44 protein-coding genes (2 of these 44 cut by a window edge) are annotated in these 57,671 nt (G+C 60.3%); 21 read left to right on the top strand and 23 right to left on the bottom strand.

Annotation, left to right across the window (positions count from 1 at the left end; all coding sequences use genetic code 11):
* The 8 genes from fdhA to F2P67_RS21605 all read right to left on the bottom strand — a co-directional run.
* On the bottom strand, nucleotides 1-1,004 hold the 5' portion of the coding sequence (gene fdhA / locus F2P67_RS21570) for a formaldehyde dehydrogenase, glutathione-independent (RefSeq protein WP_166223435.1). 196 nt of this gene lie to the left of the window's left edge; the window shows 1,004 of its 1,200 coding nt (coding positions 1-1,004); it begins with the start codon at nucleotides 1,002-1,004; its stop codon lies beyond the left edge, outside the window.
* Nucleotides 1,005-1,180: 176 nt separating this feature from the next.
* Nucleotides 1,181-2,038 (bottom strand): formyltetrahydrofolate deformylase, encoded by an 858-nt coding sequence (gene purU, locus F2P67_RS21575; protein WP_008086918.1) that lies wholly within the window; start codon nucleotides 2,036-2,038, stop codon nucleotides 1,181-1,183.
* 229 nt (nucleotides 2,039-2,267) lie between these two features.
* A complete protein-coding gene (locus tag F2P67_RS21580; RefSeq protein ID WP_166223438.1) occupies nucleotides 2,268-2,900 on the bottom strand; it encodes a sarcosine oxidase subunit gamma in 633 nt (210 codons plus the stop codon).
* A 132-nt stretch (nucleotides 2,901-3,032) separates the two neighbouring features.
* Nucleotides 3,033-6,050: a sarcosine oxidase subunit alpha gene (locus F2P67_RS21585; protein ID WP_166223440.1), complete on the bottom strand. Its 3,018-nt coding sequence runs from the start codon at nucleotides 6,048-6,050 to the stop codon at nucleotides 3,033-3,035.
* Nucleotides 6,047-6,376, bottom strand: a complete 330-nt coding sequence (locus F2P67_RS21590; protein WP_016986286.1) for a sarcosine oxidase subunit delta — start codon at nucleotides 6,374-6,376, stop codon at nucleotides 6,047-6,049. Before F2P67_RS21590 ends, F2P67_RS21585 begins: the two co-directional genes overlap by 4 nt.
* 14 nt (nucleotides 6,377-6,390) lie before the next feature.
* A complete protein-coding gene (locus F2P67_RS21595; protein WP_166223443.1) occupies nucleotides 6,391-7,641 on the bottom strand; it encodes a sarcosine oxidase subunit beta in 1,251 nt (416 codons plus the stop codon).
* A gap of 20 nt (nucleotides 7,642-7,661) precedes the next feature.
* Nucleotides 7,662-8,915: a serine hydroxymethyltransferase gene (glyA, locus tag F2P67_RS21600; protein WP_166223446.1), complete on the bottom strand. Its 1,254-nt coding sequence runs from the start codon at nucleotides 8,913-8,915 to the stop codon at nucleotides 7,662-7,664.
* 292 nt (nucleotides 8,916-9,207) lie between these two features.
* Nucleotides 9,208-9,912, bottom strand: coding sequence for a TraX family protein (locus tag F2P67_RS21605; RefSeq protein ID WP_166223538.1), 705 nt, complete (start codon nucleotides 9,910-9,912; stop codon nucleotides 9,208-9,210).
* 127 nt (nucleotides 9,913-10,039) lie between these two features.
* Between F2P67_RS21605 and F2P67_RS21610 the strand changes: the two genes are divergently transcribed.
* From F2P67_RS21610 to F2P67_RS21620, 3 genes are all read left to right on the top strand, one after another.
* Nucleotides 10,040-11,080, top strand: coding sequence for a threonine aldolase family protein (locus F2P67_RS21610; RefSeq protein WP_166223449.1), 1,041 nt, complete (start codon nucleotides 10,040-10,042; stop codon nucleotides 11,078-11,080).
* A gap of 326 nt (nucleotides 11,081-11,406) precedes the next feature.
* Nucleotides 11,407-11,940 carry an REP-associated tyrosine transposase gene (locus tag F2P67_RS21615; RefSeq protein WP_166223452.1) on the top strand — a complete coding sequence of 178 codons (534 nt, stop codon included), beginning with the start codon at nucleotides 11,407-11,409 and terminating at the stop codon, nucleotides 11,938-11,940.
* Nucleotides 11,941-12,082: 142 nt separating this feature from the next.
* Nucleotides 12,083-12,907, top strand: a complete 825-nt coding sequence (locus F2P67_RS21620; protein ID WP_166223455.1) for an SDR family oxidoreductase — start codon at nucleotides 12,083-12,085, stop codon at nucleotides 12,905-12,907.
* A 209-nt stretch (nucleotides 12,908-13,116) separates the two neighbouring features.
* Here F2P67_RS21620 and gbcB read toward each other — a convergent pair whose 3' ends face one another.
* Nucleotides 13,117-14,217 (bottom strand): glycine-betaine demethylase subunit GbcB, encoded by a 1,101-nt coding sequence (gbcB, locus tag F2P67_RS21625; RefSeq protein WP_025108553.1) that lies wholly within the window; start codon nucleotides 14,215-14,217, stop codon nucleotides 13,117-13,119.
* A gap of 296 nt (nucleotides 14,218-14,513) precedes the next feature.
* On the opposite strand from gbcB, the gene gbcA reads away from it, so the two are divergent.
* Nucleotides 14,514-15,809, top strand: a complete 1,296-nt coding sequence (gene gbcA / locus F2P67_RS21630; protein ID WP_103304476.1) for a glycine-betaine demethylase subunit GbcA — start codon at nucleotides 14,514-14,516, stop codon at nucleotides 15,807-15,809.
* 118 nt (nucleotides 15,810-15,927) lie between these two features.
* Here the strand turns inward: gbcA and F2P67_RS21635 are convergent, their stop codons facing one another.
* From F2P67_RS21635 to F2P67_RS21675, 9 genes are all read right to left on the bottom strand, one after another.
* Entirely contained in the window at nucleotides 15,928-17,172 is a 1,245-nt protein-coding gene (locus F2P67_RS21635; RefSeq protein WP_166223458.1) for a metallophosphoesterase family protein, read from the bottom strand.
* Nucleotides 17,173-17,198: 26 nt separating this feature from the next.
* On the bottom strand, nucleotides 17,199-19,067 hold the full coding sequence (locus F2P67_RS21640; RefSeq protein WP_166223461.1) for a c-type cytochrome: 1,869 nt from the start codon (nucleotides 19,065-19,067) through the stop codon (nucleotides 17,199-17,201).
* A 124-nt stretch (nucleotides 19,068-19,191) separates the two neighbouring features.
* Complete coding sequence (locus F2P67_RS21645; protein ID WP_166223464.1) at nucleotides 19,192-22,644, bottom strand: alpha/beta fold hydrolase; 3,453 nt, start codon at nucleotides 22,642-22,644, stop codon at nucleotides 19,192-19,194.
* Between the two features lie 1,145 nt (nucleotides 22,645-23,789).
* Nucleotides 23,790-24,560 (bottom strand): electron transfer flavoprotein subunit beta, encoded by a 771-nt coding sequence (gene etfB / locus F2P67_RS21650; RefSeq protein WP_166223467.1) that lies wholly within the window; start codon nucleotides 24,558-24,560, stop codon nucleotides 23,790-23,792.
* Nucleotides 24,561-24,569: 9 nt separating this feature from the next.
* Nucleotides 24,570-25,790 (bottom strand): electron transfer flavoprotein subunit alpha, encoded by a 1,221-nt coding sequence (etfA, locus tag F2P67_RS21655; protein ID WP_166223470.1) that lies wholly within the window; start codon nucleotides 25,788-25,790, stop codon nucleotides 24,570-24,572.
* The gene (dgcB, locus tag F2P67_RS21660) at nucleotides 25,790-27,739 is read right to left on the bottom strand and encodes a dimethylglycine demethylation protein DgcB (RefSeq protein WP_166223473.1); all 1,950 of its coding nucleotides are present in this window, start codon (nucleotides 27,737-27,739) and stop codon (nucleotides 25,790-25,792) included. The genes etfA and dgcB overlap by 1 nt, the downstream gene beginning before the upstream one ends.
* A gap of 159 nt (nucleotides 27,740-27,898) precedes the next feature.
* Nucleotides 27,899-29,959 carry a dimethylglycine demethylation protein DgcA gene (dgcA, locus tag F2P67_RS21665; protein WP_166223476.1) on the bottom strand — a complete coding sequence of 687 codons (2,061 nt, stop codon included), beginning with the start codon at nucleotides 29,957-29,959 and terminating at the stop codon, nucleotides 27,899-27,901.
* A gap of 15 nt (nucleotides 29,960-29,974) precedes the next feature.
* On the bottom strand, nucleotides 29,975-30,505 hold the full coding sequence (locus F2P67_RS21670; RefSeq protein WP_166223479.1) for a DUF5943 domain-containing protein: 531 nt from the start codon (nucleotides 30,503-30,505) through the stop codon (nucleotides 29,975-29,977).
* 77 nt (nucleotides 30,506-30,582) lie between these two features.
* The gene (locus F2P67_RS21675) at nucleotides 30,583-31,560 is read right to left on the bottom strand and encodes a dipeptidase (protein ID WP_060542339.1); all 978 of its coding nucleotides are present in this window, start codon (nucleotides 31,558-31,560) and stop codon (nucleotides 30,583-30,585) included.
* 234 nt (nucleotides 31,561-31,794) lie between these two features.
* Between F2P67_RS21675 and F2P67_RS21680 the strand changes: the two genes are divergently transcribed.
* Nucleotides 31,795-32,196, top strand: coding sequence for a lysozyme inhibitor LprI family protein (locus tag F2P67_RS21680; protein WP_166223481.1), 402 nt, complete (start codon nucleotides 31,795-31,797; stop codon nucleotides 32,194-32,196).
* 42 nt (nucleotides 32,197-32,238) lie between these two features.
* Here F2P67_RS21680 and F2P67_RS21685 read toward each other — a convergent pair whose 3' ends face one another.
* Complete coding sequence (locus tag F2P67_RS21685) at nucleotides 32,239-33,258, bottom strand: tyrosinase family protein (RefSeq protein ID WP_246226533.1); 1,020 nt, start codon at nucleotides 33,256-33,258, stop codon at nucleotides 32,239-32,241.
* A gap of 254 nt (nucleotides 33,259-33,512) precedes the next feature.
* Here F2P67_RS21685 and F2P67_RS21690 point away from each other — a divergent pair, with 254 nt between their 5' ends.
* On the top strand, nucleotides 33,513-33,929 hold the full coding sequence (locus tag F2P67_RS21690) for a DUF3010 family protein (protein ID WP_166223484.1): 417 nt from the start codon (nucleotides 33,513-33,515) through the stop codon (nucleotides 33,927-33,929).
* Between the two features lie 140 nt (nucleotides 33,930-34,069).
* Here F2P67_RS21690 and F2P67_RS21695 read toward each other — a convergent pair whose 3' ends face one another.
* Nucleotides 34,070-35,014, bottom strand: coding sequence for a GlxA family transcriptional regulator (locus tag F2P67_RS21695; RefSeq protein WP_166223487.1), 945 nt, complete (start codon nucleotides 35,012-35,014; stop codon nucleotides 34,070-34,072).
* A gap of 192 nt (nucleotides 35,015-35,206) precedes the next feature.
* On the opposite strand from F2P67_RS21695, the gene F2P67_RS21700 reads away from it, so the two are divergent.
* The 6 genes from F2P67_RS21700 (at nucleotide 35,207) to F2P67_RS21725 (ending at nucleotide 40,701) form a co-directional block, all read left to right on the top strand.
* Nucleotides 35,207-36,151 (top strand): choline ABC transporter substrate-binding protein, encoded by a 945-nt coding sequence (locus F2P67_RS21700; protein ID WP_166223490.1) that lies wholly within the window; start codon nucleotides 35,207-35,209, stop codon nucleotides 36,149-36,151.
* Nucleotides 36,152-36,225: 74 nt separating this feature from the next.
* A complete protein-coding gene (gene cdhC, locus F2P67_RS21705) occupies nucleotides 36,226-37,113 on the top strand; it encodes a 3-dehydrocarnitine:acetyl-CoA trimethylamine transferase CdhC (protein ID WP_166223493.1) in 888 nt (295 codons plus the stop codon).
* A gap of 172 nt (nucleotides 37,114-37,285) precedes the next feature.
* A complete protein-coding gene (locus tag F2P67_RS21710; protein ID WP_007959763.1) occupies nucleotides 37,286-38,251 on the top strand; it encodes an L-carnitine dehydrogenase in 966 nt (321 codons plus the stop codon).
* Between the two features lie 133 nt (nucleotides 38,252-38,384).
* Nucleotides 38,385-38,861 carry a thioesterase family protein gene (locus F2P67_RS21715; protein ID WP_166223496.1) on the top strand — a complete coding sequence of 159 codons (477 nt, stop codon included), beginning with the start codon at nucleotides 38,385-38,387 and terminating at the stop codon, nucleotides 38,859-38,861.
* A 24-nt stretch (nucleotides 38,862-38,885) separates the two neighbouring features.
* Nucleotides 38,886-40,049 carry a gamma-butyrobetaine dioxygenase gene (locus tag F2P67_RS21720; RefSeq protein WP_166223499.1) on the top strand — a complete coding sequence of 388 codons (1,164 nt, stop codon included), beginning with the start codon at nucleotides 38,886-38,888 and terminating at the stop codon, nucleotides 40,047-40,049.
* Between the two features lie 388 nt (nucleotides 40,050-40,437).
* Complete coding sequence (locus F2P67_RS21725) at nucleotides 40,438-40,701, top strand: hypothetical protein (RefSeq protein WP_007962640.1); 264 nt, start codon at nucleotides 40,438-40,440, stop codon at nucleotides 40,699-40,701.
* Between the two features lie 89 nt (nucleotides 40,702-40,790).
* On the opposite strand, the gene gbdR is transcribed toward F2P67_RS21725, so the two are convergent.
* Nucleotides 40,791-41,894, bottom strand: a complete 1,104-nt coding sequence (gbdR, locus tag F2P67_RS21730; protein WP_064589578.1) for a choline metabolism transcriptional regulator GbdR — start codon at nucleotides 41,892-41,894, stop codon at nucleotides 40,791-40,793.
* A 590-nt stretch (nucleotides 41,895-42,484) separates the two neighbouring features.
* Nucleotides 42,485-43,861, bottom strand: a complete 1,377-nt coding sequence (locus F2P67_RS21735; RefSeq protein WP_166223502.1) for an L-serine ammonia-lyase — start codon at nucleotides 43,859-43,861, stop codon at nucleotides 42,485-42,487.
* A 436-nt stretch (nucleotides 43,862-44,297) separates the two neighbouring features.
* Between F2P67_RS21735 and F2P67_RS21740 the strand changes: the two genes are divergently transcribed.
* The 3 genes from F2P67_RS21740 (at nucleotide 44,298) to choV (ending at nucleotide 47,345) form a co-directional block, all read left to right on the top strand.
* Nucleotides 44,298-45,248 (top strand): choline ABC transporter substrate-binding protein, encoded by a 951-nt coding sequence (locus tag F2P67_RS21740; RefSeq protein WP_166223505.1) that lies wholly within the window; start codon nucleotides 44,298-44,300, stop codon nucleotides 45,246-45,248.
* Between the two features lie 76 nt (nucleotides 45,249-45,324).
* Nucleotides 45,325-46,170 carry a choline ABC transporter permease subunit gene (gene choW, locus F2P67_RS21745; RefSeq protein ID WP_166223508.1) on the top strand — a complete coding sequence of 282 codons (846 nt, stop codon included), beginning with the start codon at nucleotides 45,325-45,327 and terminating at the stop codon, nucleotides 46,168-46,170.
* Nucleotides 46,167-47,345, top strand: a complete 1,179-nt coding sequence (gene choV, locus F2P67_RS21750) for a choline ABC transporter ATP-binding protein (protein WP_016772804.1) — start codon at nucleotides 46,167-46,169, stop codon at nucleotides 47,343-47,345. Before choW ends, choV begins: the two co-directional genes overlap by 4 nt.
* Nucleotides 47,346-47,594: 249 nt before the next feature.
* On the opposite strand, the gene F2P67_RS21755 is transcribed toward choV, so the two are convergent.
* The gene (locus tag F2P67_RS21755; RefSeq protein ID WP_343045170.1) at nucleotides 47,595-49,535 is read right to left on the bottom strand and encodes a BCCT family transporter; all 1,941 of its coding nucleotides are present in this window, start codon (nucleotides 49,533-49,535) and stop codon (nucleotides 47,595-47,597) included.
* A gap of 482 nt (nucleotides 49,536-50,017) precedes the next feature.
* On the opposite strand from F2P67_RS21755, the gene betI reads away from it, so the two are divergent.
* From betI to mdtD, 6 genes are all read left to right on the top strand, one after another.
* Nucleotides 50,018-50,611, top strand: coding sequence for a transcriptional regulator BetI (gene betI / locus F2P67_RS21760; protein WP_038363121.1), 594 nt, complete (start codon nucleotides 50,018-50,020; stop codon nucleotides 50,609-50,611).
* A 108-nt stretch (nucleotides 50,612-50,719) separates the two neighbouring features.
* On the top strand, nucleotides 50,720-52,192 hold the full coding sequence (betB, locus tag F2P67_RS21765; protein WP_166223514.1) for a betaine-aldehyde dehydrogenase: 1,473 nt from the start codon (nucleotides 50,720-50,722) through the stop codon (nucleotides 52,190-52,192).
* A 207-nt stretch (nucleotides 52,193-52,399) separates the two neighbouring features.
* A complete protein-coding gene (gene betA, locus F2P67_RS21770) occupies nucleotides 52,400-54,103 on the top strand; it encodes a choline dehydrogenase (protein ID WP_166223517.1) in 1,704 nt (567 codons plus the stop codon).
* A gap of 268 nt (nucleotides 54,104-54,371) precedes the next feature.
* Nucleotides 54,372-55,814, top strand: coding sequence for a TldD/PmbA family protein (locus F2P67_RS21775; protein ID WP_166223520.1), 1,443 nt, complete (start codon nucleotides 54,372-54,374; stop codon nucleotides 55,812-55,814).
* A complete protein-coding gene (locus F2P67_RS21780) occupies nucleotides 55,814-57,151 on the top strand; it encodes a TldD/PmbA family protein (protein ID WP_166223523.1) in 1,338 nt (445 codons plus the stop codon). The genes F2P67_RS21775 and F2P67_RS21780 overlap by 1 nt, the downstream gene beginning before the upstream one ends.
* 195 nt (nucleotides 57,152-57,346) lie before the next feature.
* Nucleotides 57,347-57,671, top strand: the beginning of a protein-coding gene (gene mdtD, locus F2P67_RS21785; RefSeq protein ID WP_166223526.1) for a multidrug transporter subunit MdtD. The gene runs 1,103 nt beyond the window's last position; only the first 325 of its 1,428 coding nucleotides appear in the window; the start codon lies at nucleotides 57,347-57,349; its stop codon lies off the right edge, out of view.

Consider the following 57,671-nt stretch of genomic DNA (forward strand, 5'->3'; position numbering starts at 1 on the left):
TGGAAGCTGTGCGACTTGGCCCAGCCCAGACCAAAGCGAATGCTCAGGCTGCCCATTTTCGCGGCGGCGTCCACGGCACCCGGGTCTTCGGTCACGTACAGGCCCGGAATGCCGATCTTGCCGGCGACGCGTACAACACCCATCAGCGAGTTGAGCACGGTGGCCGGGGCTTCGGATTTGACGCCGTCGTGGCCATGGCCGCGAGCTTCGAAGCCCACGCAGTCCACGGCACAATCCACTTCCGGTTCGCCCAGCAGTGCAGCGATCTGTTCATGCAGCGGGGTGTCTTTCGACAGGTCGACGATTTCGAAACCCTGAGCCTTGGCGTGGGCCAGACGGATGGTATTGACGTCGCCGATGATCACCACCGCCGCACCCAGCAGACGGGCCGAAGCCGCTGCAGCCAGACCGACCGGGCCAGCGCCGGCAATATAAACGGTGCTGCCCGGGCCGACGCCAGCGGTAACGGCGCCGTGGTAACCGGTCGGCAGAATGTCGGAGAGGCAGGTCAGGTCACGGATTTTCTCCATGGCCTTGTCGCGATCCGGCAGTTTCAAAAGGTTGAAGTCGGCGTACGGCACCAGCACGTATTCGGCCTGGCCGCCGGTCCAGTCGCCCATGTCGACGTAGCCGTAAGCACCGCCGGCACGGGCCGGGTTGACGGTCAGGCAGACACCGGTGTGTTGCTCCTTGCAGGAACGGCAGCGTCCGCAAGCCACGTTGAACGGAACGGAGACCAGATCGCCGATCTTCAGGTTCTCGACGTCGGAGCCTTTTTCGATCACCTCACCGGTGATTTCGTGGCCCAGCACCAGACCGGTCTGCGCCGTGGTACGGCCGCGCACCATGTGCTGGTCGGAGCCGCAGATATTGGTGGAAACCACTTTGAGAATGACCCCGTGCTCGATCTTGCGACCGCGCGGGTCCTGCATTTTCGGATAGTCGATTTTCTGTACTTCGACCTTGCCAGCGCCGAGATACACCACACCACGATTGCCAGACATGCTTTCACCTCGCTGTTGTTTTTATGGAACCGCGTTGCCCAGGCAGGCAGCGCGTTAAGTGCTCGGGTTATTGCTTGTTGGTTTTGCGTTGTTTGTTATGGCCCTATCGCGAGCAGGCTCACTCCTACATTGGAATGCGTCCCCCTTGTAGGAGTGAGCCTGCTCGCGATAGCTATCTAAAGAACGACGGTGCGATTGGCGTTAAGGAACACCCTCCGCTCAATGTGATATCCCACCGCCCGGGCCAGGGTCAGGCCTTCGATATCGCGCCCCTTGGCGATCAAATCCTCGGGGTAATGACTGTGATCCACGGCCTCGACGCCCTGGGCGATGATCGGCCCTTCATCCAGGTCGTTGTTGATGTAATGCGCCGTGGCGCCCACCAGTTTCACGCCCTTGTTGTAAGCCTGGTGATACGGCTTGGCGCCCTTGAAGCCCGGCAGCAGCGAGTGATGAATGTTGATCGCCTTGCCATCGAGCTTGCGGCACAGCTCCGGCGACAGCACCTGCATATAGCGGGCAAGAATCACCAGTTCAGCGCCGGACTCCTCGATCACTTGCCACACCTGACGCTCCTGCGACGGCTTGTCGTTGGGGTCGAGGGGGAAATGGTAGTAGGGAATCTGGTGCCAGTCGGCCAGCGGCTTGAGGTCCGGGTGGTTGGACACCACCGCCGCCACGTCCATCGACAACTGGCCGATGCGCTGACGGTAGAGCAAGTCGTTGAGGCAGTGATCGGCCTTGGAAACCATGATCACCACTTTCGGCCGGTAATTCGGCGCGGTCAGCTCGAAAATCATGCCGAACGCCTGACCGCGCTCGGCGAGGCCGGCGCGGAAGGATTGTTCGTCGAAGCCGTCGGGCTGGCGGAATTCCACGCGAATGAAGAAGCGTCCCGAGAGGCGATCATCGAACGAATGGTGCTCGGTGACGTAGCAACCCTGCTCGAACAGAAAACGCGTCACCGCGTCCACGGTGCCGAGGACGCTGGGGCAGTCGGCGGTCAGAATCCATGTGTCTGGGGCGCGGCTCATGGTGCGGTGACTCCTGTTTCAACATCTGTGAGCAGAGCGAACTCTGTACTGGGCGGATCTGCACTGCTTTTGTGGCGAGGGGATTTATCCCCGCTCGGCTGCGGAGCAGTCGCAAAACCTGTGAATTCGATCTACCTGATAAACCGCGGTGATTGGTTTTGGGGCGGCTTCGCCACCCAACGGGGATAAATCCCCTCGCCACAGAAGCAGGCACGACGCCCATTCAGTGTCAGGCCTGAACGCTCAACCCGTACTCAGCCGAGGCATCCTGCAACCACAACCACCAGTAATCCGAAAAACTGCGACGAATCAGCAGTTCCCAAGTGTCTTCAGCGGTATGACGAATCATCAGCTGCGACTTGGCGAACACCGTGCCCACAGCCTTGCCGACCGGGAAGTTGTTCGGGTGCACGTCATAGCTGGTGGACTTCATCAGCACCTGACGCACGTTCGGACCGCTCAATTCGAGTACTTGCTGGCCGCCACTGACGTTGACGATCGCGATGTGCAGATCGCCCATCGCTTCGCGCAATTTCTGCTCGGCGGCGAACTCTTCACCGCTTGGCACGATCAGCAGCCACTCATCCGGGCCCATCCATTGCAGGCTGGTTTCACCTTTGACGATCACGTTCAGGGCGCCTGGCAACTCGATGCCCAGCGCCTTGTGCACACCGGCCGCAAACGCGGCATCGTGGCCGGCGCCACGAATGGTCAGATGGCCGAGGAGTTTCTTTTCACGCACGAACACACCGGCGTTCTTGCGACCCTTGCCGGCCAGACTGGCGAGGTCGGCATGGTGCAGCGACGACTCGGCCTTGGCCCCGGTGGTCGGGCGTTGTTGGTAAACGTTGGCTGCGGTCATAAAGCACCTATTCTTTTGTTTGATCGTTCCCACGCTCTGCGTGGGAATGCCGCCATGGACGCTCTGCGTCCGCTCTTGGGACGCGGAGCGTCCCGGGATGCATTCCCACGCAGAGCGTGGGAACGATCAGTGTCAAATGTTCTGGCGATCACCCTTCGGATCGAAGAACACCGAAGAAACGATTTCCGCCTCGATCACGCTGCCATCCGCCAGCGGTGCAAACACCCGCTCGCCCAGACGTTTCAGACCGCCCTTGACCACACCCATGGCAAACGAATAACCAAGGGAGTTGTGCGCGTAGCTGGAAGTCACGTGGCCGACCATGGTCATCGGGATCGCCTGCTTGGTGTTGAACACCAACTGCGCACCTTCTGGCAGCCACACGTTCGGATCGATCGGCTTGAGGCCGACCAACTGCTTGCGCTGATCCTTCACACAGTCTTCACGGTTCATGCCGCGCTGGCCGATCCACGAGAACGGCTTGGTGCGACCGACACACCAGCCCATGTTCAGGTCGTCCGGGGTCATCGAGCCGTCCGTGTCCTGGCCGACGATGATGAAGCCCTTCTCGGCCCGCAGCACGTGCATGGTTTCAGTGCCATACGGCGTCAGGTTGTACTGCTTGCCGGCCTCGACGATTTTCTCCAGCACGCCCATCGCGTAGTCAGCCTGAACGTTGACTTCGTACGACAGCTCACCGGTAAACGAGATGCGGAACACCCGCGCCGGCACACCGCCTACCAGACCTTCTTTCCAGGTCATGAACGGGAACGCTTCGTTGCTCAGATCGATGTCGGTCACGGCGCTGAGCAACTTGCGGCTGTTCGGCCCGGACAGGGTCATGGTCGCCCAGTGGTCGGTGACGGAAGTGAAGTAGACCTTCATGTCCGGCCATTCGGTCTGGTGATACAGCTCCAGCCATTGCAGCACGCGAGCCGCGCCGCCGGTGGTGGTGGTCATGACGAAATGGTTGTCGGCCAGGCACGCCGTCACACCGTCGTCGAAGACCATGCCGTCTTCTTTGCACATCAGGCCGTAACGGGCCTTGCCCACATCGAGCTTGGTCCAGGCGTTGGTGTACACGCGGTTAAGAAACTCGCGGGCATCCGGGCCTTGAATGTCGATTTTGCCGAGAGTCGAGGCGTCGAGCAGGCCGACGCTGTCGCGCACGGCTTTGCATTCACGCTTCACGGCGGCGTGCATGTCTTCGCCGTTTTTCGGGAAGTACCATGGACGCTTCCACTGACCGACGTCTTCGAACTCGGCGCCACTCTTCACGTGCCAGGCATGCAGTGCGGTGTAGCGCACCGGTTCGAAGATGTGCCCACAGTGACGACCGGCCACGGCACCGAACGTCACCGGCGTGTAGTTCGGACGGAACATCGTGGTGCCCATCTGCGGGATGGTCACGTTCAGCGAACGGGCGGCAATCGCCAGGCCGTTGACGTTGCCGAGTTTGCCCTGATCGGTGCCGAAGCCCAGCGCGGTGTAGCGCTTGACGTGCTCGACCGACTCGAAACCTTCGCGGGTCGCCAGTTCGATGGCGGCGGCGGTCACGTCGTTCTGCAGGTCGACGAATTGCTTCGGCGCCCGTGCAGTGTTCTTTTCGTGCGGCACCTGGAACAGCGCCAGCGTTGGTTCTTCGTGACGGCTCAAGGCTTTCGGCAACACACCTTCAACGGTCTGGAACCCGGCTTCGGACGCAGCGCGCACGCCGCCTTCAAACCCATCGGCCAGCGAATCGCCGAGACCATAGACGCCGTTGATGCCACCGACGCACACGCGTTTCTGCGGTGCTTCGCCCGGTACGAAACCGAGGATGTCTTCGCGCCAGATCGGCTTGCCGCCGAGGTGCGAAGCCAGGTGAACAACCGGGCTGTAACCGCCGGAACTGGCGATCACATCGCACTCAAGCCATTCGCCGGGACTGGTCACGGCATGCGCTTTGACATCAATCGCGGCGACGCGAGCAGCAGTAACGCGCTTGCTGCCACGGGCTTCGATGACGGCGCTGCCGGTGAGGATGCGAATGCCTTTGGCGCGGGCTTCTTCCACCAGCGCACCACGCGGGTTGCTGCGCGCATCGGCGATGGCGACGACTTGCAGGCTGGCGTCGAGCCAATCCAGTGCGACGCGGTAGGCGTGATCATTGTTGGTGGTCAGCACCAGCTTCTTGCCCGGTGCCACGCCGTAACGGCGCACGTAAGTCGACACAGCGCCAGCAAGCATGTTGCCCGGCACGTCGTTGTTGCCGTAGACCAGCGGACGCTCGTGAGCGCCGGTCGCCAGCACCACGCGCTTGGCGCGGACGCGGTGGATGCGCTGACGCACCTGGCCAATCGGAGCGCGGTCGCCGAGGTGATCGGTGAGGCGTTCGTGAATGGTCAGGAAGTTGTGGTCGTGGTAACCGTTGACCGTGGCGCGCGGCAACAGCAGCACGTCCGGGGTGTTCTTCAATTCGGCGATAACGCTGGAGACCCACTCCACCGCAGGCTTGCCATCGAGGCTTTCGCGGGAGTCGAGCAGGCTGCCGCCGAACTCTTCCTGTTCATCCGCGATGATCACTCGGGCACCGCTGCGCGCAGCGGCCAGGGCAGCGGCCAGACCGGCAGGGCCGGCGCCGACGATTAGCACGTCGCAGTGCTGGTTCATGTAGTCGTAGGTGTCCGGATCGACTTCGGTCGGCGAGCGACCCAGACCGGCCGCCTTGCGAATGTACTTCTCGTAGGTCATCCAGAACGACTGCGGGTACATGAAGGTTTTGTAGTAGAAACCCGGCGGCATCAGCTTGCCGCCGACCTTGCCGAGAATGCCCATCATGTCGTTGTTGACGCTCGGCCAGCCGTTGGTGCTGGTGGCGACCAAACCTTGGTACAGCGCCTGTTGCGTGGCGCGCACGTTCGGGATTTGCGTGGCTTCGGTTGCGCCGATCTGCAGGACGGCGTTCGGCTCTTCGGCACCGGCAGCAAAAATGCCGCGAGGACGCGAATACTTGAAGCTGCGGCCGATGATGTCGACGCCGTTGGCGATCAGCGCAGCAGCCAGCGAGTCGCCCTCGAAGCCTTTGTAGGTCTGACCGTTGAAGGTGAAACTCAGCACTTTGTTGCGGTCGATCCGTCCACCGTTGGACAGGCGATTGGTCTGGCTCATACCTTCTCTCCCAGCGCCGTCGTGGCTGTTTTCGCAGTGTCAGCCTTGTCGGTGAATTGCGGCTTGGTGCCGATCTTGTAGGTTTCGAGAATCTCGTAGGTCACGGTGTCGCGGGTGACGTTGAAGTACTGGCGGCAACCGGCGACGTGATCCCACAACTCGTGGTGCAGACCGCGCGGGTTGTCGCGGAAGAACATGTAGTCGCCCCACTCTTCATCAGTGCAGGCGCCTGGGTCCAGAGGGCGCGGGATGTGCGCCTGGCCGGATGCGTGGAATTCCTCTTCGGAGCGCAGTTCGCCGCAGTGAGGACAGAAGATGTGCAACATAGGGATTTCTCCTGTTAGTGGGCGACGGCAGCAGCGCCGTGTTCGTCGATCAGTGCGCCGTTGTGGAAACGGTCGATGGAAAACGGTGCGGCCAGCGGGTGTATTTCACCCTTGGCCAGGCTTGCGGCAAACACGTTGCCCGAGCCAGGTGTTGCCTTGAAGCCGCCGGTGCCCCAACCGCAGTTGAAGAACATGTTCGGCACCGGGGTTTTCGAAATGATCGGGCAGGCGTCCGGGGTGGTGTCGACGATGCCGCCCCACTGACGGTTCATGCGCACCCGCGACAGCACCGGGAACATCTCGACGATGGCTTGGATGGTGTGCTCGATCACCGGGTACGAACCACGCTGGCCGTAGCCGTTGTAGCCGTCGATACCGGCGCCGATCACCAGGTCGCCCTTGTCGGACTGGCTGATGTAACCGTGCACGGCGTTGGACATGATTACGCTGTCGATAATCGGTTTGATCGGCTCGGACACCAGCGCTTGCAGCGGGTGCGATTCGATAGGCAGGCGGAAACCGGCAAGCTTGGCCATGTGCCCGGAGTTACCGGCAGTGACCACACCGACGCGCTTGGCGCCGATGAAACCCTTGTTGGTTTCAACGCCGATGCACACGCCGTTTTCCTTGCGGAAACCGATCACTTCAGTCTGCTGGATCAGATCGACGCCAAGGGCGTCGGCGGCACGGGCAAAGCCCCACGCCACGGCATCGTGACGGGCCACGCCGCCGCGACGCTGAACGGTTGCGCCCATCACCGGGTAACGAGTGTTTTTCGAACAATCGAGGTACGGGATTTCGTCCGCGACCTGCTTGGCGTTGAGCAGTTCGCCGTCGACGCCGTTGAGGCGGTTGGCGCTGACCCGACGCTCGGAATCACGGATGTCCTGCAGGGTGTGGCACAGGTTGTAGACGCCGCGCTGGGAGAACATCACGTTGTAGTTGAGGTCTTGCGACAGGCCTTCCCACAGTTTCATCGCGTGTTCGTACAGGTGCGCCGACTCGTCCCACAGGTAGTTGGAACGCACGATGGTGGTGTTGCGCGCGGTGTTACCGCCGCCCAGCCAGCCTTTCTCGACCACGGCGACGTTGGTGATGCCATGCTCTTTCGCCAAATAGTAAGCAGTCGCCAGACCGTGCCCGCCGCCGCCGACGATGACCACGTCGTAGACCTTTTTCGGGGTGGGCGTGCGCCACATGCGCTGCCAGTTTTCGTGGTGGCTGAGCGAGTGTTTGAAGAGGCCGAAGCCCGAATAGCGTTGCATAGTCGTTACTCCAAAACCGCTCAGCGATAAACCGGGAAGTCTGCGCACAGGGCCGAAACCTGCTGGGCAACATTGGCCTCGACATCGGCGTCACCGAGGTTGTCGAGGATGTCGCAGATCCAGCCGGCCAGCGTCTCGCACTGGGTCACCTTGAAGCCACGCGTGGTCACCGCCGGGGTGCCGATGCGCAGGCCGGAAGTGACGAACGGCGACTGCGGGTCGTTCGGCACGGCGTTCTTGTTGACGGTGATGTGCGCACGGCCAAGCGCGGCGTCGGCATCTTTGCCGGTCAGACCCTGACGGATCAGGCTGACCAGGAACAGGTGGTTGTCGGTGCCGCCGGACACTACATCGTAGCCACGTTTGATAAACACGCTCGCCATCGCCTGAGCGTTGTCGATCACTTGTTGCTGATAGGCCTTGAAGCCTGGCTCCAGTGCTTCCTTGAAGCACACGGCTTTACCGGCGATGACGTGCATCAGCGGGCCGCCCTGAGCGCCAGGGAACACGGCAGCGTTGAGCTTCTTCTCGATCTCTTCGTTGGACTTGGCCAGGATCAAGCCGCCACGCGGACCGCGCAGGGTCTTGTGGGTGGTGGTGGTGACCACGTCGGCGTACGGCAGCGGGTTCGGGTACAGACCGGCGGCCACCAGACCGGCGACGTGGGCCATGTCGACAAACAGCAGCGCACCGACCTTGTCAGCGATCTGACGGAAGCGCGGGAAGTCCAGGGTCTTCGAGTAAGCGGAGAAACCGGCGACGATCATTTTCGGTTTGCACTCGACGGCCAGACGCTCGACTTCGTCGTAATCGATCAGCCCGGTGTCGGTGTTAATGCCGTACTGCACAGCGTTGTAGAGCTTGCCTGAGGACGACACTTTGGCGCCGTGGGTCAGGTGACCGCCGTGGGCCAGGCTCATGCCGAGGATGGTGTCGCCCGGCTGGATCAATGCCAGATACACGGCGCTGTTGGCCGAAGAACCGGAGTGCGGCTGGACGTTGGCGTAATCGGCGCCGAACAGTTGCTTGGCGCGTTCGATGGCCAGTGCTTCGACTTTATCGACATGCTCGCAGCCACCGTAGTAGCGCTTGCCCGGATAGCCTTCGGCGTATTTGTTGGTCAGGCCGCTGCCTTGCGCTTCCATCACGCGCTTGCTGGTGTAGTTCTCTGACGCGATCAGCTCGATGTGATCTTCCTGACGTTGCTCCTCGGCATTCATCGCCGCCAGCAGTGCATCGTCGTAACCCTGGATCTGGTCTTGCTTGCTGAACATCGCGTCTCTCCCAGCGGCATCTGTGCGCCATTCGTCTCGGTAAGGCACTGGCAATGACGGCAGTGCCCTTTGATGCCGATGGTATGACCGGCGCAGACAGCTCAAATGCCTGCGCGCGCCACGCAAAGGTGCGTTTACGACATGGCGGGAAAAGGCTGGCCGGACGCATCATCCAAAACCGTGGAGATCCCCTGTGGGAGCGGGCTTGCTCGCGAAGAGGCCGTGGCGGTCGACATCAATGTCGCCTGACACTCCGCTTTCGCGAGCAAGCCCGCTCCCACAGGGGTTAGGTTTATGCCGCGCGGAAGGCGAGCAGCAGGAGGAAATGCGCCGGATAGAGGGCATATGCCCAGCGTCTCATCGGTGGCGGTTGGAGATGTCGCACATGTCGCAACAAGAACATTCCGAGCACGGGCGCAAACAGACAGGTGGCAATGCCGAGAATGGCAACGCTATTGCCGAACCTCGCCGCGTCGTATAGCACCTGCCACTGATTGGCGGCGAGGCAAATCCCCCCTGGCAACAAGCTGAAGTACCACGGTCGGCGAAACACCAGCAGCATGGCCAACGGCAGCAAAACGCCGAAGAATCCAAACATCAGTCGCTCCGGGTACGCAGCGGCCAGCACCAGCGCGCTGGCACCCAGTAATCGCGACAGGATCGAGGATTCCTGCCACCCCCGCGCTACCAGCAACCCCAGCGCCAGCGTGGGCATCACGTTCAACGTATCGGGATCAGGAATATACAAACGATAAGGAATTTCGCTCACGGCGCTGAACAGCAACAACCAGCCCAGATATCGCCATTCGGTTTTACGCGCTCCGGCCCGGGAAAGATTCGCCGCCATGGCCAGACAAAACCAAGGGAACGCGAAACGCCCCGGCACATACAGCCAATCGGCGGAGAACCCGACATATCGCAGGTGATCGAGCAACATGCTCAAAAGCGCCAGCCACTTGAGCAGATCCAGCGCGCCGTCACGTTGGCTCAGGTGCATAATCGCGCAACAAACTGGTAGTTTTCTGACTGCGACATCTCGTGTGCTCCCCGGAAGATCTTCGGTAAAGTGCGCACCATCATTGACCAACGAAGCGCCACAAGCGTTTCGATCACGGAAGCCGGCCATGACCGACAAGAGCCAACAATTCGCCAGCGACAACTATTCCGGTATCTGCCCTGAAGCCTGGGCAGCCATGGAACAGGCCAACCACGGCCACCAACGCGCTTATGGCGACGATGAATGGACCGCACGCGCGTCCGATCATTTCCGCCAACTGTTCGAAACCGACTGCGAAGTGTTCTTCGCCTTCAACGGCACCGCCGCCAACTCGCTGGCCCTGTCGTCGCTGTGCCAGAGTTACCACAGCGTGATCTGCTCGGAAACCGCCCACGTCGAAACCGACGAATGCGGCGCCCCGGAGTTCTTCTCCAACGGTTCGAAACTGCTGATCGCCCGTACCGAAAACGGCAAGATCACCCCGGAATCGATCCGCGAAGTCGCCCTCAAGCGCCAGGACATTCACTATCCGAAACCACGCGTGGTGACCCTGACCCAGGCTACCGAAGTCGGCAGCGTCTACACCCCGGAAGAAGTCCGCGCCATCAGCGCCACCTGCAAGGAACTGGGCCTGCACCTGCACATGGACGGCGCGCGTTTCTCCAACGCCTGCGCATTCCTCGGCTGCTCGCCAGCCGACCTGACCTGGAAGGCCGGCGTCGACGTGCTGTGCTTCGGCGGCACCAAGAACGGCATGGCCGTGGGTGAAGCGATCCTGTTCTTCAACCACAAACTGGCCGAAGACTTCGACTACCGCTGCAAACAGGCCGGGCAGCTTGCGTCAAAGATGCGCTTTCTGTCGGCACCGTGGGTCGGCATCCTCGAAAACGACGCATGGCTCAAATACGCCCGCCACGCCAACCACTGCGCGCAACTGCTGGCAGAGCTGGTCAGCGACATTCCGGGTGTCGAGTTGATGTTCCCGGTGCAGGCAAACGGCGTGTTCCTGCAACTGTCAGAACCGGCGATTGCCGCACTGACCGCGAAGAACTGGCGTTTCTACACCTTCATCGGCAAGGGCGGCGCACGCTTCATGTGCTCGTGGGACACCGAAGAAGAGCGCGTACGCGAACTGGCCCGCGACATCCGCGAAGTCATGTCTGCCTGATTCTCGCAGCGACTAAAATCCCCTGTCGACGATCGTTCCCACGCTCCGCGTGGGAATGCCTCTCGGGACGCTCCGCGTTCCTGCCGCACCAAAGACGCAATGCTGAGCACCGCTACGACGCAGAGCGTCATAGGCTGCATTCCCACGCAGAGCGTGGGAACGATCGTCGGTCAGGAATGACTTTTCCCACCGTAATACCAGACCCCTCTTCTAGCGCGATCATCTCGTCCGCTTCAACCTGATCGTTCTCACGCTCTGCGTGGTAATGCATCCCGGGACGCTCCGCGTTCCATCTCTAATGCACCGCAAGATTCAGGGAAGAATCCATGGGCCGCAGTCGCTACACCATTACCGAAATCGACAAACCGCACTTCCTCACCTGCACGGTCATGGAATGGTTGCCACTGTTCATTCGCCCTTACATCGTCGACCACCTACTTAATTGCTGGCGCTATCAGCAGGCCAATCAGGATTTGAAGCTCTACGGCTACGTGATCCTGGAAAATCATCTGCATTTCGTCGCCCAAGCGCCTGACCTGAGCAAGTGCCTTAGCCAATTCAAATCGTTCACCGCGCGGCAAATCATCGATGACCTGCAGCGCAAAGGTGCGGAAAAAGCGTTGCAGCGCCTGCGTTTCAGCAAGCGCGCACACAAGCAGGATCGGGTTTACCAGATGTGGCAGGAGGGCTCCCATGCAGAAATGGTCTACAGCGAATCGGTAATGCACCAGAAGCTGGAATACATCCACAACAATCCCGTCAAGCGAGGCTATGTGGAGTTGCCGGAGCATTGGCGCTACTCGAGCGCCAGCAACTACGCGGGCATGGAGGGATTGATCGAGGTGCAGCGCTGGTACTGAGCGCATATATGGGACGCGGAGCGTCCCGGGCTGCATTCCCACGCGGAGCGTGGGAATGATCATCATCGGCGTCACCTTTCCTGCCTGGTCTACATTGTCTGTCGAGCCCTCCGCTCACATAACAACAAGCAGGAGCATTGGCATGTCGTTACAAGGCAAAACCCTGTTCATCACCGGCGCCAGCCGTGGCATCGGCCGTGAGATTGCGCTGCGGGCTGCGCGGGACGGGGCCAATATCGTGATTGCGGCGAAGAGTGCCGAACCCCACGCCAAACTGCCCGGCACCATCCACAGCGTCGCCGCCGAAGTCGAAGCGGCGGGCGGCAAGGCCTTGGCGCTGCAAGTGGATGTGCGCGATGAGGACGCCGTGCGTCAGGCACTGGCTCAGGCCAACGAGCATTTCGGCGCCATCGACGCGCTGATCAACAACGCCGGGGCGATCAAGCTCACCGGCGTGCAACACATCGAACTCAAGCGTTTCGACCTGATGCATCAGATCAACACCCGTGCGGTGCTGCTGTGCAGCCAGGCCGCCCTGCCCTATTTGAAGAAATCCGCCGGGCACATTCTCAACCTGTCGCCGCCGTTGAATCTGGCGAGCAAGTGGTTCGCCCAGTACAGCCCTTACACCGTGACCAAGTACGGTATGAGCATGCTGACGCTGGGGATGAGCGAGGAGTTCGCCAGTTACGGCATCAGCGTCAATTCGCTGTGGCCGCAGACGATGATTGCCACGGCGGCCATCGAGTTTCAGCTGGGCAATCGCGATTCATTCAAGCATGCGCGTACGCCGGCGATCATGGCGGATGCGGCGCATGTGATTTTGACTAGCCACCAACGGCAGATCACCGGGCGGTTGTTGATTGATGAGGAAATTTTGCGCGAAAGCGGCGTAACCGAATTCGATCATTACCGCTTTGATCGAGAAAGCGACGCGGCGCTGATGCCGGATTTGTTCGTTGACTGAAAAGCCCCTCACCCTAACCCTCTCCCCGAGGGAGAGGGGACTGATTTGGGGATGCTTAATGAATACGCCGACCTGAAACTGCTTTGCCGAATCCATAATCGATAAGGTCTTCCAGGCCGGTGTAAAACGCCAGACACCTCGGTCGGCCCCCTCTCCCTCCGGGAGAGGGCTGGGGTGAGGGGCAAGCCGAACGCAAAAATTCGCCCCACTCAGAATTCGATGCGCACGTCGCCTTTAGGCACGCTGCAGCACGACAAGATAAAACCCTCCGCCTCGTCGTCCTCGGTGATCCCGCCGTTGTGCTCCATCTCCACTTCGCCACCGAGCTTGAGCACCTTGCACGTCCCGCAAATGCCCATGCCGCAAGCCTTCGGAATCATCAACCCCAGCTTGGCCGCCGCCGCATGCACGGTCTCGCCCGGCGCCACACGAATGCTCTTGCCGGACGCGGTGAACTCGACCTGATGCAGATCCGCCGCATCGATTTCCGGTGCATCGGCAGCTTGCTCGGCTTGCTCAACCGCATCGGCACGCGCTTCGGGCGGCGTCGCACCAAAGGATTCCTCGTGATAACGCGACATGTCGTAACCGGCGACTTCCAGCAGGCGTTTGACCGCATTCATGTACGGCGTCGGGCCGCAGCAGAACACTTCGCGCTCAAGGAAGTCGGGCACCATCAGTTCGAGCATCTTGTGATTCAGGTAACCGCGATAACCGGCCCACGGCTCGCCCAGACCGTGCTTCTCGCAGATCAGGTGCAGGCTGAAGTTATCGATCCGCGACGCCATGTGTTCCAGCTCGCGGTGGTAAATGATGTCTTTCGGCGAGCGGGCGCTGTGGATGAACGTCATGTCGACGTTGGCGTTGGTGTCGTAGAACCAGCGCGCCATCGACATGCACGGCGTGATACCGACGCCACCGCTGAGGTACAGCACTTTCGGGCTCGGGAAGTCGATGGCGTTGAACAGCCCGACCGGCCCGTGCACGGCCAGCTCCTGGCCTTCGTGCAGAGTGTCGTGCAGCCAGTTGGAAACCTTGCCGCCCGGCACCCGTTTGATGGTGACCGAGAAGCTGTAAGGCACCGATGGCGAACTGGAAATGGTGTACGAACGCATGATCGGCTGGCCTTCGATTTCCAGCTCCAGGGTGACGAATTGCCCGGGCTTGAAGAAGAACAGGATCGGCTGATCAGCCATGAAGCAGAAGGTGCGCACGTCCCAGGTTTCCTGGATGACTTTGACGCAACGGACGATGTGTCGGCCATTGGCCCAGGTCTGGGTGGTGACCGGATTCAGGAAGCTGTTGGACATGCTGTTCTCCACGGCCGACTGTCGGCCTCATGTCGGCGATTCTGCGTATAGCGCAGACCGCCCGTTTACCTATCCGCGACATTGACATACTTATCGCGACCAGCCCCCAACCACCGGGGGTTGCGCGTCGGGAACAGATTGCACCATGTCGCCCATGGATAAGGTTCCGCCCAGCGCCGGCCCCACACTCGCCCCAACACCAAGACAGATTCTTTACACCTTGCGTAGCAACCGTTTGCAGCACACCTGATTAGCCACTTTCGCCGGCCACGCAGATGGCCATGAGGATCACATCGATGGACGTCACCGCAAAAATCAGCCTGGGCGATCCGCTGGAACCCGCACGCAAGGCCACCGCACAAATGCTGCAAGAGCGCGAGCGCACCTTCTCGCTGCCACAACCGTTCTACAGCGACGAGCGGCTGTTCGATATCGACATGCAGGAGATCTTCCAGAAAGAGTGGTTGATCGCCGGCATGACCTGCGAAATCCCGGCCAAGGGCAACTACCTGACCCTGCAGATCGGCAAGAACCCGATCATCGTCATCCGTGGCGCTGAAGGCGTGGTGCATGCGTTCCACAACGTCTGCCGCCACCGTGGCTCGCGCCTGTGCACCAGTGAAAAAGGCAAAGTCGCCAAACTGGTCTGCCACTACCACCAGTGGACCTACGAGCTGGACGGTCGTCTGCTGTTCGCCGGCACCGAAATGGGCGCCGACTTCGACATGAAGCAGTACGGCCTGAAACCGGTGAATGTAAAGACTGCCGGCGGTTACATCTTCATCAGCCTTGCGGAAAACCCACCGGCCATCGATGACTTCCTGTCGACGCTGAACCACTACATGGAACCGTATGACATGGAGAACACCAAGGTGGCGATCACGACCACCTTGATGGAAAAGGCCAACTGGAAACTGGTGCTGGAAAACAACCGCGAGTGCTACCACTGCAACGCCTCGCACCCGGAACTGCTGAAAACCCTGCTGGAGTGGGACGACGTCACCGACCCGCGCGCCGATCAGGCGTTCAAGGATCACGTCGCCGCCTCCGCCGCTGCCTGGGAAGCCGAGAAGATCCCTTACGCCCACGCCAGTTTCGGCCTGCGTAACCGCATTGTGCGCATGCCGCTGCTCAAGGGCACGGTGTCGATGACCCTGGACGGCAAACAGGGCTGCGCGAAACTAATGGGCCGCATCAAAAACCCGGACCTCGGCTCGATGCGCATCCTGCACCTGCCGCACTCGTGGAACCACTGCATGGGCGACCACATCATCGTCTTCACCGTGTGGCCGATCAGTGCGCAGGAAACCATGGTCACCACCAAATGGCTGGTGCACAAGGATGCGGTGGAAGGTGTCGATTACGACGTCGAGCGCATGCGCCAGGTGTGGGACGCGACCAACGATCAGGACCGGCGCCTGGCGGAAGAGAACCAGCGCGGGATCAATTCCACCGCGTACCAGCCGGGGCCGTATTCCAAGACCTATGAATTTGGCGTGGTCAACTTCGTGGATTGGTACAGCGAGCGGCTGTTGAACAACCTCGGGGCCGAGCCTGCGCCATACCTCAAGGGTGTTCCGGTACAAGGCTGATTGCACCTGACAGATCGTTCCCACGCTCTGCGTGGGAATGCAGCCCGGGACGCTCTGCGTCCCAAAGGCCGAACGCGGAGCGTCCGTTGAGGCATTCCCACGCAGAGCGAGGGAACGATCATTGGGATGACCACCTCACCGATCCATCCTCACCAATAAACTCCTCAAAAATCTCCTCCCCCACCAACCTGATCTTCGCGTACCCGTTCAACACCCGCAGCGGATAGTCCGGATCCTTCGCATCCTGCGTCTCCGAAAACAGCACCCGAGAGTGTCCGTTCAGCTCGCTGGTGGTGCCGTAGGGAATCGCCCCGTGCCCGGCACATCGTGCGTGCAACCCGCCCTGAGTGGCATAGACGATACCGTTGTGCAGATGCCCCCAATACCAGTAATCCGGCTCGCGCCCCAGTGCATCGCACACCGGTTGATACAGCGCGGTCTTGTTGTGGCCGATGATGTCGAAGCCCTGATGGTGGCTCAGCACCATGAGTTTCTTGCGTTTCGGCAGACTTTTCATCCACTCGATCTGCGGCTTGTTCAGCGTGCCGTCCATGTACAGGTTCATGACGTCCGAGGCGTACGCGGTGTCCAGCCCGACGATCAGCCAGTCATCGTTGATCAGGGCAAAATAGCTGGTGCCCTGCTGCCCAGGAAAACGCGCGGCCAGCTCTTTGAAATAGCCGTGGGCGCCGCTGTACATCTCATGGTTGGAATTGAGCGTGAATGAGCCATGAGTGCCCATCGGCCACCCGGCCATGTCGACGTCTTCCTGCGAATGGCTGCCGGCGTAATAGACATCCCCCAGATGAATGGTGAAGTCGGCATTGGCCAGTTGCATTTGATTGGCTACAGACACCGCCGGCGCATGGCTGTTGAACGGCCCGGTGCCCCAGTCGCCGGCAATCGCCAGCGTCACGTCGCGCTCCATTTGCACCAGCGCCGGATCAGTACCGAAGGTCGCGTGATGACGCAGGTTTTCGATCCACTTGAGCAGTGCCTCACTCCACAGCAGATCCAGCAGTTCCCACTTGCGACAGCCCAACAACGTGCCGTCCTTGAGCACTCTGGTTTGCAGTTGATCCGGCGACTGCGGCAACGGCGTCGCGCTGCCGATGCGCAGGATCGACAAGCCGTGGGATAGCTCCCACGGCACCGCCGGTTCGTCGTCCGGCAACTCGCCGTGTTTGAGCACGTACTGTGCCTGATCGTGACCGCGCTGGAGCAACTTGATGATGGCCTGGAACTCCTCGGGTTCCAGTTCGCTGATGAGCTTCATCCAGGCCATTTCCACTCGCGTGAGCAAGCCGTGCAGACGCACCTTTACCTTGTCGTATTCATGTTTCAGATGACCGACCGCTGACATGGCGAAATCCTCTCTCCGTAAGGGGTTCACAGGGTTTTCATGAATTCGATCAGCGCACGTTTGTCGTCGTCCGACAGGCTCGTGCCGTACAAGTGACCGCTGTTGTGGTTGCCCTCCAGCCGCGTGTCGTACTTGAAGTCTGCCGAGGCTTTCGCCTGTGCGCCGCTGGTCACGAAACCGACGTTGACCGGGTCGTAGACATCGGAGCCGGTGACGAACACCTGCGGACGCTTTTCAGGCGGTTGCAGCAAGTCCCACAGGGTCGGCACCGAACCGTTGTGCAGGTACGGCGCGCGCAGCCAGATGCCGTCGGTGGGCGTGTTGCTGTAGCTCTGGGTCTTGCGGTACGCGCCGAAATCGAACGGCGGTTTCTTGAAGGTGTGGAACGCGGTCACCAGTCCCGTGGTGAACGAGTCCAGCCGATGCGGATCGGTGCCGAGCTGGTCAATGTTGGTGGTGACTTGCCCGGTGTCGGCGCGACCGAAGTCGTGGCAACCAGCGCAATTGGTTTCCCAGATCGGTTTGCCCTGCGCGACCTTCGTCTGATCCAGCGCCCACGGCCAGACCGGCGCCTTGTGCCCGAGCAGCCAGTTGGTCACGCGATTGAAACTCGGTGGCAGCACCGATTCCGGCGTCGCGCCCACGGCCATCGCGGCGGCGTAGTTACGCTCGTGGATCTTGTTGTTATTGCCGTCCCAGTGCAGGTACATCGACTCCCGGGGTTTCTGGTTCCACACTTGCGGCAGGTCGACGGTGCCGATGGTCGAGTCATCCGGGAAGCCGAACACCACCATTTTTGTCGGGTTGAAGGTGTCGGTGCGTCCTGGGCCTTGTTGCGGGCGCAGCTTCTGCCAGGCGTAGGCCTGTTTCTGCTTGAGCAGCGCACTTTTTGCCATCGGCATGATCAGGTAGCGGTTGTAGATTTTTTCGAAGAAACCCAACTGGAACTTGGCGTTGATTGCCGTCATCACCGCGTCGGTAGTGAATTTCGGGTCACTGGCGCAATCGTAGGCGAACCACTGGAAGGCCTGCAGTTGCAGGGTGTTGGCCGGTGCACTCGGCACGTTGACGGCAACGTCACTGGCGTTCGCACGGTAGGAACCGGTGTGGCACAGCGCACAGTTCGGCTCGACGGTCGGGTAGCCGATCTGCCGCTTGGCCATGCCGATGGGCAGGTCCTTGCCGTTCTCGAACAGGAATCCGAAGACTTCCCAGCCGCCGGGTTTCGGCAGTTTTTCCGGACACATCTGCGGCAGCACAGCGAACAGGTAATACGGGATCCGCGCTTCGATGCCCAAACCAATCGCAGCGTATTTGTAGTGATCTTCGTCGGAAGCGTATTCCTGCTCCGGCACCACGCGCAGCATTTGATACCAGGTCTGGTAACCGATGAACGCCAGCAACGCGACCACGACCAGCGTGCCGACCTTGAACGCGTGACTTTGCCACTGCCGCGCCCACGCCGCGCGCCATTCGCGCCAGCCATCACAGAGCAGCGCCCATGGCCGGTTCTCCGGCGTGGTGCCGAGGTACAGCAGAACGCCGAGAATCAGGAAAAAGCTCAGATCGCCCATCAGCATCGGCACGAACACCGAACCTTGAATGCTGGTGTTGATCAGGTAGATCCAGAAGATCACGGCAATCAACCGCGTCAGCACGCACAGCCAGGAATGCACCACGTAGCGCGGCGCGTTGAAGCCCGACGGCATGTAAAACACGCTGATGCCCACCAGCAGCATCCCGGCGTTTTCCAGCCACGGATCGGAGAGTTGCGGCGGCAGCCCGACCACCGATGTCAGCAACCCCGGCGCGAACAGCGCAGGGATCGCAAACACCATGTTCATTGCAATGCCTATCCAGATGAAACGTTGAAACCAGCGGATGTAGGTGTCCATGTCAGTTCCCCTGATCGTTCCCACGCTCTGCGTGGGAATGCATCCCGTGACGCTCTGCGTCACACAAGCGGACGCAGAGCGTCCATGGCGGCATTCCCACGCGGAGCGTGGGAACGATCAGTGACTACCCGAGGGCGGTTTTCTCCAGGTGTTCAAGGATGATCGGATAGACATCGACCACCGCGTTCTTGCCGAACATGCAGTCGATGTGGCCGTAACCCGGCACCACATGCCGGCTGTAACGCTCCGGTCCGTGCTTCTCGCAAACCCTCTGATAGGTCTTGAGGGTGCTTTCCGGCAGATAACACTGGTTGTCGGCACCGCTGATGAAGCAAATCGGCATGGTCAGCCGGTCGAAGTGCGGCATGTACACATCGTTGCCTTTGAAATCCACCAGATGCCCTTTGCGTACGATCAGCGCCAGGTGTTCGAAGGTCTCGATGTTCGACTCGCCAAACAACTCATGCAGGTTATCGTGCAGGGTTTCGTTGAGGGTGTCGTGGCGGTACAAAGAGGCGTACATGAAGGTGATGCGGTGGCACACCGGGTTGGTGCAATAGCCTTGCGCCTCGATCCGCGCGTAGCCGTTGAGCGCCTTGTCATAGAGCTTGTTGAACCAGTTCTCCTTGCTGTCGGCGTACGCAGTCATCGATTTAATGCCGATCGCATCGAGCATCCCCGGCAAGTGCAGACCGGCCTTCAGCCCCGTTGCCGTCGCGACCACCGTATCAGCGGCAATCTGCGAGCAGACCACCGAACGCACACCCTGCAAACCGGCGAGCAGCGACATGAAGAACGTCGTCGCGCCGTAGCAATGCACCACGCATTGCACGTCTTTTGCTTTGGTTTCCTGCTGAATCTGCGCAATGGCAGCCTTGAAGTCGTACTGGGCGATCTGGTCGCCGTTCCATTCCTTCTTGCTCGCCGGCAACAGGATGCTCACCCGGAAATCCAGCAACCAGACGTCGTAGTCGTGCTTGCACAGGTATTCGAGCAGGTTGGTCTGGATGGTGTCGGTAGAGAAAATATTCGAACCGACGCCCAAACCATGCACCAGCATCACCGGGCCTTTGCTGCCGGCCTGATAACGGCTCAGGCGCAACTCGACACCGTCCTCGGTGGGGAAGAAATGCACCGCCGGGGTGGGCGCATCCAGCGGCCGTTTCAACCGTGGCGGCGCGTCGGGATTGAAGTATTTGTCACCGGCGAACACCCCGCCATAACTCTCCCAGAGAATCCCGGCAAAGAACTTGCCGAACCGCGCCAGCCCCTCGATACGCTCGCGCTCGTTACGCGCGTTGAGCACTTTCATGGTGGTCATCTGCTTAGCGAAATCGGTCGGATGGATGTGCATCACTCCCGAGCCGATCACTTCCCCGGACTTGTCCGGCCCGCGATACAGCGTTACGTACAAGGTGCTGGTGTCGTGCCAGATGTTCAGCACACCGTTGTCTTCCGGCACGGTTTTGAACGCGCTGAAAAAGTAGTCGTTGCCGTCCTCGGCGGTCAGCTTCATGTCGTACTTCATGTGGCGCGTATCGACCTGCTGCTCGAATTGCTCGAACAGGTTGAACACGCCGTTGCTGGCGGTGAGCGGTTCGGGCGACAGCGCTGGAGCGATCACCGTGCCGACGATGGTCGCCGCGTGCTCCGGTTCCTTGATCATGCGGTTGAGGTCGTTGGCGGTGATGGTCAGGGTGAAGTCGATCGGCGAGTTGTCCGCCTCGCCACGTTTCGCCGCCGCTTCGTAAACTTTCAGATCAGTGCTTTGCGCCGCCGTGAAGGCCCGGGAGAAATAACCTTTCATGGTTTCGGTGAACTGTACGCCGAGGGTCGGCGGCGCCACCGGTTTGCGTGGTGCCGACGGCAGCGTGTAATCGATCGTCCAGCCCCGGTCAGCGGCGAGCAGGCCCATGTTGCGTTCGCTCACCGCAGAGATGGTCAGCAGCGGGTTGACCGCCAGCGACGTCGGAATCACCGCGCCGTCGGTCACGTACAGGTTGGCGTAAACGTCAGTGCCACTGGCTCCGCTGAACACCTGACCTTTGTGATTGACCACGCCTTGCGCGGCGTCTTCGCCCATCACGCATCCGCCCAGCGGATGCACCGAGACAATGCTGTGCTTGAGCAACTTGGTCCAGATCGGATTTTCCACCCAGACACCGCCGAGCGCCTTGGTGCTTTGATGCAGGCGCTCGTTGCCGAGTTTGAAGTTTTCTTGCTCGCCGACACCCGGCCAATCGATGCGCAGCTGATCCTTGTTATCCAGCACCATGCGTCCCTGACCGCTGTCGTGACTCATGATCAGGTAGGTCTGCATGTTGTGCAGCGCGCCGTAATACGGGCCACGCAAAAAGCTTTCAGCTTCGCGCTCCTTGTATTTCACCTTGCCGCTGAAACTGTCGTCGGTGGCGACGCCGATCATCTCAGCGAACCCGGCCATGCTCGGCACCATCGGCCGTCCCAGCGCGCCGGGGATCGAGCCTTCCTCGATGACCATGCGGCTGCGCCAGTCACCTTCGGTTCGCATGTCGATCACCGAAGTAATGCACGGGCCGACCGGGTGCAGTTCCTTGGCCGGGTGCGCACCGAAACCGATGCCGTTGATGGTCTGTTCGCAGTTGTGGCCGAAACCGAGGATGTCGCCATTGCCGCTCATGTTCTCGCCGAGCTGGCCGGACATCAACAGGCCTTTGTCCCGCGAGCGCAGGAGAATTTCCGTAGAACCGAGTGTGCCTGCAGAAACCACGACGATGTCGGCTTTTACAAAAAGGGTCGGCGTCGAAAATTTCTCGCGACCACTGTCCAGGTACTGGAAGTGCACGATCCAGCCATTGCCATCGCGCTCCAGGTGGCGGACCTGGGCCTGACAGAAAATCTCCGCACCGTGGTTGCAGGCGTCCGGCAGATAGTTCATCAGCGTGGTGTTCTTGGCCTTGTTGTTACAGCCTGACACGCAGTCGCCGCACTGATTGCACGGCAGTTGCTCGACGCCGACATGGTTGAGATTGTTCGGCAACTTGTCGAAGGTCACGTTGATAGGCGGCTTGTAGAAATGCGCGCCCTGTTTGAGGTAATCGGCGGATTTCTTGTTGGCGTCCAGCTTGGGCAGATTCGGTGAAGTATTCGGATAAGGATTGGGCTTGAGCATTTCCCGGGCGCGGGCATAACCGTCCTTGAGCAACGTGTCGCGATGCTCGCGCACGGCTTGCGGCCAGCGTGGGTCATCGAACACACCGGGCTCCGGTTCCAGGGCAACGTTGGCATTGATCAGCGAAGTGCCGCCGAGACCACATCCAACCACGACGTTCTGCTGGACGTTGACGTGCAGATCGAACAACCCGGTGCGTGAGCCGATATGGCCATCCGGGTCGTGCACCTGCAACTCTTCCGTCGCGGCAATCATGGTGTTGGGGTATTCGCCGGGCTGGATCTCCCGGCCACGTTCCAGCAAACACACGCGTTTGCCGGCTCGGGACAGGCGCGAGGCGGCAATGCCACCGCCATAACCGGAGCCTATGACGATGACGTCGTAATGTTCCTTTATCTCGCTGATGGGCGTTGCGATGCGTGTCATGAGACTTTTCCTTTCTCAGGCTGATGGGGCAACTCTGCAGTTGCCTGCATTCAATGGGCGAACGAGCACCTGGCCTCCGGGGCGAACCCGGCGACAGCACAGCGGTTGGAGCAGGACTTATGCGCTACAGACGCGCGTGTTGATTGGCCGCACGACGTAACGTGCGCTTGCGTGGCGAGGGGGTTGGGCGATGTCGGCGGCTATCCATCATGCGTTCTCCCAGAACCAGATGTGGATAAGTGACGGCTGTCCTTGTGCCATTGCAGTGAAGACAGCGCATGAATCCGCGTCAAGGCTCAGCTTTAGAACTGTATGAAATGTGATCAATTTCCGTTTGGACTATAGCTAGCGGGGCTTGCAGGGTTTGGCGAACAAGTTATCCACATAGCCACCCACAGCAAATGGGGGTAACTGTGGATGAGTGGAAAAATATCTGGCTGATTTCAGAAGAAAAAGCGTGACTTATCCAAAAGAACACTTTGCATTATGGATTGATTGTTTTTTGATCAAACCCTCATAAGCCACGGTTCATATGGCTTGTAGAGGATGGCAAACATGTTATCCACAGAAGCGCCAACAGAGATCGGGGGTAACTCCAGGGGTGCTGTGGAAAAGCATCTGAAAGTGTGGGAAACCGAGGGATTTGGGAAGGTCAGAGATCAAGAAACGCTGCTTTGATCAGTTTTTAACCAATCCCTTACAAGCCACGTTCCATATGGCCTCTGGCGGATAGCGAACATCTTATCCACAGAAGCGCCAACAGAGTTTGGGGGCAACTTATTGCGTTGTCCTGTCGAAAAAGCTCCGTAAATCCGGGGCTTAAGGCTGGTTGTTTTTTGATCGGAGGGCTGTAGGGCTTGATTGGCTTGGCGTGTAGAGAGGGGCGAACATGTTATCCACAGATCCGCCAACAGGGATTGTGGGTAAACAACTACCCTCATCGGAACGCCGCCCGCCCAGCCCTCTCCCAGGGGGGAGAGGGAGCCGACTGAATCGCCTATTTGAACTCCATCGACCTGAACGAACATTGTGATCTCAGGCTTGGCCAAACCAAGGTCACCGCGCAATCGCAGGTCGATGGAATTAGCCAATACCACTCGGTCGGTCCCCTCTCCCTCCGGGAGAGGGCTAGGGTGAGGGGCTCTTCAGCGAACAACACCTTCTTCAATCAGCAGCTTGAGGATCGCTTCAGCCCCGGCCTGCGCAGCAACTCCCTTGAGCACCTGCCCCCCGCCACCACTGGCCTTGGCCGTCGCGGCTTTCATCCGATCCGCCCCGCTCTTGCCCTTTATCACCTTCAGGCGTTTGGGCCTTGGTTTGGCCGGTTGCAGGGTGGCGACTGACAGGAGCTCGTCGTCGATAACCTCGACATCCGCAGCTTCCAATACGCCGCGCCGCGCCGGGCCATAAGCACTCTGCCGAGGTTTCGGCGCGGCGTTATCCACAGTCGCGAGAAACGGCAGCTTCACCTTCAACCGTCGCCGCTGCCCACGGGGCAACGCTTGCAACACCAACGCCGAACCGTCGTTGATCGATTCGACCTGCGCCAGCCCGACCACCAGCGGCCAGCCCAGACCTTCGGCGAGCAGAAACGGCAACATCCCCGAACCTTCGCCGGTTTCCGCCTGACTGCCGGTCAGTACCACCTGTGCGCCGGCATCCCGCAGATACGCGGTCAGCGCCGGCAGTGCATCGGCGCCAGCCGGCTGCTCCAGTACATGCATCTGCGCCAGCCCCATGCCCAGATAGGCACGCAGTGCGGGTTCCGCGACATCGCCGGCGTGCAGCACTTGCAGGTTATCCCCAGCCAGTTGCAAACCTAGTTCAACGGCGCGGGCGTCCTGTTCGGCGCGGCGTGGGCGGCCCGAGGTCGGGTGGGCGCCGATTGAAACCAGACTGATGATCTTTGTGCTCATAACCGTTCCTTAAGCCGCATCGCGCTTGGCTTCGTTGCGGTAAGCCTCTACCGCCGCGATCAAGGCCTGAAGAATTTCCGCGCTTTCGCCGATCACCGACAGGTCGGCACGCTTGATCATGTCGCAACCCGGATCGAGGTTGATCGCCACCACCTTGTCGCAGGCACCGATGCCTTGCAGGTGCTGGATCGCCCCGGAAATCCCTACGGCTACATAAACTCGCGCGGTGACCCAGGTGCCGGATGCGCCGACCTGACGATCCCGGGCCATAAAGCCATCGTCCACCGCCACCCGCGAAGCGCCTTCGGTGGCACCGAGTGCCGCGGCGGTCCTGTGGAAAAGCTCCCAGTCCTTGACACCGTTGCCGCCGGAGAAGATGAACTCGGCTTCCGCCATCGGGATCGCTGCCGGATCCACCGCCACCGCGCCCAGATCCTCGATCCGCGACAGACTGCGCGCCACAGGTGTGGATAACTCAACCGGCAGCGCTTCGTGTCGGGTTTCACTGACCGGCTCCGCACATTCGGCGGACGCCAGAATCAACCGCGCCACCGGGCGGGCAAGATCCTGCAACCCGGCACCGGCGCGGCCGATGCACTCCTGATCCTTGACCTGCCACACCCGTGTAGCCGGGCGTTCGCCCAGTGCAGCGGCAAAACGCCGACCGAGTTCGCCGCCACCGCTGCGGCTGTCCGGCAACAGCCAGTGACGCGGGTTGAACTGGTTATCCACAGCCCGCAGGCCCTGGATCCGTTGTTCCGGTGCATAACCGCTGAATTCTTCGCCTTCCAGCACCAGCAAGCGGTCAACGCCCGCCGTGGCGAAAGCGTTTTCCTTGTGCTCGCCGAACACCACGGCCAGCACCGCACCATCGCTGCCGGCCAGTTGATGAGCCAGACCGAGCAGATCGCGGTCGTGGCTGCTCAAGCGGCCGCCGACCATGTCCGGCACCACACTGATGTAGAACGCCGGGGCCGACACCTGATGCAACGGCAATTGCACTTCAACCGTGGCCGACCGTTTGACCGCCCCACCCTGCTGGGCGCCGCTGCGGTCGATGCGCTTGATGCCGTTCGGCCCGATGAAGCCGATACCGTGCAGGTTCTTGCGGATGATCCCGTTGGGGCCCATCCAGCTGTGTTGCGCCGGTTGCATGGCCGCGTGCAGCGGGTGCAGGCGGTTGCGTGCGATCCATTCGGCGCGAGGGTCGCGGCGGATAATGTCGCTCATCAGTGGGCCTCCGCAGGTTCACGTTTGGCCGGGGTGGCAGGCTTGTTCGGCGCGGCGTCTTCGAGCAGCGCGTCGGCCACCAGCTCGGCGATGTCCTTGATCAGCGGACGTGGTTCGACCACGCCTTCGAGCATCGCCGTGCACTGTGGACAACCGACGGCCACCAGCTCGGCGCCGGTCTCGCGGATGTCTTCCATGCGCATGTCGGGAATCCGCTGCTTGCCCGGAATGTCGGTGATCGGCGCCCCGCCACCGCCGCCGCAGCAGCGCGAACGAAAGCCGGAACGTTGCATCTCTTTGACTTCGATGCCGAGGGCGCGCAGCACTTCGCGCGGCGCCTCATACTCGCCGTTGTAACGGCCGAGGTAGCACGGATCGTGGTAGGTCACGCTGTTGCCTTTGTGCTGACCAAGATTGAGCGCACCGGCCTGAATGATTTCCGCCATGTAGGTGCTGTGGTGCTGCACAAGGTAGTTGCCATCGAACGCGCCGTACTCGTTTTTCAGCACATGGAAGCTGTGCGGATCGCAGGTGACGATGCGGTTGAAGCTGTATTTGGCCAGGGTCTGGATATTGCGTTTGGCGAGCAACTGGAAAGTCGCTTCGTCACCAAGACGTCGGGCCACGTCACCGCTGTCGCGCTCTTCGAGTCCGAGCACCGCGAAGTCGACCTTGGCCGCTTTCAGCACTTTGACGAACGCGCGCAAGGTGCGCTGATTGCGCATGTCGAAGGCGCCATCGCCGACCCAGAACAGCACGTCGGTGGATTTCTTTTCGCTGAGCAGATTGAGGTTCAAATCCGCCGCCCAGTTCATCCGCCCGCCTGGAGCGAACCCGCCGGGGTTGTCGGTGGCAATCAGGTTTTCCAGGACTTCGGCGCCCTTGTTTGGGGTCGCGCCTTTTTCCAAGGTCAGGTGACGACGCATGTCGACGATGGCATCGACGTGCTCGATCATCATCGGGCATTCCTCGACGCAGGCGCGGCATGTGGTGCACGACCACAGGGTTTCGGCGTCGACCAGACCGTTGACGATCGGTTGATGCGGATTGCCGCCGTGCTCACCCACAGCTTTCCCCGGATAAGGGCTGCCGGCGAACTTGGCATCGGTGCCGCCGGCGAGGCCGACGACCATGTCCTGAATCAGTTTTTTCGGGTTCAACGGCTGGCCGGCGGCGAACGCCGGGCACGCGGCTTCGCACTTGCCGCACTGCACGCAGGCGTCGAAACCGAGCAACTGGTTCCAGGTGAAATCCTTGGGTTTTTCCACACCCAGTGGTGCGTTCGGGTCGTTGAGGTCCAGTGGCTTCAAACCTGTGGAACGACCACCACCAAAACGTTCAGCGCGACGGTGCCAGGCCAGGTGCAACGCACCGGCGAAGGCATGCTTCATCGGGCCGCCCCAAGTCATGCCGAAGAACAGCTCCGACACGCCCCACAACACGCCAATCCCGAGAATCGCCGCGAGCAACCAGCCGCCAAAGTTTTCCGGCAGGATACCGGCCACCGGCAAGGTCACCAGGAAAAACGAGGCCGAGAACGCCAGCAGGCTTTTCGGTAGACGCATCCACGGGCCTTTGGAAAGCCGCGACGGCGGGTTGAGTCGACGCCGATAAACGAAGATCGCACCGACAAACATCACCGCCGTCATCAGCAGCAACGCGTAGCCGAGGATGCGGTTATGCAGGCCGAAACCGTGCACCAGAATCGCCAGCACGATCGACGCCACCGCCCCGCCCGCCGTGGCGACGTGGGTGTTGGCGATGTATTTATCCCGCGCCACCACGTGGTGCAGATCGACCATGTAACGTTTGGGCATGGCGAAAAGGCCGCCGATCAGATCGACCTTCGAGGCACGGCCCCGACGCCACATGGCCACCCGCCGTAACGCGCCCAGCACCGCGAGGGCCAGGGCTGCGAACAACAGGATTGGAAGAAGGGTGTTCAACATGGTGAAGCTCCCACCAGTACAGCCTGGAGAAACACGTGACGATCGTTCCCACGCTCTGCGTGGGAATGCCTCAATGGACGCTCTGCGTCCGCTTTGGGACGCGGAGCGTCCCGGGCTGCATTCCCACGCGGAGCGTGGGAACGATCAGTCCATCAACGTTTAGAAATCCTTGCAGAGACGCAGGGCGTCGTAGATGGCGGCGTGGGTATTACGCTGCGCCACGCAGTCACCGATGCGGAACAGCAGGTAACCGTCGCCATTGCTGCTCAGCGAAGGTTGCGGCTGGATCGCGAACAGTGCCTCGACGTCGATCTGGCCCTTGTTGCGCGAGCCGTCCTTGAGGGCGTAGTAGATTTCTTCGTCCGGGCGCACGCCGTTTTCGACGACCACCTGATCGACAACCCGCTCCTCTTTGGCGCCGGTGTATTCGTTCTCCAGCACGGCCACGAGCTTGTCGCCTTCGCGGTAGACCTTCTCCAGCATCATGTCGCCGGTCATGATCACTTCTTTCGGATACATGCTGCGGTAGTAGGTCGGGAACGACGTACCGCCAATGGCCACGCCCGGCTTGATATCGTCGGTGACGATCTCGACCTGGCTGCCCTTGTCGGCGAGAAAATCGGCCACCGACATCCCGGTGAACTCGCAGATGGTGTCGTAGACCAGCACGTTCTTGCCCGGCGCGACCTTGCCGTCGAGCACGTCCCAGCTGCTCACAACCAGCCCTTCAGCCGCGCCCCAGTGTTCGTTCTGCTCAAGGAACGGATGACCACCGACCGCCAGCACCACCACATCCGGACGCAGGTCCATGATGGTGTCGGCATCCGCCGCGGTGCCCAGACGCAGGTCGACTTTCAGCCGCGCCAGCTCCAGTTGGAACCAGCGGGTGATACCGGCGATCTGGTCACGCTGCGGCGCTTTCGACGCCGTGGTGATTTGCCCGCCGATGAATTCCTTCTTCTCGAACAACGTCACGTCGTGGCCACGCTCGGCCGACACACGCGCCGCCTCCATCCCCGCCGGGCCGGCACCGACGATCACCACTTTGCGTTTGACGCCGGTGGTTTTCTCGATGATGTGCGGCACGCCCATGTATTCACGGGAGGTCGCGGCGTTCTGGATGCACAGCACGTCCAGACCCTGATACTGACGGTCGATGCAATAGTTGGCGCCGACGCACTGTTTGATCTGGTCGATCTGGCCCATCTTGATCTTGGCGATCAGGTGCGGGTCGGCGATGTGGGCGCGGGTCATGCCGACCATGTCGACGTAACCGCCCTCCAGAATCCGCGTGGCCTGATTCGGATCCTTGATGTTCTGCGCGTGCAGCACTGGAACCTTGACCACTTCCTTGATCCCGGCGGCCAGATGCAGGAAAGGCTCCGGCGGATAACTCATGTTTGGAATCACGTTGGCCAGGGTGTTGTGGGTGTCGCAACCCGAGCCGACGACGCCGATGAAATCGAGCATGCCGGTGTCGTCGTAATACTTGGCGATCTGCTTCATGTCTTCGTGGGACAAGCCGTCCGGGTGGAACTCGTCGCCACAGATGCGCATGCCGACGCAGAAATCGTCACCGACTTCGGCGCGCACGGCTTTCAACACTTCCAGACCGAACTTCATCCGGCCCTCGAAGGTGCCGCCCCATTCGTCGGTACGCTTGTTGACGCGAGGGCTCCAGAACTGGTCGATCATGTGCTGGTGCACTGCCGACAGTTCGACACCGTCCAGACCACCGGCCTTTGCCCGGCGCGCGGCTTGCGCGTAGTTGCCGATGACTCGCCAGATCTCTTCCGGCTCAATCGTTTTACAAGTGGCGCGGTGCACCGGTTCGCGGATACCCGACGGTGACATCAAGGTCGGCCAGTGGAAACCGTCCCAACGCGAGCGACGGCCCATGTGGGTAATCTGGATCATGATCTTGGCGCCATGCTTGTGCATGGCGTCGGCGAGATTCTGGAAGTGCGGGATGATCCGGTCGGTGGACAGGTTCACCGAGCTCCACCATTGCTGCGGGCTGTCGATGGCGACCACGGACGAACCGCCACAGATCGCCAGGCCGATGCCGCCCTTGGCTTTCTCTTCGTAATATTTGACGTAGCGCTCGGTGGTCATGCCGCCGTCGGTCGCATAGACCTCGGCGTGCGCGGTGCTGAGCACGCGGTTGCGGATGGTCAGTTTGCCAATTTGAATCGGCTGAAACATTGCTTCGAAAGCCATGGCGGGTTCCTCGACTTACAACGGCTTGACGGTGAACAGGCCGTCGTCGTGGCCTTCTTCGGAGCCACCGTAGACTTGCTCGGCCACGGTGCGGATCTGGCTGCCGCGTGCGGCGAGGATCTGATCCATGGCTCCGGCAAACCAGCCGGTGAACATGTAGTCGACCTTGCGCCCGACCTTGCCGTAGACGTAGACGAACGCCGAGTGTTCGAGCTTGACGCTGGCGGTACCTTTGTCGAGGTCAATGTCCTGGATCTTGAACAGACCCCAGCCGCGCTGCGACAGACGCTTCATGTAGTGCTCGAACACTGCGACGCCGTCCAGGCCGTGGCATTCGGCTTCTTTTTCACACCAGTGCCACGCGGATTTGTAGCCGGCCTTGTAGAGAATTTCGGCATAGGCGTCGGCGCCCAGCACTTCCTCGATGCCCATGTGGTTGTTGACGAAGAAATGACGCGGCACGTACAGCATCGGCAGGGCGTCGGAGGTCCAGACACCGGTTTCGCTGTCGACTTCGATTGGCAATTGCGGGGCGATCTTGGCCATGGAAACTTAACTCCAGAAAATTTGGTTTGTGCCCCCGGCGCGGACGGCCGAGGGAAAGGATTCAGAAGTGCGGTGGCTTATTCGCCCCAGACATCCTTGAGGACGTTCACCCAGTTCTCGCCCATGATCTTGCGCACTACACGCTCGGGGTGGCCGCGCTTGAGCAGGGTTTCGGTGAGGTTCGGGAACTCGCCGACGGTGCGGATGCCCAGCGGGTTGATGATCTTGCCGAAGCTGGTCAGGCGGCGGGCGTAGCCCTTGTCGTGGGTCAGGTATTCGAAGAAGTCCTGGCCATGGCCTTGGGTAAAGTCGGTGCCGATACCGATGGCGTCTTCGCCGACGATGTTCATCACGTATTCGATGGCTTCGGCGTAGTCGTCGATGGTCGAATCGATGCCCTTGGCGAGGAACGGCGCGAACATGGTCACGCCGACGAAACCGCCGTGGTCAGCAATAAACTTAAGCTCTTCATCGGATTTGTTGCGCGGGTGCTCTTTGAGACCCGACGGCAGGCAGTGGGAGTAGCAGACCGGTTTTTTCGATTCGAGGATGACTTCCTCGGAAGTCTTGGAGCCGACGTGGGACAGGTCGCACATGACGCCGACGCGGTTCATTTCGGCGACGATTTCGCGACCGAAGCCCGACAGCCCGCCATCACGCTCGTAGCAACCGGTGCCGACCAGATTCTGAGTGTTGTAGCACATCTGCACGATGCCGACGCCGAGCTGCTTGAACACCTCGACATAGCCGATCTGGTCTTCAAAAGCGTGGGCGTTCTGGAAGCCGAAAAGGATGCCGGTTTTGCCTTGTTCCTTGGCCTTGCGAATGTCGGCGGTGGTGCGCACAGGCATCACCAGGTCGCTGTTTTCGCGAATCAGCTTCTGGCTCGCGGCAATATTGTTCACGGTCGCCTGAAAGCCTTCCCATACCGACACGGTGCAGTTGGCCGCCGTCAGACCGCCCTTGCGCATGTCTTCGAACAGCTCGCGGTTCCATTTGGCAATGATCAGACCGTCGATAACGATGCTGTCGGCGTGTAATTCGGCTGGGCTCATCAGGCGTCCCCTTATTGGCGATTCATGCGCCGAATCGTCTGCCGGCGCTTTGGGGCCAGCATATGCCTCGGTGCCGGGGCGACCGGGTGCAAAAACGACAGGGGAATTGCCGAAAGCGTCAATCCGCGACAAAGGGTCGCCAGACGTCCCGATCAGCTACCTGTTCAAGCCCGCGTGCTTGAGCCAGAATCTTGCGCATCTTGGAAACACCACTGGATTAGAGCGTCGACAACAATGAAATCGATCTTCCTGGCTTTGGCACTGCTTGCGACCGGCGTACACGCCGCCGAAGAGTCCGACAACAACCCGTGCGACGCAGTCGAAAACGACGTCCAGACCCTGGAATGCTCGACCTACAGCCGCACCACCGCCGAAGACCTGCTAAAGGACAACTACGCCAGCCTGAACGAGCGCATGCAGACCGCGTACGGCAAGAACCCGACGCAATTGGCGGATATCACTGCCAAGTTGAAGACGGCACAGCAGCAGTGGCTGAAGACCCGCGATGCCGACTGCGCGGTGGAAGCGTTCCCGGCCACAGATGGCAGCAAGGCGTTCAAGATTGCGCAGAATGATTGCATTGCGCGGATGAGTGATGAACGGTCGGAGTTTTTGGAGTCGATTGGGCAGGAGTGAAATCCGATCCTGTACTCACTGGGACAGGATCGGCGCTTTTGTTTAACGCGCCTCAAATGGCGACTTGGGTGGGCGGGGCTTCAGTTCCCGAGCCTGATCGTACTGGTAACCGAGCTCTTTAATGTCCATCATTTCTTCGACAGTCACATTAAAAGGTTTAAGACGGTCGTAGTAGTTATGGCCACGGGGACCACACTCCATAGGCGCGTAATGGGGCACCCATCGAGGATCGTCCAGTTGCTTTTGCGCCTGCCAGTCCGCCCAGACCTTGTCGATGAAGCAATGGTGCAAGAAGAACACCGGATCACTCGGCGACACCATCCAGTACATGTGCCCGCCAATCCATAAATGGACGCGGTTGTGCAGTTGAGAACCATCAGTGGTCACTGCAGGATCGGCCTTATTCGTGCGCCAGCCTTCGACAACGTTACGAAAGCCCCGAACTGTCGGATCAGCGTTGTAGGGGGGCAGGTCGTAGAATGACTCGTTCATCGCCCTACTGAGGTCTTCCGGCGTCGGCAAGGACGTCACATGCCTCTGAAATGATCTCCGCAGACCCGGGACGTCAAAACCGTACTCGGGAAAAGCCTCCACGTGCCATTTGCCGCTGGCCTGGGCGAACGGGCCGTCTTTGACCAGGTCATGATCTTTGGGGTCGCCATTTCCGCCCATCCATTTAGGCCCCCAGATCGGTGACCTTAGCGGATCCAGCGCATCACGGGTCCAATCCCAGTACGGCAAAATAATAGATGGATTGATCTTCCGTAAGTCAGCTTCGAATCTCAGCAGAAAAGCCCGGTGCCAAGGGAGAAATGCCGGGCCTTGATGCGCACCATTACGATATTCGGGATGCCGTGGCTCCCCACACAGAACAGTGGGGATCATGATGTGGTGATGCGCGTGGACGTACTCGTCATAAATGCCAAGACGTTTGAGTTCAAGAACGCCTTCGATAAAGGCGTCCCTTTCCCCGTCACTCATCGCGTGTATTTCTTTTCTCACGATCAGCCTGCGAGGGCGTTTCTTCGAGGCCTTTGAAGGTTTGGTTTTTCTGAGACTCATTGCGGTACTCCCTGTAAACCACGATTGATTAGTCGGCGCCCAATGGTGGGATCCGGATTAAATCTAGGGAGCCTGTCAACCAAGTGTCTACTGTCAGAAATAACAGGGTAGCTGTGGTTTCCGATGGATGGTCGTTTCTGATAACACTGGCTTGCAACACTCATCCTGCCTTGCATCATCGGCTTATCTGCTTTGACCCTGAGCGCCGGGTGCGCGACCATCGCCTTCGATCCACACTCACTCAAGGCGCAACCATGAACATCTGCGGCATCGAAATCAAAGGCAGCGAAGCGATCATCGCCTTGGCTGCCCTCGACGGAACTAACCTGAGCCACGTTGCGCTCAACACAAAGAAAATCGCCCTCGACGATGACGATGAAGCGGCCAACGTCAAACGCTTCGCGGCGCAGGTGGCGTCGTTTGTGCGCGAGCATTCGATTGACCGGATTGCGATCAAGAAGCGCAGCAAGAAGGGTGAGTTTGCCGGTGGGCCGACCACGTTCAAGATCGAGGGCGTGTTTCAGTTGCTGGACGGTTGCGAGGTAACGCTGCTGTCGCCGCAGACGATCAATGCCCAGGCCAAGAAGCACAATTTCGAGCTGCCGGGGACGCTGAACAAGTATCAGCATGAGGCCTACAAAGCGGCCTGCTCGGCGTTGATGAAGAAGTAACTTTTTCTTCAAACAATGAAGATCAAAAATGTGGGAGCGGGCTTGCTCGCGAAAGCGGTGTGTCAGTCAATACATGAGCTGACTGATCTACCGCTTTCGCGAGCAAGCCCGCTCCCACACTTGGTTTTGTGTAAATCCGGTCAGGCGTTGGCGGTACGTCGATCTTCACGGGGGCAGCGGGCAAACTTCGCCCGGTAGCTACGAGTGAAATAGGACGGTGATTCGAAACCGCAGGCGAGGCTGACTTCGAGCACGCTCATGTCAGTCTGGCGCAGTAGCTGCCGGGCCTTTTCCAGTCGTAGACGCAGGTAGAAATTGCTCGGCGTATCGTTGAGATGCAGCCGAAACAAGCGTTCCAGTTGCCGTCGCGTCACTTTGATCGATTCCGCCAGTTCCAGCGTGGTCAGCGGCGGTTCGCTGTGCTGCTCCATCTCGCCGATCACCTGCACCAGTTTCTTGTTGTTTATGCCGTAACGCGTGGCGACTTCCATGCGTTGGTGATCTTTGCGCGGGCGGATACGCCCGAGGACGAATTGCTCGCTGACCTGGATCGCCAGTTGCGGGCCGTGAGCCTGGGCGATCAGGTCGAGCATCAGATCGATGGAAGCGGTGCCACCCGCCGAGGTGATGCGCCGGCGGTCGATCTCGAACAGCTCCTGCGTCACGCTGAGCTGTGGATAAGACTCCTTGAAAGCGTCGATGGCCTCCCAGTGCAGGGTCAGGCGATGACCGTCGAGCAGGCCGGCTTCGGCGAGGACGAAGCTGCCGGTGTCGATGGCGCCGAGGGTGACGCCGTCGTTGTCCAGTCGCCGCAACCAGTGTTCCAGTGTTGGCGTGGCGAATTTCAGCGGTTCAAATCCGGCCACCACCAGCAACGTCGCACCTTTCTTCAACGGCTCCAGCGCCGCATCCGCGTTGACCGACATGCCGTTGCTCGCCAGCACCGCGCCGCCATCAGCACTGAGCACATGCCAGCGATACAACTCGCCGCGAAAGCGGTTGGCCACGCGCAGCGGTTCGATCGCGGAGATGAAGCCGATGGCGGAGAACCCCGGCATCAGCAAGAAGTAGAAATCCTGGGACATGGGCGCACTCGGTTGGCGGGTAGCGTGGAATGTTGATACGCCAGTTGTCTGCGGCATTCAAGAGCACAGGTCGCTACAGTGCAAGTGCCGGTCGCCGTAGTGCGTTTTGGCCGGCCTGAAGCTGCGTAACTTTGCATCACCGGCGCATCAGACGCCGGGAACCACAATAAACGACCTGCCGAGGAACCCGACATGAAACGACTGATCAGCAGCTGTGTTCTTGCACTCAGCGGTACTGCTTTCTTGAGCGCCAGCGTCATGGCGGCCGAACCCGCGTCTTGCCAGAACGTACGCATGGGCGTGGTCAACTGGACCGACGTGATCGCCACCAGTGCCATGACCCAGGTCCTGCTCGACGGCCTCGGCTACAACACCAAACAAACCAGCGCCTCCCAGCAAATCATCTTCGCCGGGATCCGTGACCAGCGGCTGGACTTGTTCCTTGGTTACTGGAACCCGCTGATGACCCAGACGATCACCCCGTTCGTCGACGCCAATCAGGTCAAAGTCCTCGAAGCGCCGAGCCTGAAAGACGCTCGCGCCACCCTCGCCGTGCCGACTTATCTGGCGGACAAGGGTCTGAAAACCTTTGCCGATATTGCCAAGTTTGAAAAAGAGCTGGGCGGCAAAATCTACGGGATCGAGCCGGGTTCGGGCGCCAACACGCAGATCAAGGCGATGATCGCCAAGAACCAGTTCGGCCTCGGCAAGTTCCAGCTGGTCGAGTCCAGCGAGGCCGGCATGCTCGCTGCCGTCGACCGCGCCGTGCGCCGCAAAGAGGCGGTGGTGTTCTTCGGCTGGGCGCCGCACCCGATGAACGTCAACGTCAAGATGACTTATCTGACCGGCAGCGACGACGCCCTCGGCCCGAACGAAGGCATGGCCACCGTGTGGACCGTAACCGCGCCGAAATACGCCGAGCAATGCCCGAACATCGGTCGCCTCCTGAGCAACCTGACGTTCACCGCCGAAGACGAGAGCCGGATGATGCAGCCGCTGCTCGACCACAAGGACGCCTTCGAATCCGCCAAGCAGTGGCTCAAGGATCACCCTGAAGACAAGCAACGCTGGCTTGAAGGCGTGACCACGTTCGACGGCAAACCGGCCGCAGAAAACCTCCAGCTGACCAGTAAATAACTCACCACGAATAAAGCTTCGCAGCCCCGAAAAGGGCTGCGGACAGACCCATCACGCCTGAAGGAAACCGCACCATGAACCACGACGTCATCATCACCTGCGCACTCACCGGTGCTGGCGACACGACCGCCAAGAGCCCCCACGTACCGGTCACCCCGAAACAGATTGCCGCCGCTGCCGTTGAGGCGGCCAAGGCTGGCGCCACGGTTGTGCACTGCCACGTCCGTGATCCGCAGACCGGCAAGTTCAGCCGTGACGTCGCGCTGTACCGCGAGGTGATGGAGCGCATCCGCGAGGCGGACGTCGACATCATCGTCAACCTCACCGCCGGCATGGGCGGCGATCTGGAAATCGGTACCGGCGAGAACCCGATGGAGTTCGGCCCGAATACCGATCTGGTTGGCCCGCTGACCCGCCTGGCCCACGTTGAAGAACTGCTGCCGGAAATCTGCACCCTCGACTGCGGCACCCTGAACTTCGGCGACGGCGACACCATTTATGTCTCTACTCCGGCGCAACTGCGTGCCGGTGCCAAGCGCATCACCGAGTTGGGCGTGAAGGCCGAGCTGGAAATTTTCGACACCGGTCACCTGTGGTTCGCCAAGCAGATGATCAAGGAAGGTTTGCTCGATAACCCGTTGTTCCAACTGTGCCTGGGCATCCCGTGGGGCGCACCAGCCGACACCACCACGATGAAAGCCATGGTCGACAACTTGCCGGCGGATGCGGTGTGGGCCGGGTTTGGCATTGGCCGGATGCAAATGCCGATGGCCGCGCAAGCGGTGCTGCTGGGCGGCAACGTGCGGGTCGGTCTGGAAGACAATCTGTGGCTGGACAAGGGTGTACTGGCGACCAACGGCCAACTGGTTGAGCGCGCCACCGAGATCCTCAGCCGCTTGGGCGCCCGTGTCCTTACGCCGGCGGAAGGTCGCAAAAAAATGGGCCTGACCCAGCGCGGTTAACCCTACATCTGTTCCCTTTGGGAACCGGAATTGTGGCGAGGGGATTTATCCCCGTTTGGCTGCGCAGCAGTCGCAAAACTCTTGGGGCCGCTGCGCGACCCAACGGGGATAAAACCCCTCGCCACAAGAACCGGTTTCACACGGGATCACCGAATATTTTCAGGAATTCACCATGAGCTTTATCACCGAAATCAAAACCTTCGCCGCACTGGGCAGCGGTGTCATCGGCAGCGGCTGGGTCGCCCGCGCCCTCGCCCATGGCCTCGACGTGGTGGCCTGGGACCCGGCGCCGGGTGCCGAAGCGGCGCTGCGTAAACGCGTGGCCAATGCCTGGGGCGCACTGGAGAAAAACGGTCTGGCGCCCGGTGCCTCGCAGGATCGTCTGCGCTTTGTCGCGACCATCGAAGAGTGCGTGCGCGATGCCGATTTCATTCAGGAAAGCGCCCCGGAACGCCTTGAGCTGAAACTGGAGCTGCACAGTAAAATCAGCGCAGCAGCCAAGCCCAATGCCCTGATCGGCTCCAGCACATCGGGCCTGCTGCCGAGCGAGTTCTACGAGAGTTCGACGCACCCGGAACGTTGCGTGGTCGGTCACCCGTTCAACCCGGTTTATCTGCTGCCGCTGGTGGAAGTGGTGGGTGGCAAGAACACTGCGCCGGAAGCGGTTCAGGCAGCGATGAAAGTCTACGAATCCCTCGGCATGCGCCCGTTGCACGTGCGCAAGGAAGTGCCGGGCTTCATCGCTGACCGTCTGCTTGAAGCGCTGTGGCGTGAGGCGCTGCACCTGGTCAACGACGGGGTGGCGACCACCGGTGAAATCGACGATGCGATCCGCTTTGGCGCCGGTCTGCGCTGGTCGTTCATGGGCACGTTCCTGACTTACACCCTGGCCGGTGGTGATGCCGGGATGCGCCACTTCATGTCGCAATTCGGCCCGGCATTGCAATTGCCTTGGACGTATCTGCCGGCGCCGGAGCTGACCGACAAGCTGATTGATGACGTGGTCGATGGCACCAGTGATCAGCTCGGCCGGCACAGCATTTCGGCGCTGGAGCGCTATCGTGATGATTGTTTGCTGGCGGTGCTTGAGGCGGTGAAGACCACCAAGGAAAAGCATGGGATGAGTTTCAGCGAGTAGGCCGTTTGTTGATCGTTCCCACGCTCTGCGTGGGAATGCAGCCCGGGACGCTCTGCGTCCCAGAAACGTGACGCAGAGCGTCACAGGAGGCGTTCCCACGCAGAGCGTGGGAACGATCGCATCAGGAGAAAATATGCCCACCCTCACCACCTACCAAACTCGCATCATCCCCGACTGGGTCGACTACAACGGCCACCTGCGCGATGCCTTCTACCTGCTGATCTTCAGCTACGCCACCGACGCCCTGATGGATCGCCTCGGCATGGACAGCAACAACCGTGAAGCCAGCGGCAACTCGTTGTTCACCCTTGAGCTGCACCTCAACTATCTGCACGAAGTGAAGCTCGACGCCGACGTCGAAGTGCGCACGCAAATCATCGCTCACGACAGCAAACGCCTGCACCTCTATCACAGCCTGTACAAAGTCGGTGATGAACAGGAACTGGCCGGCAACGAGCAGATGTTGCTGCACGTCGACCTCGCCGGGCCGCGCTCGGCGCCGTTCAGTCCGGACACCTTGAGCCGTCTGCAAACCATCGTCGCCGAGCAGAAAGACTTGCCAGCTCCCGCTTACATCGGCCGCGTGATAGCGCTGCCCCCCGCTCGGTAATTCCATCACTCGCAAGGAGCCGCCATGAACACCGCTGCCGCTGTTGCCGATTTCCGTACTTATCCGTTGATCAGCGCGCTCGGTGGCGTGCAGACCTTGGCGGATCGCGTTTCGATTGCATGGGCCGATGGTCGCATCAGCCCGTTTCACCATGTCTGGCTACGGGACAACTGCCCGTGTCAGCAGTGCGTCTACAGCGTCACCCGCGAGCAGGTTTTCGAGATCGTCGATGCCGCTGATGACCTCAAGCCTGCTGCCGCGCATATCGATAGCGACGGCAGCCTGCACATCGACTGGCAGGACGGCCATTCGAGCCGATTCGATCCGGGCTGGCTGCGTGCACATGCCTACGACGACGAATCCCGCGCCGAGCGCCTGGCCGCCAAACCCAAGGCATATCTGTGGCGTAGCGACATGCAGTTGCCTGTGTTCGACTACTCGGCGCTGATGAACGACAACGCCGCGCTGCTGCAATGGCTGATCGCGGTGCGCGACATCGGCCTGACCCAGGTGCGTGGCGTACCGACCGAGCCCGGTACGTTGAAGCTGATTGCGCAACGCATTTCCTTCATCCGCGAAAGCAACTTTGGCGTGCTGTTCAACGTGCAATCGAAGGCCGACGCCGACAGCAATGCCTACACCGCTTTCAATTTACCGCTGCACACCGACTTGCCGACCCGCGAGCTGCAACCGGGCCTGCAGTTTTTGCATTGTCTGGTGAATGACGCCGAGGGTGGTGAGAGCATTTTCGTCGACGGTTTTGCGATTGCCGACGCCTTGCGCGAGGAAAACCATGAGTCGTTCAAGGCCCTTTGCGAAATCCCGGTGGAGTTTCGCAACAAGGATCGGCACAGCGACTATCGCTGCCTGGCGCCGATCATCGCTTTGGATGCCTTGGGACGGGTCGCGGAGATTCGCATGGCGAACTTTCTGCGAGGGGCGTTCGATACCTCGGCGGAGCAAATGCCACGGCTGTATCGGGCTTATCGGCGCTTCATAGCCATGACCCGCGAGCCACGCTTCCGCGTAATGCAACGGCTCAATCCGGGCGAGCTGTGGTGCTTTGATAATCGCCGCACGTTGCATGCGCGCAATGCCTTCGACCCGGCCACCGGCGCGCGGCATTTCCAGGGCTGCTACATCGACCGGGATGAATTGTTATCGCGAATTCTGGTGCTGCAGCGATAGACCGCGTCATCGTTCTTCGCGAGCAAGCCCGTTCCCACATTTAACCGCGTTCCCATGAATGAACACGGTCAACTGTGGGAGCGAGCTTGCTCGCGAAAGCGTCAGATCCAGCAACACACCTCTCCCGGATTCACAGGCAAAAAAAGCCCCGATACAAGCCGTGACAGGATCGGGGCTGAGGGTACTGTTGAGGAGCTGCCGTGCGAGGGTGACCAAACCTTCGTGTAGCAAGCTGAAGTTCAGTGTGCCTACTCCCCTCAGCGGCGAGTTAGCCGAAAACGACCTGTTCATAGTCGTCGCGGCCACTGCGACAAATCGCCCTTGCCGTGCCTGTGCGGGCCTACCAGAATCGAGCCACGACCTCCGTTGCCAAAGAAGGATTCGCGTCATGATGTATGCCGATTTGATCGATCAGGAAGATTTGTTGGGCCAGCTCAAGGCGTTGGGATTCCAGGTGCCGAGCGGTTCCACGGCCGAGCAGGCCTGCGAGTGTGCGGTGCGCGGTCTGGATAATGTTCGCGCGTTCGAACTGCGCAAAATGGTCAAAGACATGTACACCAGCGGCGCCAGCATCCAGCCTGCGGTGCGTCAGGCCATCGACAAACAATTGTTGCCGGCATTGGCGGATTACCAGCAAAGCCATAGCGCCTGAAAAGCCGCCTTCGCGAGCAAGCCCGCTCCCACAGTTGGAATGCATTCCAGGGTGGGAGCGAGCCTGCTCGCGAAGAACGATGACGCGGTCTACAGCCTTACGCTGGCAAACGTCGACTCATTGCGCGCCTGGCTCAATGCCGACATCGGCCCCGACAGCGGCGACATCACGATGGCTTGCGGCAGCGGCATCATCGCCACTTGCTGGGTGGTATTGGAGCCTACGCGCTCGTCACGCGGCGGAATGCCGAAGTACTCGCGGTAGCACTTGGAGAAGTGCGGCGTCGAGACGAAACCACACACCGACGCCACTTCGATGATCGACATCGGCGTCTGCTTAAGCAGTTGCCGGGCGCGGATCAAACGCAGTTTCAAGTAGTAGCGCGATGGCGAGCAGTGCAGGTATTTCTGGAACAGGCGCTCGAGCTGGCGACGCGACACGGCGACATAGACCGCCAGTTCATCCAGGTCGATTGGCTCTTCGAGATTGGCTTCCATCAGCGCAACGATTTCCTGCAACTTCGGCTGATTGGTGCCGAGCATGTGCTTGAGCGGCACGCGCTGGTGATCCTGTTCGTTACGGATACGCTCGTAGACGAACATCTCGGAGATCGCGGCGGAGAGTTCACGGCCGTGATCGCGGCTGATCAGGTGCAGCATCATGTCCAGCGGCGCGGTGCCACCGGAGCTGGTGAAACGGTTGCGGTCAAGGGTGAACAGGCGCGTGCTCATCGCCACACGCGGGAAAGCTTCCTGCATCGCCGCCAGACATTCCCAGTGCACGCTGCAATCGAAACCGTCGAGCAGGCCAGCGCAGGCCAATGCCCAACTACCGGTGCACACGGCGCCGAGGCGTTTGGACTGGCGCGCCTGGCTTTGCAGCCACGAAACGTGTTCGCGGGTCACGGTGCGTTGAATGCCGATGCCACCGCAGACAATCACAGTGTCGAGTGGCGGGGCTTTGTGCATGGAGGCGTCGGGGGTGATTTGCAGACCGTCACTGGCCCACACCTGGCCGCCATCGACGGTGAGGGTGCTCCAGCGATACAGCTCGCGACCGGACAATTGGTTGGCCATGCGCAGCGGTTCAACCGCAGAGGCCAGAGAAATCAGCGTGAAATTGTCCAGCAGCAGAAAGCCGATGGATTGAGGCGCACGGTTCTGGGGTTGAGCCCCGGAGTTGAACGACGTCATCGCGGTATCTCCTCACACAAAGCGGGTGATGGCCTCAGGCGGAGGCTCTTGTTATTGCCATCGTTCTCTTGCGTGAGACGGGGCTTTGTTATGACAGAGCAATTGCCATGCCTAAAATTGAATGGCTGTTCAATAACTCCTGAAAACGACGTCGCGACACGTCTATACGAGCCGTCCGACGAAAGGTATTTCGATGTGCCATCAGCGCCGGTGAAAGCCCTGTCCCGTGACGTGTGAGCAGATCGGTAGCACTTGTGGGAACAGGCCTGCGCGCAGTTGTTGCAGAGTGTCACCGCAGGCACGGGTGACGGGCGGTAGGGGGCTTCGCACGCGCGTAACAGGTGGGAAAGACTCTTATCTGATTGCGACGCGCTAAAAGGTGGCGCGTTTGAGTTCGGGTGTTCAGTTAGCGAGCAGTTTTGACTGGTATCTGTGGCGAGGGGATTTATCCCCGATCGGCTGCGCAGCAGTCGTAAACCCATTCACCGCAGTGTGTCAGGTAAAACACGATTGCAAGATTTGGGGCCGCTTCGCAGCCCAACGGGGCGGTGCGACGTTTCGCTAAATCCCCTCACCACAGGGGGACTCGGTCAGCACTCGACGGCGCTGACCGCCAACCCACCGCGCGAGGTCTCTTTATATTTGTCATGCATGTCGGCACCGGTATCGCGCATGGTGCGGATCACCCGGTCCAGTGAGATGAAGTGCTGACCGTCGCCACGCAAAGCCATTTGCGCCGCATTGATTGCCTTCACCGCCGCAATCGCATTGCGCTCGATGCACGGCACTTGCACCAGACCGCCCACCGGGTCGCAGGTCAGGCCGAGGTTGTGCTCCAGGCCGATTTCCGCCGCGTTGCACAACTGCTCCGGGCTTGCGCCGAGGATTTCAGCCAGCCCTGCCGCCGCCATCGCGCAGGCAGAACCGACTTCACCCTGACAACCGACTTCGGCACCGGAGATCGACGCATTCTTCTTGCACAGAATCCCCACCGCCGCTGCTCCGAGGAAGTAATCGACCACGTTGGCGTCGGTGACTGCTTCGCTGAACTTCATAAAGTAGTGCAACACCGCCGGGATGATCCCCGCCGCACCATTGGTCGGCGCCGTGACCATGCGCCCGCCCGCCGCGTTTTCTTCATTCACGGCGAGGGCGAACAGGTTGACCCACTCCATCGCACTCAGCGTCGAGCCGATCACATTGGGCTTGTTCAACTCCTGCAGGCTGCGATGCAGCTTGGCCGCACGTCGACGCACATTCAAACCGCCCGGCAGAATGCCTTCGTGTTTGAGGCCTTGCTCGACGCAGTCCTGCATCGCCCGCCACAGCTTCATCAACCCGACGCGGATTTCCTCTTCACTGCGCCAGACCTTTTCGTTGGCCATCATCAGTTCGGCCACGCGCAGGTTGTTGTTCTTGCACAGCTCCAGCAGCTCGACGGCACTGGAAAAGTCATAAGGCAATTCGGTGCGATCCAGATCGACCACGCCGCTGGAAGCCTGCGCCTGATCCACGACAAAACCGCCACCGACCGAATAGTAGGTGTCGCGGTGCAACTCACCGTGATCGCCCTCGGCAACCAGTGTCATGGCGTTGGGGTGGAACGGCAGGTTTTCGTCGATCAGGCGCATGTCGCGCGCCCAGACAAACGGCACCGACAGGCGACCATCCAGAAGCAGGGTGTGGGTTTCACGCAGCGCCTGAATACGCGGGCCGATCTGCGACGGGTCGATTGCGTCCGGCCACTCGCCCATCAGGCCCATGATCACCGCGTTGTCGCTGCCGTGACCGATACCGGTGGCCGACAGCGATCCGAACAATTGCACTTCGATCCGCCGCACCTGTTCCAGCAGGTGTTTGCCCCTGAGCGACTCGACAAACAATGCCGCGGCGCGCATCGGCCCGACGGTGTGGGAACTGGAAGGGCCGATGCCGATTTTGAACAGGTCGAAAACGCTGATAGCCATTGCTGCAGAGCTCCTGAGGATGCCGATCCGGGGCGATAAGCGCCCGCTGGCGGAGCTGCTACGCTCAAGCTGCGATCCGCCGGAATGCCCGCATCATCAGGCTTTTGTCAGGTCGCACGGCGTCTGACACCGACGCACTCATGCCCACTAACGCCGTGCCGCTTTCGTCCCCGGTTTTCGCCGTTTTTATGCGGTTCAGATGGCCAGACGGGGCCAAAAAAAGCTGTAAACGACGTCACTGACACTGGATGCGACCATCCCTGTACTGGATACGACGCCCCCTGTAGGCGTCAGATTTTCACTGGTACATGATCGTTATGACTCGATTGCAAGGCGCCGTGGTAGAGCTGTCTCCAGAACGCCATCCAACCGCAACCTATAAGTGCGGTGGTCCACAGTCGGAACACTGCCAAAAAAAACACCAAGGAGTCCATCCATGAAAGGTTCCCCGTCGTTGTTGTTGGCCGCCATGCTGAGTCTGCCGTTACTGGCTCAAGCCGCAGAACCGGCGCAGTGCAGTACCGTTAACTTCTCCGATGTCGGCTGGACCGACATCACCGCAACTACCGCAACCACCTCCGTCGTTCTCAACGCCCTCGGCTACAAGACCAAGACCACCATGATCTCCGTGCCGGTGACCTACAAGTCGCTGGCCGACGGCAAGAACATGGACGTGTTCCTCGGTAACTGGATGCCGACCATGGAGAACGACATCAAGGCCTACCGCGACGCCGGCACCGTGGAAACCGTGCGCACCAACCTCAAGGGCGCCAAGTACACCCTCGCCGTGCCGCAAGCCCTGTATGACAAAGGTCTGCACGACTTCGCCGACATCGCCAAATTCAAGAAAGAACTCGACGGCAAAATCTACGGCATCGAGCCTGGCAACGACGGCAACCGTCTGATCCAGAGCATGATCGACAAGGACGCCTTCGGCCTGAAAACCGCCGGTTTCAAAGTCGTCGAATCCTCCGAAGCGGGCATGCTCTCGCAGGTTGACCGCGCACAGAAACGCGACACCGCCGTGGTCTTCCTCGGCTGGGCGCCGCACCCGATGAACAAGCGCTTCAAGATTCAATACCTGACCGGTGGCGATGATTTCTTCGGCCCCGACTTCGGTGCTGCGACCGTGGCGACCAACACCCGCAAGGGTTACGCCGAGGAATGCAGCAACGTCGGTCAGTTGCTGAAGAACCTGGAGTTCAACGTCGACATGGAAAGTGAACTGATGGGCAACATCCTCGACGACAAGATGAAGCCTGACGCGGCCGCCAAGGCCTGGCTGAAAAAGAATCCACAGGTGCTCGATACCTGGCTCGCTGGCGTGACCACCATTGACGGTAAACCTGGCCTGGAGGCCGTGAAAGCCAAGCTTGCACAGCCTTGAATTAAAGGGGCATCGCTTATGCCGGGCGGGCTAACCGCCCGGGCTGTTATTTCCTTGCATGCGGACGTTCACTACCATGCTGATTGATCAGAAAATCCCTTTAGGCCAGTACATCGCGGGCTTCGTTGAATGGTTGACGCAACACGGCGCCAACACCTTCGACGCAATCGCCGTGACCCTGGAAACGATGATCCACGGCGTGACGTTTGCGCTCACCTGGTTCAACCCTTTTGTCTTGATCGGCCTGATTGCCCTGCTCGCCCATTTCATCCAGCGCAAATGGGGGCTGACTGTTTTTGTGATTGCCTCCTTCCTGCTGATCCTCAATCTGGGGTACTGGCAGGAAACCATGGAAACCCTCGCCCAGGTCATGTTCGCGACCCTGGTCTGCGTGGTCATCGGCGTGCCGCTGGGCATCGTCGCCGCGCACAAACCGATGTTCTACACTTTAATGCGTCCGGTACTCGATCTGATGCAGACCGTACCGACCTTCGTTTACCTCATTCCTACCCTGACCCTCTTCGGGCTGGGTGTGGTGCCGGGCCTGATCTCCACGGTGGTGTTCGCCATCGCAGCGCCGATCCGCCTGACCTACCTGGGCATCCGCGATGTCCCGCAAGAACTGATGGACGCCGGCAAAGCCTTTGGCTGCTCGCGTCGCCAATTGCTCTCACGGATCGAACTGCCTCACGCCATGCCGAGCATCGCGGCCGGCATCACCCAGTGCATCATGCTGTCGCTGTCGATGGTGGTGATCGCGGCACTGGTGGGCGCCGACGGACTCGGCAAACCGGTGGTCAACGCACTGAACACTGCTGATATCGCCCTGGGCTTCGAAGCGGGCCTGGCGATCGTACTGCTGGCGATCATGCTCGACCGTATCTGCAAACAACCCGACGCCAAAGTAGGGGGTGACGCATGAGCATAATTCGCTTCGAAGACGTCGACGTAATCTTCTCCAAAGATCCGCGCGAGGCGCTCAAGCTGCTGGATCAGGGCATGACGCGCAACGAGATCCTGAAGAAAACCGGGCAGATCGTCGGCGTGGAAAAAGCCACGCTGGACATCAACAAAGGCGAGATCTGCGTGCTGATGGGTCTGTCCGGTTCCGGCAAATCGAGCCTGCTGCGCTGCATCAACGGCCTCAACACCGTGAGCCGTGGCAAGCTGTTCGTCGAGCATGAAAACCGCCAGATCGACATCGCTTCGTGCACTCCGGCCGAGCTGAAAATGATGCGCACCAAGCGCATCGCCATGGTGTTCCAGAAGTTCGCCCTGATGCCGTGGCTGACGGTGCGCGAGAACATCAGTTTCGGTCTGGAAATGCAGGGTCGTCCGGAGAAGGAACGCAAGAAACTGGTCGACGAAAAACTCGAACTGGTCGGCCTGACGCAATGGCGCAACAAGAAACCCGACGAACTCTCCGGCGGCATGCAGCAGCGTGTCGGTCTGGCGCGTGCACTGGCGATGGACGCCGACATTTTGTTGATGGATGAACCGTTCTCGGCGCTCGACCCGCTGATCCGTCAGGGTTTGCAGGATGAACTGCTGGAGCTGCAACGCAAGCTGAGCAAGACCATCGTTTTCGTGAGCCACGACCTTGATGAAGCTCTGAAATTGGGTAGCCGCATCGCGATCATGAAGGACGGCCGGATCATTCAGTACAGCGTGCCGGAAGAGATCGTGCTGAACCCGGCAGACGATTACGTGCGTACGTTCGTGGCGCACACCAATCCGCTCAACGTACTGTGCGGTCGTAGCCTGATGCGCACGCTGGACAAGTGCAAACGCATCAACGGTTCAGTATGTCTGGATCCGGGCGGCGATTCGTGGCTGGATCTGGCTGAAGGCAACACCATCAAGGGTGCGCGGCAGAACGGTTCGGTGCTGAACCTGCAGAACTGGGCACCGGGGCAAGCGGTGGAAGGCCTGGAACGCAAACCGACGCTGGTGGACTCGAATATCGGCATGCGTGATGCGTTACAAATTCGTTATCAGACCGGCAACAAACTGGTGCTGCACGATAACAATCATGTGGTGGGGATTTTGGGCGACAGTGAGTTGTATCACGCGTTGCTGGGCAAGAACCTCGGTTAAGGCGGGATAAAAAAAGGGATCGCAGTGAGCGATCCCTTTTTTATTGGGTCAGGGAAAAGAGCCCCTCACCCTAGCCCTCTCCCGGAGGGAGAGGGAACCTACCGAGTTGTCTTTCGCTATACATCGACCTGAAAGATCAGAGTCGATTATGGATTCAGTGAAACTCGTTCAGGTCGACGTAGTTCTCAAGCATCCCGCAATCAGTCCCCTCTCCCCCCGGGAGAGGGTTAGGGTGAGGGGCTTTTGATCTTAGCTGTACACCCGGCCAAGGAGCTGCCGATGGCTTTCAAACTGATCGAGCACATCCCGCGTGATCTGATCCTGCGTGAAGCCCATCAGGTCGTAATCCTGGCTGCCATTGTGCAGGTACACCTCGGCGCGATAGAAACGCTGACGCGCCTCTTCGGATTCAACCGACTCGGTCGGGGTCGCCAGATAGCCGTCCAGGCTGACTTCGTAGACGAAAGGGTTACCCTCTTCCATCTCGATGCGCACGCCCATGCAACGCTTGGACTTGCCCAGCAGCGTCTGCACTTCCAGACCCTGTGCACGCATCTGCGCGGCAGCATCTTCCAGCGCCGGGCTGACCTGCTTGTCCATGAAACGCTGCACCACCGACTGGCTCGGCTGAAGGTCCAACTGAGTCAGACGCTCGCTGAAACCACGACGACCGCGCTCCGCCAGTTGCGCCTGCTCCTGTTCGATCTGCACGTCCTGACGCATCGCCTTGTGCAGGCCAAACATGAAGAACACCAGCACCACCGAGAACGGCAGACCGGCCAGCACCACCATGGTTTGCATGGCTTCGAAGTTACCGGCGAACAAAAGGCCGATGGTCACCAGAGTGATCACCACCGACCAGAAGATTCGCAGCCAGTGCGGCGCATCTTCGTCGACGTTGCCGCCCTTGCAGGACAGATTCGCCATCATGACCGCGCCAGAGTCGGCCGGGGTCAGGAACAGCACGAAGCCAACAAAGATCGACACACCGATGACGACTTTCGACGCCGGGTAGTGTTCAAGCAATTGATAGATCGCCATCGACGGCTGTTCCAGCGCCGTCTTGCCAAGCTCGACAGCCCCCTGGTTCATCACCAGATCCAAAGCCGAGTTGCCGAAGATCGACAGCCACGCCAAGGTAAAGCCCAGCGGAATCAGCAGCACGCCGGCGACCAGTTCACGCACGGTACGACCACGGGAAATACGCGCGATGAACATGCCTACGAATGGTGCCCAGGAAATCCACCACGCCCAGTAGAACAGTGTCCACAGACCCAGCCAGCGGTCGGACTTGGCGCTGTCGCCTTCATAGACGTACAGGTCGAAAGTCTTCAGCACCACGCCATTGAGGTAGTCGCCGATGTTCTGCACGAAGCCGTTAAGCAGGTGCAGGGTCGGGCCGAACAGCAGGACGAAAATCAGCAGACCACTGAACAGCACGATGTTCAGGTTGGACAGACGACGAATGCCGTTTTCCACGCCGGACACGGCAGCGATGGTCGCCACGGTGCTCATCACGATGATCACGATCAGCAGGTTGGTGTTGCTGTGTTCCATGCCGAACAGGTTTTCCAGGCCCGAGGACACTTGCAGCGAACCGATCCCCAGGTTCGTCACCAGCCCCAGCAGGGTCACGAACATGCCGAAGCCGTCCACCGCGTGACCGGCAGCACCCTTGACCCAACGCTCGCCCACCAGCGGATACAGCGCCGAACGCAGGGCCAGCGGCTGGTTATGACGGTAAGCAAAGTAGGCAACGGCCAGACCGACCAGTGCGTAAATCGCCCAGCCGTGCAGGCCCCAGTGCAGGAATGTCAGCTGTACAGCCTGACGCGCGGCCATGTTGGTGGCCGATACGCCTTCCGGCGGATTGAAGTAGTGATCCAGTGGCTCGGACGCGCCGAAGTACAACAGCGAAATACCGATACCCGACGAGAACAGCATCCCCGCCCAGGCGCCGTAACTGAAATCCGGGGTGTCGTCCTTGCTGCCCAGTTTGAGTTTGCCGTACGAGGAAAACGCCAGGCCCACGACAAACACCAGATAGGCAGCGATCACCACCATGTAGTACCAGCCGAAGCTGCGCGACAACCAGGCCTGAGCGATACCCAACAGTCTGCCGGCCTCTTGCGGGGCGATAATCAGAATGGCGGTCAACAACAGAATCAGCGCGGTAGAGGTGTAGAACACCCAACCGTTGACCGTCACCTTCTCGGGCGGGGTCTTTATAAGCGAGGCAGAACTCATGGCACAAATGCTCCAGGCAGTGCGAGAGAAGAACACAAGGCAACACGGATACCCGACCAATCGGTTAGTTGGCAGCCGACCGGCGAGTGATATAAAGACACCCCGAAAAAGCCCGAACCTGCCGAAATGGCGCTGCGAATCGCTTTCGTGGCCGAGGTACGGACGTTCATCCGAAACCTGGCCCTGAGCGTCTTGCCCTTTCAACACGTCCATCGAATCGCGAACCGCGCCATGCCCCACGCAGGTTTCAAGCATTTTCGGATGTCGTTTTATCGCCATTTACAAGCAGAAATAATCTGTAGGCAGCGACGATTTGTCGCAGATCTTATTCTTTGTTGATTGAACGTTCAATCAAAACAAAATAGACTGGCCCTCAATCCGATAGGCGTTTATCGCCTCTCGGAAGGCCTAAGGAGATGTGCAAGATGCCCAAGGTCGGTATGCAACCCATCCGCCGCCAACAACTGATCGAAGCCACTTTGCAGGCCGTCGATCAGGTCGGAATGGGGGACGCCAGCATTGCGCTGATCGCCCGTCTGGCCGGTGTCTCGAATGGCATCATCAGTCACTACTTTCAGGACAAGAACGGCCTGATTGCCGCCACGATGCGGTATCTGATGACCGCCCTCAGCGAGAGCGTCACCGCGCGCCGTCAGGCGCTGGCAGATGACAGCCCACGGGCGCATCTGCAGGTGATCATCGAAGGCAACTTCGACGCCAGCCAGGTCAATGGCCCGGCAATGAAAACCTGGCTGGCCTTCTGGGCCACCAGCATGCACCAGCCGTCTTTGCACAGGTTGCAGCGGATCAACGATCACCGTCTGTATTCCAACCTGTGCTGCGAGTTCCGCCGTGTGTTGCCGCTCGAAGATGCGCGCAGTGCAGCGCGTGGACTGGCAGCGTTGATTGACGGCTTGTGGTTGCGCGGCGCGCTGTCGGGAGACGCTTTCGACACCGCGCAGGCGCAACAGATCGCTTACGAATACATGGATTTCCAATTGGCCAAGAAGGTGAGCTAGAGCACAGAGAAAACGCTCGGCCCCTGAACTGTCACCGACCAGCGATGCCACAGCTACATGGCTCACCCGGTGACCAACGCCAACCACTAATGCACTTGCGAGGACACTATGGCCCGTTTCGAACTGCAAAAACTCTACATCGATGGCGCGTACTCCGACGCCGGCAGCGATGCCACCTTCGAAGCCATCAACCCGGCTAACGGTGAAGTCCTCGCACAGGTGCAACGTGCGACCAAGGAAGACGTCGAGCGCGCAGTAGTCAGCGCTGAAAAAGGCCAGAAGATCTGGGCTGCGATGACCGCCATGGAGCGTTCGCGCATCCTGCGTCGCGCCGTCGACATCCTGCGCGAGCGCAATGATGAACTGGCCGCTCTGGAAACCCTGGACACAGGCAAGTCGTTCTCCGAAACCAAGTACGTCGACATCGTGACCGGCGCCGACGTGCTGGAATACTACGCAGGCCTGGTACCCGCCATCGAAGGCGAGCAGATCCCGCTGCGTGACACTTCTTTCGTTTACACCCGTCGCGAGCCGCTGGGCGTGGTGGCCGGTATCGGCGCGTGGAACTACCCGATCCAGATCGCTCTGTGGAAATCCGCTCCAGCCCTGGCGGCCGGTAACGCGATGATCTTCAAGCCAAGTGAAGTCACCTCGCTGACCACCCTGAAACTGGCCGAGATCTACACCGAAGCCGGCGTGCCAAACGGCGTGTTCAACGTGCTGACCGGCAGCGGCCGTGAAGTCGGTACCTGGCTGACCGAGCACCCGCGCATCGAAAAAATCTCCTTCACCGGCGGTACCGACACCGGCAAGAAAGTCATGGCCAGCGCTTCGGCTTCGTCGCTGAAAGACGTGACCATGGAACTGGGCGGCAAGTCTCCGCTGATCATCTGCGACGACGCCGATCTCGATCGCGCGGCCGACACAGCGATGATGGCCAACTTCTACAGCTCCGGTCAGGTCTGCACCAACGGCACTCGCGTGTTCGTACCGGCACACCTGAAGGCCGCTTTCGAAGCCAAGATCGTCGAGCGCGTTGCCCGCATCCGCGTTGGCAACCCGGAAGACGAAAACACCAACTTCGGCCCGCTGGTCAGCTTCCCTCACATGGAAAGCGTGCTGGGCTACATCGCCAAAGGTAAAGAAGAAGGCGCCCGCGTGCTGTGCGGCGGCGACCGTCTGACCGACGGCGAATTCGCCAAAGGCGCATTCGTGGCTCCGACAGTGTTCACCGACTGCACCGACGACATGACCATCGTCCGTGAAGAAATCTTTGGCCCGGTCATGGCGATCCTCTCCTACGAAACCGAAGAAGAAGTGATCCGCCGCGCCAACGACACCGACTTCGGCCTGGCCGCCGGTATCGTCACCAAAGACCTGAACCGCGCGCACCGCGTGATTCATCAACTGGAAGCCGGTATCTGCTGGATCAACGCCTGGGGCGAGTCCGACGCAAAAATGCCGGTGGGCGGTTACAAGCAGTCGGGTGTTGGCCGTGAGAACGGCATCAGCTCGCTGAACAACTTCACCCGCATCAAATCGGTACAGGTCGAGCTGGGCGATTACGTCTCCGTTTTCTGATCTGGCCCAGAGTCTGGATGGGGCCCTTGTGGCGAGGGGATTTATCCCCGTTGGGCTGCGAAGCAGCCCCCTTTCAGGCACTGCGAATATCCAGACAGAACTCGGTCGCTGACTTTACGACTGCTGCGCAGCCGAACGGGGATAAATCCCCTCGCCACAGGTGCGCGGTCACAGTTGACCTGACCAACTTCAAAGAGGGTGCATTCAATGTCCCAAGAATTCGATTACATCATCATCGGTGCCGGCTCGGCCGGTAACACACTTGCGACCCGTCTGACTGAAGACGCTGGCGTCACCGTTCTGCTGCTCGAAGCAGGCGGCCCGGACTATCGTTTCGACTTCCGCACGCAGATGCCGGCCGCACTGGCCTTCCCGCTGCAAGGTCGTCGCTACAACTGGGCGTACGAAACCGATCCAGAGCCACATATGGACGGTCGTCGGATGGAATGCGGTCGCGGCAAAGGCCTCGGCGGTTCCTCGTTGATCAACGGCATGTGCTACATCCGTGGCAACGCGATGGACTACGACGGCTGGGCGAAACTGCCAGGTCTGGAAGACTGGTCGTACCTGGACTGCCTGCCGTACTTCCGCAAAGCGGAAACCCGCGACATCGGCCCGAACGACTACCACGGTGGCGAAGGTCCGGTCAGCGTGACCACGCCGAAGGCTGGCAACAACCCGCTGTTCCACGCCATGGTTGAAGCCGGCGTACAAGCTGGCTACCCGCGCACCGAAGACTTGAACGGTTACCAGCAGGAAGGTTTCGGCCCGATGGACCGCACCGTGACGCCGAAAGGTCGTCGTGCTTCCACCGCCCGTGGCTACCTCGACACCGCTAAAAAGCGTTCGACCCTGACCATCGTCACCCACGCCCTGACCGACAAGATCCTGTTCGAAGGCAAGCGTGCGGTCGGCGTGCGTTACCTGGTCGGCGACGCTGAAGAGCGCGTTGAAGTCAAAGCACGCAAAGAAGTCCTGCTGTGCTCCGGCGCCATCGCTTCGCCGCAGATTCTGCAGCGTTCCGGTGTCGGCCCTGCCGAACTGCTGAACAAGCTCGACATCCCGGTGGTTCACGATCTGCCGGGCGTGGGTGAAAACCTGCAGGATCACCTCGAGCTGTACCTGCAATACGCCTGCACTCAGCCAGTTTCGCTGTACCCGTCGCTGCTCTGGTACAACCAGCCGGCCATCGGTGCCGAATGGTTATTCAACGGCACCGGCATCGGCGCCAGCAACCAGTTCGAAGCCGGCGGTTTCATCCGTACTCGCGAAGAGTTCGAATGGCCGAACATCCAGTACCACTTCCTGCCGGTAGCGATTAACTACAACGGCAGCAACGGTGTGAAAGAGCACGGTTTCCAGGCGCACATGGGTTCCATGCGTTCGCCGAGCCGTGGTCGCATCCAGGCCAAGTCGAAAGACCCGCGCCAGCACCCGAGCATCCTGTTCAACTACATGGCCACCGAGCAGGACTGGCAGGAATTCCGTGACGGCATCCGCCTGACCCGTGAAATCATGCAACAGCCTGCGCTGGACGCCTTCCGTGGCCGCGAAATCAGCCCGGGTATCGACGTACAAACCGATGAGCAACTGGACAAGTTCATCCGCGAGCACGCCGAAACCGCGTTCCACCCGTCCTGCTCGTGCAAGATGGGCACCGACGAGATGGCCGTAGTGGATGGTGAAGGTCGCGTGCACGGCATGCAGAGCCTGCGTGTGGTCGATGCCTCGATCATGCCGATCATCACCACCGGTAACCTGAACGCCCCGACGATCATGATGGCCGAGAAAATCGCCGACAAGATCCGTGGTCGCAAGCCGTTGCCACGCAGCACCGCGGCGTACTACGTCGCTGGCGATGCGCCGGTGAAGGGCAAGCCGATGCGTGATATCACCCCGGTTGCTCAGTAATTCCGTTACACCGCGGTGATCGTTCCCACGCTCCGCGTGGGAATGCATCCCGTGACGCTCCGCGTCACACAGCGGACGCAGAGCGTCCATGGCGGCGTTCCCACGCAGAGCGTGGGAACGATCTCCTGCCTCGCACAGTAAATCCTCCTACACCCCCTCTTCACTTGATCCTACCCCGACGCAGGCCTACTCTAGACCTCGCGCAACCGTTTCACCCCTCCCCGCCGATTCGCTTCACCCCGCTACTCCATTACAAGGAGGTTCCCGAATGTTCGATTTCCACCCCCAGCTCAAGCAGCGCTTCGCTGCCTTGCGCACGGGCGCTGAATTCTTTTCCCTGCGGTATGTACGCGAGTCCGGCCAGTACCTGTCGGTGCGCAAGAACGTCGCCGAGCCGCCAAGCCTGAGCCGCGACGAAGGCGCGATGCTCACCGTTCGGGTCAACGGCGTCGAAGCTTACGCCGCGACCAATGACCTGTCGCAACAAGGCCTGCAAGCCGCCCTTGAACGCGCCGAGTTGCAGGCCCGCCGGCTCAAGCCCCACGCGCTGCTCGACCTGCGCGATCAGCCGGTGTCCAGCGACCGCGCTGACTACTTTTCACCCAATCTCGAACAACCCTTCCCGTCCCTGAGCGAATGCTTCGAGCTGCTCGGCGCGGAATCCGCCTCGGTGCCAAAGGATGAGCGCCTGGTGAACTGGCAAGTGAGCATCGGCATCACCCACGTCGAACAGATCTACCTGAGCAGCGCCGGCGCCGAATTGCGCCAGGCCCAGCGCTTCGTCTACCCAGGCCTCGACGTCACCGCCTACGACGGCAACGACAGCCAGACCCGCAGCCTCGGCCGCGAGAACTTCGGCCAACAGGGCGGTGCGGACGTGATCAGCCGTTGCGGTCTGGTTGGCGCTGGCCCGCAAGTCGCCGATCAGGCCCTGCAATTGCTGCTCGCGCCGAACACCCCGCAAGGCCCGCGCGACCTGCTGCTGATGCCCGATCAGATGATGCTGCAGATCCACGAATCCATCGGTCACCCGCTGGAGCTCGACCGGATTCTTGGCGACGAGCGCAATTACGCCGGCACCAGTTTCGTCAAAGCGTCTGATTTCGGCAGCCTGCAATATGGCTCGAAACTGCTCAACGTGACCTTCGATCCGGGCATTCCCGAAGAACTCGCCAGCTATGGCCACGATGACGACGGCACCCAGGCGAGCAAGCAATTCCTGATCCGCGAAGGCCTGTTGCTGCGTCCATTGGGCGGTGCGCTGTCGCAATTTCGCGCCGGGATGGATGGCGTTGCCAACAGCCGCGCCTGCGGCTGGAACCGTGCACCGATCGACCGCATGGCCAACCTCAATATCGAACCGGGCGACCAGCCACTCGATCAGTTGATCAAAGGCATCGAGCACGGCATTTTGATGAGCACCAACCGCTCATGGTCGATTGACGATGCGCGCAACAAATTCCAGTTCGGCTGCGAATGGGGCCAACTGATCGAAAACGGTGAACTAAAAGGCGTGGTGAAAAACCCGAATTACCGGGCGATTTCCGCGCACTTCTGGAAGAGCCTGCGCGCCGTTGGCGACGCCAACACCGTCAAGGTGCTGGGCACGCCGAACTGCGGCAAGGGCGAACCGAACCAGGTGATCCGCGTTGGCCACGCTTCGCCGGCCTGCGTATTCAGCAACGTTGATGTGTTCGGGGGAGACGCCTGATGAGCATTTCGAAGAGTCAGTCCGACGCCTTCAAGACCATGGTCAACTGGCTGCGCGACAGCGTGCGTGAGCCGGAACAGTTCACGCTCAGCTATGCCGCCGAATCCTCGGCGTTCGTCCGGTTCAACCATGCCAAGGTGCGTCAGGCCGGGCAGGTGCAGCAGGCCAACATCGTCCTGAAACTGATCAACGACGGCCGCCACGCTGACCTGCAAGTGACCCTGTCCGGTGACCAGGAAGGCGATCTGCAACGGCTTGCCGAAGGTCTGCAACAACTGCGCGAAACCCTGCCGCTGCTGCCGCAGGATCCGTATCTGTTGCTCAACCACAATGGCTGGCAGAGCAACAACGTGCAGGAGCATCCGCTGCCGGACACCGAACAGGTTGTCGATGAAATCTGCGCCGCCGCTGAAGGCCTGGACCTGGTGGGTTTCTATGCCGCCGGCCCGATCAGTCGAGGCTTTGCCAGTTCGTCGGGCGCATTCGGCTGGCATCAGGCCAACAGCTTCAACTTCGACTTCAGCCTGTTTCACGAGAACGGCGAGGCCGTGAAGGCCAGTTACGCCGGGCACGGCTGGAGCAGCGAAGGGTTCGCCAAACGCTTCCAGCAGGCTCGCGAGCAACTGGAGTTCCTCGGTCGGCCGTTGCGCACGTTGGCGCCGGGGCAATACCGCGCGTACCTGGCACCGGCAGCCCTGGAAGAAATCATGGGCATGCTGAGCTGGGGCGGTTTCTCGGCGCAGTCGATCGCCAGCAAAAGCAGCCCGTTGCAGAAGCTGTATGTCGGCGATCAGGCATTCAGCCCATTGGTGTCGCTGGATGAGAAAGTCAGCGAATCCCTGAGCCCGGCGTTTTCCGGCGAAGGTTATCCACGCAGCGATCTGCGCCTGATCGTCGAGGGCAAGGCTGGCGATCAACTGGTCGGCTCGCGCAGTGCCGCCGAATACGGCCTGACGGCCAACGGCGCCAGCGGCGGCGAATCGCCAAGCGCACTGAACATGGCGGCGGGTGATCTGTCACAAGCGGAGATTCTCAAGCAGTTGGGCACCGGGTTGTACATCAGCAACCTGTGGTACTTGAACTTCTCGGATCAACCGGCGGCGCGCATGACCGGCATGACTCGCTTCGCGACCTTCTGGGTCGAGAACGGCGAGATCCAGGCACCGGTCAGCACCATGCGTTTCGATGACAGCGCCTATAGCCTGCTGGGTTCGCAGCTGGAAGCGTTGACCGCCGAGCGCGAGTTGCTGCTGTCGGCGAGTACGTACAGCCAGCGCAATACCTCCTCGGCGCTGCTGCCGGGGGCACTGGTGAGCCGACTGACCTTAACGCTGTAGACACGTTCCTCCCCAACACACAGGGGCTTGACTACAAGTCCCTGTGGCGAGGGGATTTATCCCCGTTGGGTCGCGCAGCGACCCCGCTTTCAGAATCAAATGCAGGGGACTGCGCAGTCCAACAGGGATAAATTCCCTCGCCACAGGGTTTCATGTTTGAACAAGAATCCGGATTAACCACCCACCAGAGGTTCCATGCCCACTCGCCCGCCTCTCGACGCCATCACCGCCCGCTGGTTGCCGTGGGTCGTCGCCATTGCGTTCTTCATGCAGTCCCTCGACGGGACGATTCTCAACACCGCCCTGCCGGCCATGGCCCGCGATCTGGCCGAAGACCCGTTGCGCATGCAGGGTGTGGTCATCTCCTACATGCTCACCGTGGCCCTGTTGATCCCCGCTTCCGGCTGGATCGCCGACCGCTTCGGCACCAAGAAAATCTTCTTCGGCGCGATCCTGCTGTTCAGTTTCGGTTCATTGCTGTGCGCCCTGTCGAACAGCCTGACCATGCTGGTCGGCGCGC

Origin of the sequence: Pseudomonas atagonensis, assembly GCF_011369485.1 — a bacterium.
In the GTDB taxonomy this organism is placed as follows: Bacteria; Pseudomonadota; Gammaproteobacteria; order Pseudomonadales; family Pseudomonadaceae; genus Aquipseudomonas; species Aquipseudomonas atagonensis.

Excerpts from the sequence above, each read along its gene's own strand:
- purU (WP_008086918.1), bottom strand. The coding sequence starts at position 2,038 with ATGAGCCGCGCCCCAGACACATGGATTCTGACCGCCGACTGCCCCAGC.
- F2P67_RS21580 (WP_166223438.1), bottom strand. The coding sequence starts at position 2,900 with ATGACCGCAGCCAACGTTTACCAACAACGCCCGACCACCGGGGCCAAG.
- F2P67_RS21585 (WP_166223440.1), bottom strand. The coding sequence starts at position 6,050 with ATGAGCCAGACCAATCGCCTGTCCAACGGTGGACGGATCGACCGCAAC.
- F2P67_RS21590 (WP_016986286.1), bottom strand. The coding sequence starts at position 6,376 with ATGTTGCACATCTTCTGTCCTCACTGCGGCGAACTGCGCTCCGAAGAG.
- F2P67_RS21595 (WP_166223443.1), bottom strand. The coding sequence starts at position 7,641 with ATGCAACGCTATTCGGGCTTCGGCCTCTTCAAACACTCGCTCAGCCAC.
- glyA (WP_166223446.1), bottom strand. The coding sequence starts at position 8,915 with ATGTTCAGCAAGCAAGACCAGATCCAGGGTTACGACGATGCACTGCTG.
- F2P67_RS21605 (WP_166223538.1), bottom strand. The coding sequence starts at position 9,912 with ATGCACCTGAGCCAACGTGACGGCGCGCTGGATCTGCTCAAGTGGCTG.
- F2P67_RS21610 (WP_166223449.1), top strand. The coding sequence starts at position 10,040 with ATGACCGACAAGAGCCAACAATTCGCCAGCGACAACTATTCCGGTATC.
- F2P67_RS21615 (WP_166223452.1), top strand. The coding sequence starts at position 11,407 with ATGGGCCGCAGTCGCTACACCATTACCGAAATCGACAAACCGCACTTC.
- F2P67_RS21620 (WP_166223455.1), top strand. The coding sequence starts at position 12,083 with ATGTCGTTACAAGGCAAAACCCTGTTCATCACCGGCGCCAGCCGTGGC.
- gbcB (WP_025108553.1), bottom strand. The coding sequence starts at position 14,217 with ATGTCCAACAGCTTCCTGAATCCGGTCACCACCCAGACCTGGGCCAAT.
- gbcA (WP_103304476.1), top strand. The coding sequence starts at position 14,514 with ATGGACGTCACCGCAAAAATCAGCCTGGGCGATCCGCTGGAACCCGCA.
- F2P67_RS21635 (WP_166223458.1), bottom strand. The coding sequence starts at position 17,172 with ATGTCAGCGGTCGGTCATCTGAAACATGAATACGACAAGGTAAAGGTG.
- F2P67_RS21640 (WP_166223461.1), bottom strand. The coding sequence starts at position 19,067 with ATGGACACCTACATCCGCTGGTTTCAACGTTTCATCTGGATAGGCATT.
- F2P67_RS21645 (WP_166223464.1), bottom strand. The coding sequence starts at position 22,644 with ATGACACGCATCGCAACGCCCATCAGCGAGATAAAGGAACATTACGAC.
- etfB (WP_166223467.1), bottom strand. The coding sequence starts at position 24,560 with ATGAGCACAAAGATCATCAGTCTGGTTTCAATCGGCGCCCACCCGACC.
- etfA (WP_166223470.1), bottom strand. The coding sequence starts at position 25,790 with ATGAGCGACATTATCCGCCGCGACCCTCGCGCCGAATGGATCGCACGC.
- dgcB (WP_166223473.1), bottom strand. The coding sequence starts at position 27,739 with ATGTTGAACACCCTTCTTCCAATCCTGTTGTTCGCAGCCCTGGCCCTC.
- dgcA (WP_166223476.1), bottom strand. The coding sequence starts at position 29,959 with ATGGCTTTCGAAGCAATGTTTCAGCCGATTCAAATTGGCAAACTGACC.
- F2P67_RS21670 (WP_166223479.1), bottom strand. The coding sequence starts at position 30,505 with ATGGCCAAGATCGCCCCGCAATTGCCAATCGAAGTCGACAGCGAAACC.
- F2P67_RS21675 (WP_060542339.1), bottom strand. The coding sequence starts at position 31,560 with ATGAGCCCAGCCGAATTACACGCCGACAGCATCGTTATCGACGGTCTG.
- F2P67_RS21680 (WP_166223481.1), top strand. The coding sequence starts at position 31,795 with ATGAAATCGATCTTCCTGGCTTTGGCACTGCTTGCGACCGGCGTACAC.
- F2P67_RS21685 (WP_246226533.1), bottom strand. The coding sequence starts at position 33,258 with ATGAGTCTCAGAAAAACCAAACCTTCAAAGGCCTCGAAGAAACGCCCT.
- F2P67_RS21690 (WP_166223484.1), top strand. The coding sequence starts at position 33,513 with ATGAACATCTGCGGCATCGAAATCAAAGGCAGCGAAGCGATCATCGCC.
- F2P67_RS21695 (WP_166223487.1), bottom strand. The coding sequence starts at position 35,014 with ATGTCCCAGGATTTCTACTTCTTGCTGATGCCGGGGTTCTCCGCCATC.
- F2P67_RS21700 (WP_166223490.1), top strand. The coding sequence starts at position 35,207 with ATGAAACGACTGATCAGCAGCTGTGTTCTTGCACTCAGCGGTACTGCT.
- cdhC (WP_166223493.1), top strand. The coding sequence starts at position 36,226 with ATGAACCACGACGTCATCATCACCTGCGCACTCACCGGTGCTGGCGAC.
- F2P67_RS21710 (WP_007959763.1), top strand. The coding sequence starts at position 37,286 with ATGAGCTTTATCACCGAAATCAAAACCTTCGCCGCACTGGGCAGCGGT.
- F2P67_RS21715 (WP_166223496.1), top strand. The coding sequence starts at position 38,385 with ATGCCCACCCTCACCACCTACCAAACTCGCATCATCCCCGACTGGGTC.
- F2P67_RS21720 (WP_166223499.1), top strand. The coding sequence starts at position 38,886 with ATGAACACCGCTGCCGCTGTTGCCGATTTCCGTACTTATCCGTTGATC.
- F2P67_RS21725 (WP_007962640.1), top strand. The coding sequence starts at position 40,438 with ATGATGTATGCCGATTTGATCGATCAGGAAGATTTGTTGGGCCAGCTC.
- gbdR (WP_064589578.1), bottom strand. The coding sequence starts at position 41,894 with ATGACGTCGTTCAACTCCGGGGCTCAACCCCAGAACCGTGCGCCTCAA.
- F2P67_RS21735 (WP_166223502.1), bottom strand. The coding sequence starts at position 43,861 with ATGGCTATCAGCGTTTTCGACCTGTTCAAAATCGGCATCGGCCCTTCC.
- F2P67_RS21740 (WP_166223505.1), top strand. The coding sequence starts at position 44,298 with ATGAAAGGTTCCCCGTCGTTGTTGTTGGCCGCCATGCTGAGTCTGCCG.
- choW (WP_166223508.1), top strand. The coding sequence starts at position 45,325 with ATGCTGATTGATCAGAAAATCCCTTTAGGCCAGTACATCGCGGGCTTC.
- choV (WP_016772804.1), top strand. The coding sequence starts at position 46,167 with ATGAGCATAATTCGCTTCGAAGACGTCGACGTAATCTTCTCCAAAGAT.
- betI (WP_038363121.1), top strand. The coding sequence starts at position 50,018 with ATGCCCAAGGTCGGTATGCAACCCATCCGCCGCCAACAACTGATCGAA.
- betB (WP_166223514.1), top strand. The coding sequence starts at position 50,720 with ATGGCCCGTTTCGAACTGCAAAAACTCTACATCGATGGCGCGTACTCC.
- betA (WP_166223517.1), top strand. The coding sequence starts at position 52,400 with ATGTCCCAAGAATTCGATTACATCATCATCGGTGCCGGCTCGGCCGGT.
- F2P67_RS21775 (WP_166223520.1), top strand. The coding sequence starts at position 54,372 with ATGTTCGATTTCCACCCCCAGCTCAAGCAGCGCTTCGCTGCCTTGCGC.
- F2P67_RS21780 (WP_166223523.1), top strand. The coding sequence starts at position 55,814 with ATGAGCATTTCGAAGAGTCAGTCCGACGCCTTCAAGACCATGGTCAAC.